This is a genomic window from Serratia sp. CC22-02 (genome assembly GCF_900182895.1).
Classification (GTDB): Bacteria; Pseudomonadota; Gammaproteobacteria; order Enterobacterales; family Enterobacteriaceae; genus Serratia; species Serratia nevei.
Window position 1 is genome coordinate 562,677 of record NZ_FXUD01000002.1, and the last position, 52,707, is coordinate 615,383.

Genomic DNA, 52,707 nt, shown 5'->3' on the forward strand with positions numbered 1-52,707 from the left:
GGTCAGCGCGGACGCGGCGGTGCGGCTGCAGGCGGCGACTGCGCTACAGCGCGAAGCGCAGGGCGATCAGCTGCCGCTGTTGACCCGGCGGCTGGCGCAGGAGAAAGACCCGCAGGTACGCGACGCGCTGAGCATTGCGCTGGCGAACCTGCAATTGACCGACGGCAATCCGCAGGTGCGTTTCAATGCGGTGCGGCTGTTGGGCGAATCGGGTGAACCGGAAACCCGCGCGCGGCTGCAAGCGTTGACCGATGCCGCCCACGAGCCGGACGCCGCGGTGCGCGCCGAGGCGCAACGCAGCCTGCAGCGGGTGCAGCATCGCCTGATGATCGGCGATCTGCTCGGCCAAGCGTTCAGCGGCCTGTCGCTCGGTTCGATCCTGCTGCTGGCGGCGCTCGGGCTGGCGATCACCTACGGCCTGCTCGGCGTCATCAATATGGCGCACGGCGAAATGCTGATGCTCGGCGCCTATTCCGCCTACCTGGTGCAGGGGCTGTTTCAGCAGTTTGCGCCGCAGTGGCTGGCGCTCTACCCGCTGGCGGCGCTGCCGGTGGCGTTCGCCATCACCGCCGGGATCGGCATGCTGCTTGAGCGCACGGTGATCCGCCACCTGTACGGCCGGCCGCTGGAGACCCTGCTGGCCACCTGGGGCATCAGCCTGGTGTTGATCCAGCTGGTGCGGGTGCTGTTCGGGGCGCAGAACGTCGAGGTCGCCAACCCAGCGTGGCTGTCGGGCGGCGTGCAGCTGCTGCCGAACCTGGTGCTGCCGTGGAACCGCATCGCGGTGATCGCGTTCGTGCTCTTGGTGCTGGCGATGACCTGGCTGCTGCTGAACAAGACCCGGCTCGGCATGAACGTGCGCGCGGTGACGCAAAACCGCGCGATGGCGGCCTGCTGCGGCGTGCCCACCGGGCGGGTGGACATGCTGGCCTTCGGGTTGGGATCCGGCATCGCCGGGCTCGGCGGGGTGGCGCTGTCGCAGTTGGGCAACGTCGGGCCGGAGCTGGGGCAAGGCTACATCATCGATTCGTTCCTGGTGGTGGTGCTCGGCGGCGTCGGCCAGCTGGCGGGGACGGTGGCGGCGGCTTTCGGCCTCGGCATCGTCAACAAGATCCTCGAGCCGCAGATCGGCGCCGTGTTGGGCAAGATCCTGATCCTGGTGCTGATCGTTCTGTTTATTCAAAAGCGCCCGCAGGGGCTGTTCGCCCTCAAGGGCAGGGTGATTGACTGATGAGCCAACCATTGACCGTGACCGGCGTGCAGAAAGCGCCCCGGCTGGCGTTGAGCATCGGCGGGCTGGCGTTGCTGGCGCTGCTGGTGATGCCGTTCATGACGCTGTTGCCGGCGGATCATCCGCTGGCGGTGTCCACCTATACCCTGACGCTGGCGGGCAAGATCCTGTGCTACGCGGTGGTGGCGGTGGCGCTCGATCTGGTATGGGGCTATGCCGGGCTGCTGTCGCTCGGCCACGGGCTGTTCTTCGCGCTCGGCGGCTACGCCATGGGCATGTACCTGATGCGGCAGGCGGCGGGCGACGGGCTGCCGGCGTTTATGGCGTTCCTCTCCTGGAATGAGCTGCCGTGGTTCTGGAGCGGCACCCAGCATTTCGCTTGGGCGCTGTGCCTGATCGTGCTGGTGCCGGGCCTGCTGGCCTTCCTGTTCGGCTACTTCGCCTTCCGCTCGAAAATCAAAGGGGTGTATTTCTCGATCATGACCCAGGCGCTGACCTATGCCGGCATGCTGCTGTTCTTTCGCAACGAAACCGGCTTTGGCGGCAATAACGGCTTTACCGGTTTCACCACGCTGCTCGGCTTTCCCATCACCGGCCCCGGCACGCGGGTGGCGCTGTTTCTGGCGACGGTGCTGCTGCTGGCCGCCAGCCTGGCCATCGGCTTTGCGCTGGCGCGCAGCAAGTTCGGCCGGGTGCTGACCGCGGTGCGCGATGCGGAAAACCGGCTGACCTTCTGCGGCTACGATCCGAAGGGCTTCAAGCTGTTCGTCTGGACGCTGTCGGCGGTGCTGTGCGGGCTGGCCGGCGCGCTCTATGTGCCGCAGGTCGGCATCATCAACCCCGGCGAAATGTCGCCGACCAACTCGATCGAGGCCGCCATCTGGGTGGCGCTCGGCGGGCGCGGCACGCTGGTGGGGCCGCTGCTCGGCGCCGGCATCGTCAACGGCGCCAAGAGCTGGTTCACCATGGCCATTCCCGAATACTGGCAGTTCTTCCTCGGCCTGATGTTTATCGTCGTCACGCTGTTTCTGCCCAAAGGGGTGATCGGCCTGCTGCGCCGGAGGAAAACCTCATGAAAGCGATGCAAGTGAACGACGAGCTGTTTACCCACCCGCTGCCGGCGGATAAATACCGGCAGCAAACCGATCCGGTGCTGCAGCTCGACAACGTCAACGTCAGCTTCGACGGTTTTCGCGCGCTGACCGATCTGTCGCTGCGCATTGGCGTCGGCGAACTGCGCTGCGTGATCGGCCCCAACGGTGCCGGTAAGACCACGCTGATGGATGTGATCACCGGCAAGACCCGGCCGGACAGCGGCAGGGTGTTTTACGATCAGACCGTCGATCTGACCCGGCTGGCGCCGATGCAGATCGCCCACGCCGGCATCGGCCGCAAGTTTCAAAAACCGACGGTGTTCGAGGCGCTGACGGTGTTCGAAAATCTGGAGATCGCGCAGAAAACCCGCAAATCGGTGTGGGCCTGCCTGCGCGCTCGCCTGAGCAGCGAACAGCGCGACCGCATCGACGAGATGTTGAAGACCCTGCGGCTGGGGCATGAACGCCACCGGCCCGCCGGGCTGCTGTCCCACGGGCAGAAACAGTTTCTCGAGATCGGCATGTTGCTGGTGCAAGAACCGCACCTGCTGCTGCTCGACGAACCGGCGGCCGGCATGACCGACGCCGAAACCGACTACACCGCCGAACTGTTCCGCGAGCTGGCGGGCAAGCATTCGCTGATGGTGGTGGAACACGATATGGGGTTTGTGGAAACCATCGCCGATCGCGTGACGGTGCTGCACCAGGGGCAGGTGCTGGCGGAAGGATCGCTGGCCCAGGTGCAGGCCGATGAACGGGTGATTGAGGTATATCTGGGGCGCTGAGGAGGCGTAACGATGCTGCAGGTAGAGGAATTGAATCAGTATTACGGCGGCAGCCACATTCTGCGCGGCCTGTCGTTCGAGGCGCGCATCGGCGAGGTGACCTGCCTGCTGGGGCGCAACGGCGTGGGCAAGACCACGCTGCTGAAATGCCTGATGGGGCTGGTCCCGGCGCGCAGCGGCAGCGTCCGTTGGCAGGGCGAAACCATCACCGGTAAAAAACCGCATCAGCGGGTGCAGACGGGCATCGCCTATGTGCCGCAGGGGCGGGAGATTTTCCCGCGTCTGACGGTGGAGGAAAATCTGCTGATGGGGCTGGCGCGCTTTTCCGGCGCCGCCGCGCGCACGGTGCCGGATCCGATCTATGACTTGTTTCCGGTGCTGCGGCAAATGAAGGATCGGCGCGGCGGCGATCTCTCCGGCGGGCAACAGCAGCAGCTGGCGATCGGCCGGGCGCTGGCCTGCCGGCCGCAGCTGCTGATCCTCGACGAGCCGACGGAAGGGATCCAGCCTTCGGTGATCAAGGAGATCGGCGCGGTGATCAAGCAGCTGGCGGCGAAGGGCGATATGGCGATCCTGCTGGTGGAACAGTTCTATGACTTTGCCGCCGATCTGGCGGACAGCTATCTGGTGATGTCGCGCGGCAGCATCGTGCAGCGCGGCGCCGGCAGCAATATGGAACAGGATGGCGTACGCGGGCTGGTGGCGATTTGACGTTGGATCAGCTGAAAAAGGATCGGCTGAGCGGATCGCGGGAATGATGCAGCACTCTGATGATATTCACCTCCCACCTGTGCTGTCGAAAATAAATCAGGTGGTTGGCGACGGGCAATACCCATAGGCCGGGGCCGATTTCATCGAGGTTTCTGCCGAGTTGGTGGTGGCTAAGGTTATCGAAAGCCTGATGCAGGCGGCGCAGATAATCTTCGGCCACCTGTAAGCCAAAGCGCGCCAACCCGTAAAAATAGATCTCTTCCATATCGTCCAACGCTTTTGGACGAATGGTTACTTTTCTGCGCATCCTTTTGCTTTGCTCCGTATTCTTTCCATGAACACATCACGATCCCATTCGACGGCCTCACCGCTGTTTTCTCCTTCGGCGATCAAGCGCCTAAGCTCTTCCAACTTTGAGGTGGCGGTACGTTCGCGCAAGGTGCGCACCGATTCGCGGATGACTTCGCTGGGCGTGCGGTAATCGCCGCTGGCCACCAGGTCTTCGACGAAGCTACGCAGTTCGTCACCCAGATCTACCGTTAATGTTCTGCCCATTGTTCCTCCTCACTTTCGGCTATGCTGCGTCATTGTAAGATTAGTTCTTACATTGTGCACGTCAAACTCTCAGGATCTCAATAGCGGTCCCGTCATGAGGGCGGGAGTCACCCGTTTATTCATTAAGGATAACCATGAACGAAATCACTGTGTCACGCCTTGGTTGCATTGTCCTGTCCCTGTTTCCGGCCCTGTGGGGGCTGTTCAGCCTGTTGAACAATACGGCGGATTTCGCCGGCACCGCGCGCAATGCGGTGGGCCCGCTGCTCGCCATGCAGGATACCTATCAGACGCCGGGGTTGATGTGGCGCGCGATCAGCGCCGACTGGGCCTGCATGTTGGGGTTGGCTGTCATCACCACGCTGGAAACGCTGGCCGGCCTATTCGCGGCCGCAGGCGTGGTGCTGATGATCGGGCGATTGAAAGGCCCTTACGCCGCCTTCGCCAAGGGTAAAGCCTGGGCGATGCTGGGGGCGATTTGCGCAATTGCGGTGTGGGGCGTCGGCTTTATGGTGGTCGCCGGCGACTGGTTTATGGCCTGGCAGGCCAAGAAGGATCCGCTGGCGGTGCAGCTGGGGGCGCTGATCTACCTGGCGCCCAATGCGTTTGCCTTGCTGTTCCTGATGCTGCAGCGGGAGCCGCGCTAAACGACGACGGAGCGGGGCGCGGTTACAGCGCCTTGCTCATCGTCCAAAGTTCGATGGCACCCTGTTCGCTGGTGTATTGGGCCTCGCCACATACGGCCAGGCCCTGCCGCTGATAAAAGCGCTGGGCGTCGGCGTTCTGTTTCAGCACTTCCAGCCACAGCAGGGGCTGCCGGCGTTCGACGGCCTGCCGCTGCACCTGTTCGAAAAATTGTCGGCCGAAACCGCGCCCGGCGTAATCCGGCAGGAAGTAGATCTTTTGCAGTTCGGCGCCGCGCCGTTGGGTGGCGGCCAACAGGCTGTCGAAGTTCACGCGCGCATAGCCGACCAGGGCGTCATCCTCATAGGCCAACAGCCAGCACACGTCGGGATTGCGCAGTGTCCGCTCCAGCGCGGAAATGGAAAAATCCTCGGCCAGAAAGGCCTCCAGCTCGTGCGGGTAGCGCCACAGCTCACCGAAGTGCGCGCGATAGGTGCGGATGCCGATATCGCGCACCTGCGTTAAATCTTCCAGCAATGCCTGACGGACGGTGAACATCTGTGCCCCTTTGAGTAAGAAAAATTACAGCCGTTGTTCCAGATGCCGGTGGGGCACCATCGCCTGGTGCAGAATGGCAAGAACGGTGATGCCGGCAGGGCGGCTGCGGTAGTAGATCCTATGGCTGGCGTAAGGAAAACTGCGTATCTCTTCGCCCAGATCGTGAAAGTGTGCCTTACCCGCTTCCGGCATATCCGCCAGATGATGCATGACCTCTCTCAACTGCTCAAGATAGCGGTGAGATTGCGCTTTGCCCCAGTGCTCGACGGTGAAATGACGAATAGCCAACAGATCTTGTTGGGCTTGCGGGGTGAGGCGAAACGCGGGCATATCAGTCGGTTTCGTCGGTGAGCAGACGGTTGAAGAAGGCATCGCCGTCTACCGCCTTACCGGCGTCTTCCTCGGCGGTAGCCTGCGCGATTTTTTGCTGCAGCGCGCGTAATTTGAGATCTTCCAGCGCCTGGTAGTCTTCTACCGACATGACGACGGCGACCGGTTTGCCGTTGCGATTGATTTGCACCGGCTCACGCTGCGCCTTGAGCAGCAAATCGCCGAATTGGGTTTTGGCCTCGTTCGCGCTGAGTGCGTACATTTAATCGCTCCAGTTAATTAAATCGTTCGATTTAACCATTATACGGTGCGATGGAAAAACAACCAATATTATTCCGGCGGGCAGGTGTCGTTGGACAGATGTCGCGGCGTTTCACGGCGAAAACCCAGGCCGATGATGCGGCCGAACAGGCGCGGCAGCCAGCGGCTGTTGCCGACGCGGGCGATCAGGCGCGAACCGCCCGCCGCGCGGCGTTCGCCCGGCTTGCGCTGGCTCATTTTGATCTGCAAAAACTGGATGGCCCGGGTGGGGAATTCGCGCCGGCGCTGCACGCTCAGCAGATGCTTCAGCTGCAGCCGATGCTGGCGCAGCGGCGGGATCAGGGCGTTGGCGGCGGCCACCGCGTCCTGAATCGCCAGGTTGACGCCCACACCGCCGATCGGCGACATGGCGTGCGCGGCGTCGCCGATGCACAGCACCCCCGGTTTGGCCCAGCGATCCAGACGATCGATGCGGATGCTCAGCAGCTTCAGCTGATCCCACTCGACGATCTCCTGCAGGCGATCGTCCTGGAATGGCGCCACCTCGGCGAGGTGCAGCAAAAATTTCTCCAGGCCGCTGCGGCGGATCGCGTCGAAGCTGCCTTTATCGATCGAGTAGCCGCACTGCCAGTAGTCGCCGCGGTCGATCATGATGAAGTTCTGCTTCGGCCCGGTATGGCCCATCGACCAGGCCGGATCGCCCGGCTGCTTGCTGAGCTTCATCCACAATACGTCGCGCGGGGCGCCGAAGGAGCGGCTGCTGAGCGCCGCCTGCTCGCGCACCACCGAGTTGCGGCCGTCGGTGCCGATCACCAGCTGGCTGCGCACGCGGATCGGGCCTTCCGGCGTGTCGGCCAGCACGCCGCATACCTGGCCGCGGTCGTAGAGCAGCTGATGAACCTGCGTCGAGGTGAGCAGCCTGAAATGGGGGAATGCGGCGGCCTGCTGTGCCAAAAAGTTGAGGAACTCCCACTGCGGCATAAAGGCGATAAATTTGCAGCGCGTCGGCAGGCGAGTGAAATCCGCCAGCTTAATGTCGCGCCCGGCGACTTCGGCGTGCAGGGATTCGGCACGCTGGTGTGGCAGCGTCAGCAGTTCGTCGAGCAGGCCCAGCTGGTGCATGACTTCCAGCGTCGACGGGTGAATGGTGTCACCGCGAAAATCGCGCAGGAAGTCGGCGTGCTTCTCCAGCACCGTCACGTCGATCCCCGCCCGCGCCAGCAGATAGCCGAGCATCAGCCCGGCGGGGCCGCCCCCCACGATGCAGCAGGTGGTGGCGTAAGGTGTGATCGGTGATGACGGCATGGCGGTTGACCCCGGAGAGCGGCCCGCATCCCGCGAACCGCAAATGAATGTTTAGTGTTGATAATGATTATCAATATCAAGTTTAGCTGTCAACCCGCGGCGCAGTGTGGTCAAAGGGGGCGGACAGATGGCCGACGCGGAACAGCTGGCCGTTTTGCACAGGGGACTGCGGCGGTTCACGCCATAAATCCAGCCGCACTAATCGCCAGTCGGCGGGGTCGAATGCCACGATGGAGGCCAGCGCGCCGGGGGCCGCCTGCTGTTGCTGACGCAGCGCAGGCAGATCGCTGTAGGGGGCGATAATCTGCTCCTGACAGGTCGCCCAGGCGGCCTCGGTCAGATGAGGACGATCGAAATGCGCCAGCCACGGCAGCCAATGATTGACGCGTGGCCAGCCGAATGCCTGGCTGAGCCCCCTGAAACCTTCGCCGGTCAGGAAGTCGCTCATGCCGGCGCTGCTGTTCCACAGGTAGAAGGGGGCGTAGAGGTTCTCGGCGCTGCCTTCGCTGCGCTGCGCGTACAGATAGGCTTTGACGATCAGCTGCGGGCAGGCGTCGAGCCGGTGGCCGAAATCGGCGATGCGGCGGCGGACGATCGCCATGTCGTAATCGGCGGGCAGGGTGAAACGGTATTGCATCGCGAGCATAAGGATTCTCCGGAAAGACATTGACCGGGAGAGCGTGACACGCCATCTTTATCAGTAAAATCGGTATTATTTTGATTGATGATTCAGAAAATCAGGATGGTCAGCATGGGGCGAATAACGTTCGATCTCGAGGATTTGCGCAGCTTCGTTACCGGCGTCGAACTGGGCAGCTTTGCCAAGGCCGCTGAACGGTTAGGGCGCTCGACTTCAGCGGTCAGCGCCCACCTGAAAAAGCTGGAACAACAGGTCGGCGCGCCGATCCTGCGCAAGGCCGGGCGCGGCATGGTGATGACCGAGGCGGGGGAAACCCTGCTCGGCTACGCGCGCCGTCTGCTGGAGCTCAATGACGAAGCCGCCGCCGCAGTGCGCGGGTTGGATCTGCAGGGCACGGTGCGGCTGGGGCTGCAGGAGGATTTCGGCGAGACGTTTCTGCCGCAGGTATTAGGCAGCTTCGCGCGCGCCAATCCGAAGGTGCGCATCGAGGCGCGCATCGCCCGCAATGCCGAGCTGATCGACTGGGTGCTGAAAGGCCAGCTGGATCTGTCGCTAGCGTGGGATGGCGGTTTGAGCACGCCGTTTCATCAGGCGCTGGGGCAGCGGCAGCTGCACTGGATCGCCTCGCCCGGCTTCGCGCTGGCGCCCTGGCGGAAAGGGGATGAGCCGCTTTCGCTGGTGATGTTCGACGCGCCTTGCCTGATGCGCAGCGCGGCGACGCAGGCGCTGGATCGCGCCGGCATTCCCTGGCGCATTGCCTTTACCAGCCGCAGCCTGAACGGCGTTTGGGCGGCGGTGAATGCCGGGTTGGGCGTTACGGTGCGCACGGCGGCGGGTTTGCCGCCCGGCCTGGCGCCGCTGGCGCCCGAACTGCTGCCCGCTCTCGGCCAGCTCGGCGTGGTGCTGCACCGCGCCGAGGATCAGCCTTCCGCCGCCGTGCAGCGGCTGGCGCAGATCGTGGTCGAGCGGATCGGCACTTAATCTTTAGCGATAGGCTGCTTGCCGCTCAGCTGGCCCCATTCGCTCCAGGCGCCGTCATACAGCTTGACCTGCGGCGCGCCGAGCGACAGCAGGCCGAACGCCAGCACCGCCGCCGTCACGCCGGAGCCGCAGCTGGTGATGATCGGCCCGTTGATGTCCACGCCCTTGTCGCTGAAGGTTTGGCGCAGCGCTTCCAGCGATTTGAAGCGGCCGTTCTCCAGCAGCTCGCCGTACGGAATGTTGATGCTGCCGGGAATATGGCCGCGGTGCAGGCCGGGGCGCGGCTCCGGCGCTTCGGCATAAAAGCGCGGCGCGGCGCGCGCGTCGAGAATTTGCACCGGCGTGCCTAACGCCTGTTCCACTTGCCGCATATCCACCACCGCGTCGGCGTTGAACCGGGCGTTGAACGTCTGCGGCTCAGGCTGCGCCGGGCCGGTCTCCAGCGCTTGGCCCAGCGCGGTCCAGCCGTTCAGCCCTTCGTCCAGCACGTAAACATGCCGGGCGCCGAAATTGCGGAAGGTCCACCAGCCGCGCGGCGCGGAGAACTGGTTGCCCTCATCGTAAATCACCAGGGTATCGCGCTCGCTGATGCCCAGCTTGCCCACCGCCGCGCCAAACTCCGCCGCCGTCGGCAGCATGTGCGGCAGCGCGGTGTTTTTGTCCGCCACCTCGTCGATATCGAAATAGACCGCGCCAGGGATATGGCCGCGTTCGAACTCGGCAAGCATGTCTTTCTTCGGCGTCAGCCCGACCGGCGACATCCGGACGTCGATCACCACCAGATTTTCATCGTTGATATGCTGCGCAAGCCATTGGGGAGTCACCAGAAACGGAGAGTTCATCGTCATTGTTCGCCTGTTGTGAAAACGGATTTTCACTATACACCAGGCCGCGCGGGGATGAAGTATGATGTTCAGTCAAAGAGGATGGGCGGGGAGCGGAGAAAACATGACGGATCAGGCGTTTGGCGGGGCCAAGATCGCGCTGCTGTGCGACGATCGCTTGCTGGTCTACCAGCGGGACGACAAACCGGGCATTCCGTGGCCCGGCCAGTGGGATCTGCCCGGCGGCGGGCGGGAAAACGGCGAAACGCCGCTGCAGTGCGTGCAGCGGGAGACGCAGGAAGAATTCGGCGTGGCGATCGCCGAATGCCAGGTGACCTGGCGGCGGCGCTACGACGGCATCCTGCCCGGCTCCCCGCCGACCTGGTTTATGGCCGGCGACATCGCCCCGGCGCAGATCGCCGCCATTCGCTTCGGCGATGAAGGCCAGCGCTGGCAGATGATGCCGGTGGCGCAGTTTATTCACCATCCGCAGGGCATCGAACATCTGCGCCGCCGGGTGGCGGAGTTTTTGCTTCAGTCCGTCTGAGGTTGCAGCACGCCGCTCGGCATCAGCTGCTGGATGGTGGCGCCGACCCGCTGCACCGCTTGTTCGATCTCCGCCGTCAGCTTAGGTGCATAGTTGATGCGCAGGCAGTTGCGGTATTTGCCGGCGGCGGAAAAGATGCTGCCGACGGCGATCTGCACGCCCTGCGGCTCGAGATGGCGGTTCAGCCGCAGGGTGTCGAACGCCTCGTCCAGTTCGATCCACAGCATAAAGCCGCCGCGCGGCCGGCTGACGCGGGTGCCGGCCGGGAAGTGCTTCAGGATAAGGTCGGTCATGCGGTCGCGGTTCTGCTGGTAGCGGGCACGCATGCGCCGCAGGTGCTGCAGATAGTGCCCGCCGCGGATAAATTCGGCGATCGCCAGCTGCGGCTGGGTGGCGGTGGCGCCGGAGCCGATGAACTTCATGTGCAGCACCCGCTCCAGGTAGCGGCCGGGCGCGATCCAGCCCACCCGCAGCCCCGGCGCTAGCGTTTTGGAAAACGAGCTGCACAGCAGCACGCGGCCGTCTTCGTCGAACGACTTGATGGTGCGCGGCCGCGGGTAGTGATAGGCGATGTCGCCGTAGACGTCGTCCTCGATGATCGCCGCGTCGTGGCGCTGCGCCAGCGTTAGCAGCCGCTGTTTGTGGGCGTCGGGCATGATGTAGCCCAGCGGGTTATTGCAGTTGGGCGTCAGCAGGATGGCCTTGACCGGCCACTGTTCCAGCGCCATCTCCAGCGCCGCCAGGCTGACGCCGGTGAGCGGATCGGTGGGGATTTCCAGCGCCTTGATACCCAGGCCCTTCAGCGTCTGCATGGTGCCGTGGAAGCAGGGCGAGTCGACCGCCACGATGTCGCCGGGTTGGCAAACGGCGCGCAGCCCGGCGGAGATCGCTTCCTGGCAGCCGGTGGTGATCAGCAACTGATCGGGGCCGATTTGGCAGCCGGAATCCAGCAGCAGGCGGGCAACCTGCTCGCGCAGCGCGGCCACGCCCTGAATGCTGTCGTAGTACAGGCTGCGCAGGTCGCCGTGGCGGGCGGCGTTGCGCAGGGCGACAATCAGCGGTTTCATCGTCGGTTCGGCGATATCCGGCATGCCGCGCCCCAGCTGGATCAAGCCCTCGCGCGGCCGGCTGCGCACCAGCTCCAGCACCTGTTCCCATTGCGAAATGTCTACCGGCCGCTGCACCGGCGCCGTCATGGCGGGCAGCTCGGCCTGCGCGCGCTGCGTATGCACGAAGTAGCCCGACTTCGGCCGCGCTTCCACCAGGCGCTGTTCCTCGAGCAGTCGGTAGGCTTGCTGCACCGTGCTGATGCTGACGCCGTGCTCCTGGCTCAGCGTGCGCACCGAAGGCAGGCGGTGGCCGGCCGGATACAGCCCTTGCTGAATACGTTGGCTGAGAATGGCGGCCAGGGTGGCGTAGCGTGTCATACAGAGGCCTCTTATCGGGATGAATGATTAAAAAACCGGTACAGATGCTTTCAAAGTAAACCATTCAGCGGTTTTTTTGGCACAGCTGTATGAAAAAAATAGCGCCAGTGTGAATCTGTATTGTTTTTCTCCCGGCGAGCATGATGACTGCAACGTGAAAACATCAGGGAGAATAACAACATGGCTCTGTTTTCTGGTACGCCGCTGCGGCGCTCGGTAGGTTGGTCACGCTGGCGTCTCTATCTGCTGCGGCACAGAACGAGAAAGGAGCTGTTACTGTTGAACGACAGGCAGCTGGCGGACATCGGCCTGACGCAGGTGGAAGCCCGGCGTGAAGGCTATAAACCGTTCTGGAAAGAATAAGGAAAACCGATGCTGAGAGTCTTGGGCAAGGCTTCATCGATCAACGTGCGCAAGGTGCTGTGGACCTGCCAGGAGCTGGGGCTGCCGCTGGCGCGGGAGGAGTGGGGCAGCGGCTTTCGCTCCACGCAGGAGCCGGCGTTTCTGGCGCTGAACCCGAACGGCCTGGTGCCGGTGCTGATCGACGGCGAGCGGGTGCTGTGGGAGTCGAACACCATTTGCCGCTATCTGGCGGGGCGGGAAGGGTGCCGCGATCTGCTGCCGCAGGAACCCGGCGCGCGTGCGGCGGTGGAGATGTGGATGGACTGGCAGGCCACCGATCTGAACGGCGCCTGGCGCTATGTGTTCATGTCGCGGGTGCGTGGGCATGCGGATTATCAGGATGCCGCCAGCCTGGCCGCCGCCGAGCGTGAGTGGAACCGGCTGATGGGGTTGCTGGACAGGCATTTGGCGCAGCACGGCCCTTATGCCGCCGGCGCCGCTTTCACGCTGGCGGACGTGGTGCTGGGGCTGTCGCTGAATCGCTGGCTGATGACGCCGTTCGAGCGGCCGGATTATGCGGCGCTGGCGGCCTATCAGCAGCGCCTGCTGCAACGCCCCGGCTACGTGCAGCACGGCGCCAACGGTTTACCGTGATATGAAATAAACGGTTCATTTTATCTCACCCGGATACGGCAAGCCGTGTCTGGGCTTTCTGCGTTGCATCATCCCGTCAACGTTTCATGAACGGCATCACGAATATGAACTTTATTTTCCCGCGCGCTTGTTATTGAAATTTATATTCCATATAAACCCGTTATCAGACGGCGCGTTTCATTGAACGGCGCCTGGTTCTACGCAGGATTTCGATCACGGGAGAAAATGATGAAACAGGTACGCGTTGGGTTAATCGGCACCGGTTATATCGGGCGTTGCCACGCTATCGCTTATGCGCAGGCCCCCACGGTCTTTCCTCTGAAAGGGGAGCTGGTGCTGGAGATGCTGGCGGAAGTGACGCCCGAGCTGGCGGCGCAGCGCGCCGGCGAGTTCGGTTTTGCGCGTTCGACCGGCGATTGGCGGCAGCTGGTGGCCGATCCGGCGATCGACGTGGTGGACATCTGCGCGCCCAACTTCTTGCACAAAGAGATGGCGCTGGAGGCGATCCGCCACGGCAAGCACGTGTATTCGGAAAAACCGCTGGCGCTGGACGCCGCCGACGCGGCGGAGATGGTGCAGGCCGCCCGCGCCAAAGGCGTGAAAACGCTGGTCGGTTTCAACTACATGAAGAACCCGACCAGCCAGCTGGCTCGTGAGATCATCGCTAACGGCGAAATCGGCGAGGTGGTGCATTTTTACGGCACCCACAACGAGGATTATCTGGCCGATCCGCGCACGCCGATTGACTGGCACTGCCGCCGCGCCAGCGCCGGGCTGGGCGCGTTGGGGGATCTGGCGGCGCATATCGTCAACATGGCCCACTACCTGGTGGGCGATATCGTGGCGGTCTCCGGCGATATGCAGACCGTGATCAAACAGCGCCCGGATCCGCAAGACCCGGCGCGCCTGCTGCCGGTGGAAAACGAAGATCAGGCCAGCGCGCTGCTGCGCTTCGCCGGCGGGGCGATGGGCACTCTCGAAACCTCGCGCATCGCCTGCGGGCGCAAGATGGGGCTGACCTATGTGGTCACCGGCACCAAGGGCACGCTGAGCTATACCCAGGAACGGATGGCGGAGCTGAAGCTGTATCGGCACGATGAGCCGGCGGAGCGGCAGGGGTTCAAAACGCTGTTGGTAGGGCCGAAGCACCCGGACTACGCGGCGTTCTGCATCAGCGCCGGGCACGGCATCGGCTTTAACGATCAGAAGACGGTGGAAATCCGCGATCTGGTCAATGGCATCGCCGCGGGCGATCGCATGTGGCCGGACTTTGAAGAAGGCTGGAAGGTGTCTTGCGTGCTGGATGCGATAGCCGCCTCCGCCGAGCAGCGGCGCTGGCTGGAGATCAACCGCGATTGAAAATGAAATGGCGCTCTCTCGTGGACAGCGCCATTAATTTGTTATGTTGCTAAATTAATATCTTATTAAGCTAGTTACATAATAAGTTGCTGACCTGGCAACTTAGAACGAGAAGCACGAACAGCCGAACGCGCCCCAGAAGGCATTTTCATCCGACACCGGGATGCTGGAGCGGCGCGCAATGTCATGCTGATGTGCGTGTACGCCGCACGGGCCACAGCATTGGTGCGCCTGGCTCAGCACGCCGACTTTGGCAGCCGCCGACGGCGGCGCGGAGCGGTAGTGGCCCGGCACCTGGGTGACCGGCGACCACTCCGGCAGCACCGGCAGCGGCGGCGGTGCCAGCGGCGAGAAGCTGCCGGCGGCGTAGACCACCTTGCCGTCCACCACCGTCATCACCGACTCTATGCCTTTGATCTGCTCTTCCGGCACGCTGAAATAGTCCTGCGACAGCACCGCCAAATCCGCCAGTTGGCCGACCTTGATCTGGCCTTTCTTGCCCTGTTCGGTGGAGAACCAGGCACTGCCTTGCGTCCACAGCATCAGCGCCGTTTCGCGATCCAGCCGGGCGCTGTCGTCGTACATCGCCATGCCGCCGACGGTGCGGCCGGAAACCAGCCAGTAAAGCGCCGTCCACGGGTTGTAGCTGGCGACGCGGGTGGCGTCGGTGCCCAGCCCGACCGGCAGCTCGGCCGCCAGCATTTTCGCCACCGGCGGCGTATGTTTGGTGGCTTCGATGCCGTAGCGGTCGGCGAAATATTCGCCCTGGAACGCCATGCGGTGCTGCACCGCAATGCCGCCGCCCAATGCCTTGACCCGCTCGATATTGCGCTCGGTAATGGTTTCGGCGTGGTCGAACAGCCAGTGCAGCCCGTTGAACGGAATGTCGCGGTTCACCTTCTCGAACACGTCCAGCATGCGGCTGATGGATTCGTCATAGGTGGCGTGCAGGCGGAACGGCCAGCGGTGCTCGACCAGATGGCGCACCACCCGCTCCAGCTCGTCTTCGGTGCCCGGCGGCAGATCCGGGCGCGGCTGCAGGAAGTCTTCGAAGTCGGCGGCGGAGAACACCAGCATCTCGCCGGCGCCGTTGTGGCGATAGAAGTCGGTACCCTGACCCGGCTTGAGCATGTCGGTCCACAGCTCGAAGTCTTCCAGCTCCTGCTTCGGCCGCTGGGTGAACAGGTTATAGGCGATGCGGATGGTCAGCTGCTTTTTCTCGTGCAGCTCGGCGATCACCTGATAATCCTCCGGGTAGTTCTGGAAGCCGCCGCCGGCGTCGATGGCGCTGGTGAGGCCCAGACGGTTCAGCTCGCGCATAAACTGGCGGGTGGAATTGACTTGCTGTTCCAGTGGCAGCTTCGGCCCTTTCGCCAGCGTGGCGTACAGGATCATGGCGTTGGGCTTGGCGATCAGCATGCCGGTCGGGTTGCCGTTGGCGTCGCGCTGGATCTCGCCGCCCGGCGGGTTCGGCGTGTCTTTGGTGTAGCCGACCACCTTCAGCGCCGCGCGGTTGAGCAGCGCGCGATCGTAGAGGTGCAGAATGAACACCGGCGTGTCCGGCGCCGCCTGGTTGATCTCGTCCAGCGTCGGCATGCGGCGCTCGGCGAACTGGAATTCGGTCCAGCCGCCGACCACCCGTACCCACTGCGGGTTCGGCGTGCGCAGCGCCTGTTCTTTCAACATGCGCAGGGCGTCGGCCAGCGAAGGCACGCCTTCCCAGCGCAGCTCCAGGTTATAGTTCAGGCCGCCGCGGATCAGGTGCAGGTGCGAGTCGTTCAGGCCTGGAATAGCGATGTGGCCATGCAGGTCGATCACCTGGGTTTCCGGCCCGGCATGCTGCATGACTTCGCTTTCGCTACCGACCGCCAGAAACTTGCCGTCGCGGATGGCGACCGCCTGTGCGGTGGGATTTTGGCGATCGACGGTGTGAAACTTGCCGTTGGTGATGATCAATGAAGCGTGGTGGTTCATAACATTCTCCCGGCGAACCGCCTAGCGGCGGGTCAGCCATTGATGAAAAACGCGAGTCACGATAGGCATCCACAGGTACACCACCAGGGCGACCACGGTGGCGTCATTGAGAAAATGGCCGAGCAGCGTGCCGTCCAGCTGCGGCAGCACCAACCCCCAAAACCAGGGCACCAGATTGGTGGAAGGGAAAATCACCAGCAGGGTGATGATGAACTGCTTCCACTGGGGCGGCTGGCGCACGCCGGGGTTGGGCGGGGTAAACCAGAACTCCGCGCCGGGGCGGATCTCGATATGGTCGCTCTCCAGCAGCAGCGGGGTGACTTCTTCGATGTATTGCTTGCGCAGCGGCGAGTGGATCCAGCGGTACAGGTTGTCGAGGTTGTCGAAGCGGACCAACACCGTATAGGCCTGTTCATCACCGGAAGGGCGGATGACGTTGACGCCCAAATGGCCGGTGAAGCCTGCGGCGTCGGGCATGATGCGGTTCAGCCAGGCCTCATAGGCCTGCTCGTTCCCCGGCGCCAAACGGTGGGTGATCACCAGCGTGACATGCTGCGGATGGGCCATAAAACCGACTCCTGAAAATACCCCGGCGCAGGGCCGGGGCAAGGGGATTATTTCACCGTGCGAGCCGGTGCGTGGTGCACCATGGTGTAAGCGTAGTCGACGCCCATGCCGTACGCGCCGCTGTGTTCGCGCACCAGCGCCATCACCGCGTCGTAGGTATCTTTGCGCGCCCAGTCGCGCTGGTACTCCAGCAGCACCTGCTGCCAGGTCACCGGCACGGCGCCGGCCTGCACCATGCGGTCGATCGAACGCTCGTGCGCATCGACGGAGGTGCCGCCGGAGGTGTCGGTCACCACATACACTTCATAGCCGGCTTCCAGCGCCATCAGCGCCGGGAAGGTCAGACACACTTCGGTCCACAGCGCGGAAATCACCAGCTTTTTGCGGCCGGTGGCTTCCACGGCTTTAACGAAGGCCGCGTCTTCCCAGGAGTTCATCGAGGTGCGTTCAATCGGGGTGATTTCAGGGTGTACCGCCAGCAGTTCCGGCCAGATATAGCCGCTGAAGCTTTCGGTTTCTACCGAGGTGAAAAGGGTTGGCACGTTGAAAATCTTGCCCGCCTTCGCCAAGCCAACAACGTTGTTTTTCAGTTGCTGACGATCAATATTAGCCACGCCGAAGGCCATTTGCGGTTGATGGTCGATAAAAATCAGTGCGGAGTTGTCTTTATCAAGTAGTTGAAACTTGGACATAATTTACCTTCCCAGTGATATTTCGGTTGAACATCTGATGAGTGTAACGCCGATAAAACGCATGGTAGGCAGAGGGCGATTTCAAAGATACCGCAGAATTTTTGCCGACTTGTTGAGTTTTTTTATACACGGGAGAAAGCATGAGATTAAACCTGGAAGCGCTGCTGATTTTGGACGCGCTGGACCGGCACGGATCTTTCGCCGCCGCGGCCGCCGCACTGTTTAAAACCCCTTCGGCACTCAGCTATATGGTGCAAAAGCTGGAGAACGATCTCGACATCACCCTGCTGGACCGCTCCGGCCACCGGGCGAAGTTCACCGATACCGGCAAGCTGATGCTGGAAAAAGGCCGGGTGTTGCTGCGGGCGGCGCAGGATCTGGAGCAGCAGGCGCGCTACGTGGAGAACGGCTGGGAAAGCGAGATCACGCTCGGGATCGACGCCTCATTCCCGTTCGCCCGCCTGTTGCCACTGATCGACGAGTTCTATCGGCAACATCATCATACCCGGCTGCGTTTCAGCCACGAGGTGCTGGCCGGCTCCTGGGAATCGCTGGTTTATGGCTGCGCCGACATTATCATCGGCGCCATCTGCGAGCCGCCGTCGCGGGTGGGCTATGCGTTCAGCCGGCTGGGGCAGCTGGATTACGTGTTCGCCGTCGCGCCGCAGCATCCGCTGGCGACGCTGCCGGAACCGTTGCCGAAGGACGAAATCCGTCAGCACCGGGCGGTGGTGGTGCGCGATACCTCGCGGGTCAATGCGCCGCAGAGCCTGAACCTGCTCGAAGAGCAGGATACGCTGACGGTCTTCGGCTTCGACGCCAAGCTGCAGGCGCAGTTGGCCGGGTTGGGCTGCGGCTATCTGCCGCGTTCTCTGGCGGAACCTTACCTGAACAGCGGCGAACTGGTGGCGAAACGCGTGGAATCTGAGCGCTGCAGCGACGTTGCCTATTTCGGCTGGCGGGAAAGCGCCAGCGGTCTGGCGGCCAAGTGGTGGCGCGAACGGCTGCAGCGTTACGCGGATGACGGCGAGGCTTACCCGGCGGCGCAGTGAGGGCCACGCGATAAGGATAAATCCCCCCAATAAGGACATAGGGAATGAAAAAGACACTAAGCCTGTTGGCGCTGTTGCTGCTGAGCGGCTGCGGAGCCGGGCGTCAGGCCGGCATCCCGTTGCCGGAGCCGCAGGCCGAGGCGCAGGCCACGGCGCCGCTCAGCTATCCGGTGCGGGTGCATAACGCGGTGAGCCGCGAGCTGCGTTTGCCGGAACGCGCGCGCGGCCAACGCTGCACCATCAGCATTCGGCTACGGCCGGACGGCAAGCTGGCGAGCAGCAAGATCGTAAGAGGCGACGCGCCCCTGTGCGCAGCGGCGAGCGCGGCGGTGCAGCACGCGCAGTTTCCGCCGATGGCCACCGCCACCGAGTACGCGCTGTTCAACGCCGTGGTGCTCGATTTCGTTCCCTGAAGGGAAGTAACGGACGGGCCGCCTGCGCGGCCCGTTTTTTCTCGTTTCGCCGTTTGCGTATTCACGCTTTTCCACCAATAGTGTTTTCCGGGCACGTCTCAAGACGAGGTTGCATTGGCTGGCCAACGGGAGAAAAAGGCATGAAAGGCGAACATCATTATCAGGTGGCGGTCACCTGGCAGGGGAATTTGGGCGCAGGCACCGAGGATTACCGCGCCTACGGGCGCGATCACCTGATCGGCGCCGCGGGCAAGGCAGACATCGCCGGCTCCGCCGATCCGGCCTTCCGCGGCGACGCGACGCGCTGGAACCCGGAAGATTTGCTGGTGGCTTCGCTCAGCGCCTGTCACAAATTATGGTATCTGCATCTGTGCGCCACCTCGGGCATTTCCGTACTGGCCTATCAGGACAACGCCGTCGGGGTGATGCGTGAAGACGCGGCGCGCGGCGGCTTTTTCACCTCGGTGACGCTGCGGCCGCAGGTCACGGTGCGCGACGGCGACGATCTGCAGCTGGCGCAACAGCTGCATGAGAAGGCGCATCACCTGTGCTTTATCGCCAACTCGGTGAATTTCCCGGTGGCCTGCGAACCGCAGGCCGCGTACGCAACCCGCTGAATTTTCACTTAGCTTTGCCATTTTCGTTATTTTGAACGCCGCTACGGCTCGCGGATACTGAGAGAAAATCTCTCACCGCGAGCCGCAGCATGTCCCATGCCCACTATTTGCACCCCGAACAGCGCGAACGAATCAGGCAGCTTTATCGGCGCCGCTATTGGCGAATGGAATTGCCCACCTGGGGGATCATGGCGGCGGTGTACGGCGGCTGGTTCGGCGTGGCGCTGGGCTGGCAAACGCTGGGCCCGTGGCTTGGTGCGCCGCTGTTGATTCTCCTGACCACCTGGTACCTGTCGTTGCAACACGAGCTGATCCACGGCCATCCGACGCGCTGGCCGCGCGTCAATCAGCTGTTCGGCCTGTTGCCGCTGGCGGTGTGGTATCCCTATGGGCTGTATCGCGATTCGCATCTGCGCCACCACCGCAACGACCACCTGACCGATCCGCACGAAGATCCCGAAAGCTATTACTTCAGCGCCGCGCAGTGGCGGCGCTATCCCCGCCTGTTGCCGCTGCTGGCCGCCGTGCGCAATACGCTGATCGGCCGGGTGCTCCTCGGCCCGGCGTTGGATATCGCCGCGACCCTGGCTGGGGCGGTGAAAGCGCTTGCCGCCGGGGAGTGGCGTACCTGGGTGATGTGGGGAGTGCACCTGCCGCTGTTGGCGATGTTGCTGAACTGGCTGCAGGCGCAGGGTATCGGTGCGGCGTTTTACCTGCTGGCCATCAGCTACCCGGCGCTGGCGCTGACCAAGGTAAGATCGTTTTTTGAGCATCGCGCCGTGGACGCACCGCAGGCACGTTCTATTATTAATGAGGCGGGCTGGCCGTGGCGGCTGCTGTTTCTCAATCTGAACTACCATTTAGTGCATCACGATCTGCCCGGCCTGCCCTGGTACGGTTTGCGCGAAGTCTATCTGGCGGAGCGTGAGGCATATCAGCGGCGCAGCCAGGGATTTGTCGCGCAGGGTTACGGCGAGTGGCTGCGCGATTACGCCTTGACGCCGATCGACGTTGGCGTGCATCCGTTGCGCGCCGATGAACCGCAGGGAGAAGGCGATGCCCTGCCGACGGAAAAATTTATTGCGCGCTGGAAGCGCGTTTCTCAGGATTTTCCAACCTAACCGGCCCATGAGCCGGAAAACGTATAACCAGAGGAAAAGTATGGCAATCACCTTATCACGCGGACGTTCCTTTGCCGTCGCGCTGGCCCTGCTGGCCACCGGCGGTCTGGCGCAGGCGGCCGACTCGGTGCGCGTCGGCTCCAAGATCGATACCGAAGGTTCGCTGCTCGGCAACCTCATCGTGCAGGTGCTGGAAGCCAACGGCATCAAGACCACCAACAAGCTGCAGCTCGGCACCACCAAGGTGCTGCGCGGCGCCATCACCTCCGGCGAGATCGACATCTACCCGGAATACACCGGCAACGGCGCGTTTTTCTTCTCCGATGAGAAAGATCCGGCGTGGAAGAACGCCCAGGCCGGCTTCGAGAAGGTGAAGCAGCTCGACTACGACAAAAACAAAATCGTCTGGCTGGACGCGGCGCCGGCCAACAACACCTGGACCATCGCCATTCGTCAGGACGTGGCGGAGGCCAACCATCTGAAGACGCTGTCGGATCTCGGCAAGTGGATCAACGGCGGCGGCAAGTTCAAGCTGGCGGCCTCGGCGGAATTTATCGAGCGGCCGGATGCGCTGCCGGCGTTCCAGAACGCCTACGGTTTCAAACTGAATCAGGATCAGCTGCTGTCCCTGGCCGGCGGTGACACGGCGGTGACCATCAAGGCGGCGGCGGAGCAGACCTCCGGCGTCAACGCGGCGATGGCCTACGGCACCGATGGCCCGGTGGCGGCGCTGGGGCTGCAGACGCTGGCGGACCCGAAAGGCGTACAGCCGATCTACGCGCCGGCGCCGATCGTGCGCGAAGCGGCGTTGAAGGCGCACGCCAATCTGCCTGAGCTGCTCAAGCCGGTATTCGCCTCGCTGGACGGGCCGACGCTGCAAAAACTCAACGCGCAGATCGCCGTGGAAGGCCAGGACGCCAAACAGGTGGCGGCCGCTTACCTGAAAGAGAAAGGGTTTGTTAAGGGATAATGCCGAGGTGCCCCCTCTGCCGTCGGGAGAGGGGGTAAACCGAGGGAGCCGGAGCGTTTCTTTGACTATCGCCGTAAAACATCGCGTCTTGTTGACGCTGTTCATGCTGTTGCTGCTGGCCGCGTTTGGCCTGCCGTTCCTCAGTTATGCCCCCAATCGCCTGTTGTCGGGCAAAAGCCTCTCCTTGTTCTCCCTGCTGCACGGCCCGGCGCTGTGGCTGCTGTTGCCGCTGGCGGCATTGGCGATCCTCAGCCTGTTACCGCCGACGCGGGGGCGGGCGCTGCTGGCGGCGCTGGCCGCCTGCGGGGTGCTGACGCTGGCATTCTGGATCAGCGGACAGGCCGCCGAACGCCTGGCGCAGGAGGGATCGCGTCTGGCGCGCACCTCCTGGGGCAGCGGATGCTGGCTGACGATGGCGCTGAGCCTGCTGATCGCCGCCGACGCCATGGCGCGCCTCACCGCGTCGCACCTGTGGCGCATGCTGGGCAACGCGCTGGTGCTGGTGCCGCCGGCGCTGCTGCTGTTCGGGCATCAGCTCGATCAGCTGTCGCTGCTGAAGGAGTACCACAATCGCCAGGAGGTGTTTGACGCCGCGCTGTTGCAGCACCTGACCATTCTGCTGGCGACGATGGCGCCGGCGCTGGCGATCGGCGTGCCGCTCGGGGTGCTGTGTTTTCGCTCCGAACGCTGGCAGCGGCCGATTTTCTCCGCGCTGAACATTATCCAGACCGTGCCGTCCATCGCGCTGTTCGGCCTGCTGATCGCGCCATTGGCGGGGCTGGCGACGGCGGTGCCCTGGCTGGCGGAGCACGGCGTCAGCGGCATCGGCATGGCGCCGGCGATCGTAGCGCTGGTGCTGTACGCGCTGTTGCCGCTGGTGCGCAGCGTGGTGGCGGGGCTGCAAAGCGTGCCGGCCGGGGTGATCGAATCCGCCACCGGCGTGGGGCTGACGCGCGGGCAGATCTTCCTGCGCGTGCAGCTGCCGTTGGCGCTGCCGCTGTTCCTGACCGGCGTGCGCATCCTGGCGGTGCAAACCGTCGGCATGGCGGTGGTGGCGGCGCTGATCGGCGCCGGCGGCTTTGGCGCCATCGTGTTCCAGGGGCTGCTCAGCAGCGCGCTGGATCTGGTTTTGCTGGGGGTGATCCCGGTGGTCATGATGGCGGTCATCGTCGATTCGCTGTTTAAATTTTGGGTTTCAATCCTGGACGTATCGCGCCGATGATTCACTTTGAGCAAGTCAGCAAAATTTTTCAGGGCAAGCCGGCGGTGGACGATCTCACGCTGCACATCGCCGAGGGCGAATTCACCGTGTTGATCGGCACCTCGGGTTCCGGCAAGTCCACGACGTTAAAAATGATCAATCGCCTGATCGAACACGATCGGGGCAAGATTCTCTTTGCCGGCGAAGAGATCCAGTCGTTCAAACCGCAGGATCTGCGGCGGCGCATGGGCTATGCGATCCAGTCGATCGGCCTGTTCCCGCACTGGACGGTGGAGGAGAACATCGCCACCGTGCCGCAGCTGCTGAAATGGCCGCGCGCGCGCATTCGCGATCGGGTGACCGAACTGCTGGAGCTGTTGCATCTGGAGCCGGATCTGTTTCGCCGCCGCTACCCGCATCAGCTGTCCGGCGGGCAGCAGCAGCGGGTGGGGGTAGCGCGCGCGCTGGCCGCCGATCCCGAGGTGTTGCTGATGGACGAACCGTTCGGCGCGCTGGATCCGGTCACCCGTGCGGCGCTGCAGGCGGAGATCGCGCGCATCCATCAGCTCTCCGGCCGCACCATCGTGCTGGTGACGCACGACATCGATGAAGCGCTGGGCTTGGCGGATCGCCTGGTGCTGCTCGATCAGGGGCGGGTGGTGCAACAGGGCACGCCGCTGGCGCTGCTGACCGCGCCGGCCAACGACTTCGTGCGGGATTTCTTCGGGCGCAGCGATCGCGGCATCAAGCTGCTGTCGCTGGGAACGGTGGCGGAGCGGGTGCGGCCCGGCGCCACCGAGGGCGAACCGATCGCCGCCGCCATGAGCCTGCGCGAGGCGCTGTCGGTGTTTGTGGCGCGCGGCAGCGACTGCCTGCCGGTGGTGGATGAACGGGGCGAAGCGTTGGGGGTGTTGCACTTTAACGATCTGATCGCCGGGCAGGCGCTGTCATGAGCGGGCGCGTCTGGCGCCTGTTGCGCGATCCGCTGCCCTGGACGCTGGCGCTGCTGTTGGCGCTGGTGTTCGGCATGGATCATCTGCGCGGCCTGTTCTCCGCCTGGTTCCCCGATCTGGAGCGGCCCATTTATCAGCAGGACAGCTTTATCGCGCTGGTGGGGGCGCACCTGTCGCTGGTGGCGATCTCCAGCCTGATCGCGGTGGCTCTCGGCGTGGCGGCCGGCGTGGCCGTCACCCGGCGCAGCGGTCGGGAGTTTCGTTCGCTGGTGGAAACGGTGGTGGCGGTGGGGCAGACCTTCCCGCCGGTGGCGGTGCTGGCGGTAGCGGTGCCGGTGATGGGCTTCAGCGAACAGCCGGCGATCATTGCGCTGGTGCTGTACGGCCTGCTGCCGATCCTGCAGGGCACGCTGGCGGGCATCGAATCGGTGCCGCCTGCCACGCGCGAGATTGCCCGCGGCGTGGGGATGAGCGCCTGGCAAATTCTGTGGCGGATCGAATTGCCGCTGGCGGCGCCGGTGATCGTCGCCGGGATCCGCACGTCGGTGATCATCAACATCGGCACGGCGGCCATCGCTTCCACCGTCGGCACCAAAACCCTCGGCTCGCCGATCATCATCGGTCTGAGCGGGTTTAACACCGCCTATGTGATCCAGGGCGCGGCGGTGGTGGCGTTGTTGGCTATTATCACCGATATGCTGTTCGAACGTTGGGTGCGTTATCTCACCGCCTGGCGTCAGCAGACGCTGGCGACCACTCCGGCGGGGTAAGGGGGAAATGATGCAGGTGTCTCTACCGATGTACGGCGTTGGCCGGGAGCAGGCCGAATCCTTCTGGCAGGTATTGCGCGACAAGCTGCTGCGGCTGGGGCTGCCGGCGGCGCCGGAGCGGCTCAGCTGGCCGGACGATCTGGCGCAGCACTGGCGGCGCGACGATCTGCTGCTCAGCCAAACCTGCGGTTATCCGTTGGTCAGCACCCTGTCGCAGGTGCAGCTGATCGGCACCTACCATTACCGGGTTGAAGGGTGCGACGGGCCGAATTACCGCAGTTGGCTGGTGGTGCGTGCGGGCGATCCCGGCGAACGGCTGGCGGATTTTCGCGGCCGGACGGTGGCTTATAACAGCACCGATTCCCAGTCCGGCTACAACGGCCTGCGCGCGCTGATCGCGCCGTTGGCGCAGGACGGGAAATTCTTCGGTGCGGCGATGGCCTCCGGCGCGCATTATCAGTCGCTGAAGCTGATTCGCAGCGGGCAGGCGGATATCGCCGCCATCGATTCGATCAGCATGGAACTGCTGCGTCGCGCGCAGCCGCAGGCGTTGGAGGGGCTGAAAATCATCGGCCGCACGGCGGCGGTGCCCGGCCTGCCGCTGATCACCGCGGCGGGTACGCCGCCGGAACAGGTGGAAATCCTGCGCGCCGGCGCCCGGGCGATGCTGGATGAGGCGGTCAGCGACCGCCTGCTGATCGGCGATTTCAGCCTGGTGCCGCGTTCGGCCTACCAGATTATCACCGTGCTGGAACAGCAGGCCGCCGCGCAGGGCGTGACGGCGCTCTAGCCGCCGTTACAACAGGCCGCCGCCGTCGATGTCGATCACGCTGCCGGTCACGAAGCCGTTCTCCATCGCCAGCAGGTAACCCGCCGCGACGTCGGCCGCCTGGCCGACCCTGCCGACCGGCAGGCTGCCGCCAACCCGTTCGAACAGCGCCTGACGCTGCGCGGCGCTCATGCCGTCGTAGGCTTCGGTGGCGGTGATGCCGGGGCTGACCACGTTCACCCGCCGCGGCGCCAGCTCCTTCGCCAGCTGCTTGCCGGCCGCTTCCAGCGCGGCGTTGATGGCGGTTTTGACCAGCTGACCGCCGAGGTATTTACGCGACAGCTGGCCGGAAGTCAGGGTGATGGAGCCCTGTGGCGCCAGCGTCGGCAGCGCCGCCTGCACCGCGCGCAAACTGCCCCAAAATTTGACGTTGAAGTCGGCCTGCGCCCGTTCCAGGGTGGTCTCCGCCAGCGGCTTGGCCTCCACCAGCGGCCCGGCGGTGATCACCAAATGGTCGAAAGCGCCGACGGCGGCAAACAGCGCGTGCAGCGACGCTTCATCGGTCAGATCGGCCTGCATCAGGCGCAGCGCGTCGTTCTTCTCCCTGGCGTGGGGCAGGCGGCGCGAAGCCAGCACCACTTCAGCGCCGCGCGCCGCCGCCGCGTAGGCCACCGCGGCGCCAATACCGCTGGTGCCGCCCAGGATCACCAGTTTCTGTCGTTTCAGAGGGGAATCGGGAATCGTCATGTTAAGGCCTCTTTTAGGCTAAGTTTCAACGGGATCTATCTTTCCTGATTGAAAATGACCTAACAATTGGCCTTGCTGACAAACACTTATTAATATCTTTTAAAGATCACGCAGCGCTAAAGCGGGCATTTAACTTCTGATCCACGATAATTTCGAAATCGGTAAACAGCGCTCGGGGCTTTACCGAGCGCCCCTGTTTTTCCAGTGCCACCAGGCCGTGCCCGCTCAGCGTTTTCAGCGTGGTTGACAGGTTGCTGACCTGCCGACCGGACAGTTCGGCCAGCTGGCTGATGGTCTCGGGGCGGGCGGTGTCGATAAGACGCAGCAGGGCGATATTCTCGTTGCTGAGCACCTGAGCCAGCGCAATCATCGACGTGAACCAGACTTTGGGTTCACGTTCCTGCGGCTGGTATTCCCCTTTCGCGATCGCCAGTATGCGCTTGCGAATCAGTTCTTCGGGCATCACGCCAATCAGTGCTTTCATCATCAACCTCGGTTTTCTCTCTTGCGTATGACTTCGTCTATCCGGGTAAAAAAATCTTCCACCAACTGATAGGCGGAATGAAACTCGTAGGGTGAGCCTTTGTCCGTCGGGGTGTCATGTTGGTGATCGTAAACGAAGCGGCCTGAAAATTTACCTTTGCGAGGGGTTTTAATGGCATGCGCGTTATCTATGCCAAAAACCCGGGTATTGTGGTTATCATGCAAGGTCAAATTGTAACGGATGCCGTGAGGGATAAAGGCCGTTTGGGTCACCGTCCAAGCCTCGATTTTCCACCAATAGCCATCCTCACGATTGACCCGCGTGCCGTGCAGGCTAAGGATGTAGTCCAGTCCATTGTGTTCATCCATTGATCAAAGCTCCATTTATTATGATCTAATCATAACTATTGAGCGTTTTATCGTCAACCCGTTACGCCGTGAAACCGGCTCTCCAAGAAGGGAAACGCATGACCTCATTTGTCGATCTCGAGGTGTTTGTCCGCACGGTGGACGGCGGCAGTTTTTCCGCCGCGGCGCGCGCGCTGGATATAACGCCGGCGGCGGCCAGCATCGCGGTGAAAAGGCTGGAGCAGCAGCTGGGCGCGCGGCTGCTAGTGCGTTCCACCCGCAGCCTGCGGTTGACGGAGGAGGGCGCCCGCTATCTCGACAGCGCGCGCCTGGCGCTGGGCGCGTTGGCTGAAGGGGAGCAGGCGATCCGCGAAAAGCACCAGGGGCTGTCCGGGGTGCTGCAGATTTCCGCGCCGTCGGATTTCGGCCGTAATCTGCTGTTAGGCTGGCTGGACGAGTTCCGGCAAGAGCATCCGCATATTCAGCTGCAGCTCCTGATCAACGATCGGCAGGCCGATCTGTTCCGCGAACCGGTGGACGTGGCGTTGCGTTTCGGGGCGCTGGCCGACTCTTCGCTGGTGGCGCTGCCTATTTTGCCGCAGCACCGGCGGCTGATTTGCGCCAGCCCGGATTATCTGCGGCGGCATGGCGTGCCGCAAACGCCGGCCGATCTGGCCCGGCACAGCATTCTGGTGTATCAGCCCAGCGGCAAACGGCAGGTGGAATGGCGGCTATGGCGCGGTGAGGAGCTGGTCGAAGTGCCGCTGAACGGCAGCTATTTTACCGATGACGGCGAGATCGCGCGACGCTGGGCGCTGGCCGGCCACGGGGTGGTGCGCAAGTCGGCGATCGACGTGGCGGCGGATATTCGCGCCGGGCGGCTGGTGCAACTGCTGCCGGAATGGCGCAGCGACGCGGTGCCGATCAATCTGGTCTGCCCGCATCGCTCGCAGGTGTCGGAACGCGTCAGGCAGCTTCAGCGCTTTTTACAGCAGCGCTGCCAGCGTTGGATGGACGATCACTTGGCCTGAAGGGTTTCGGTTTGCGCCGGCGTGGCGGCGGCATCCCCGGCAGGCGCGCTTTCTTCGTGCGGGGTAGTAGAACGGGTGTAGATGTTCAGCCCGGCGAGAAATACGCCGCCCAAAGAACCGAAGGCGCACAGGGCGATGACGATGACGAACGCTTTTTTCAGCATAGGAATAATTTCGCAGGTTGCTTGGAACAGCGGGAATTATAGCCCCTTCACCGGGTGAAACAAGAATCGTTTTTAACGGCGGCCCACAGACCGCCTTTTGCGATCGCTACCGTTCGCTGTCGATGGCCTGCACGCGGGCCGGGCGGGCGAACAGGTATTTCCCCAGCGTCACCAGCACCACCGCCGCCACGATGATCGCCAGCGCCAGCCACTCGCGCGGCGCCAGCGATTCGCCGGCAAAACCGATGCCGAGCAGCACCGCCACCACCGGGTTGACGTAGGCGTAGCTGGTGGCGACCGCCGGGCGCACGTTCTTCAACAAAAACATATAGGCGCTGATCGCCAGCATCGAACCGAAGACGATCAGGTACCCCAGCGCCAGAAAGCCGCTGGTGCTCGGCATCTGAGTCAGGTGTTCGCCGCTCAGCTGGCTGGCGACCAATAACACCACGCCGGCGACCAGCATCTCCGCCGCGCCGGCCATCGGCCCGGCCGGCAGCGAGATGCGCGATCCCAATACCGAGCCGAAGGCCCAGCTGGCCGACGCCAGCAAAATGAGCAGCGCGCCGGTCGGGTTGCCCACCAGGTTGTTGCCGGTGTTGAGCAGCACGATGCCCACCAGCCCGAGCGCGATGCCGGCCCATTCCAGTTTGGTGTTGCGCATGCCCCACAGCAGGCTGAAGCAGAGGGTGAACAGCGGCACCGTCGCCACCATCACCGCGGCGATGCCGGACGGTACGTGTTGGTGCTCCGCTACCGTCACCAGGCCGTTGCCCACCGCCAGCAGCAGAATGCCGATGACGCCGGCGGCCAGCCACTGCTTCGGCGTCGGCAGCGCGTGGCCGCGCCAGGCCAGGAAGCTGAACAGCACGATGCCGGCGGTCAGAAAGCGAATGCCGGCCATCATCAGCGGCGGCCACTGCGCGACGCCGAGGCGAATGACGAAATAGGTGGAACCCCAAACGATATATAACGTGAACAACGCCCCGATCAACGGCAGGACGCTACGGCTTGGTTGGCTAAGCATAGGATTGTATTTTGCAGGGATGATTATTATTAGAACGCTCAGTAAACCCGATCGGGCAACCGATAAGCAATGGCCTGCGGCATTATTTTTCCCGGCCGCTGCCCGCCGTTCAGCTGTCCCGTCGTTTCCACTGCAGCCAGCTGACGGCCGGCAGATAAATCGACCAGCCGACCGCCAGCAGCAGCAGCATGAACTCCGGCGGCACGCCGGGCAGCAAGGCGTCCAGCTTCCAGGATACGGCGTAGGCGAAGGGGCCGACGGCGGCGCCCAGCACCGCCAGCGGCCAGGGGGCCGCTCTGACCACGTCCAGCAACCAATACCACCAGCAGCCGAAACCGATCCAAAGCGCGATGGCCCAGAGCGGCAGGCCGTGTTGCCCGCTGTAGTGCAGCACGCCGCTGTAGCTCCAAAGCCCATCCATGCCGATGCCGCCCAAGGCGGCCAGGGCCGCGCCTTTACGGCGGGCGGCGGGGGTAAAAATCAGCGCCAGCGCCGCGCCGGCCAGCAGTATGCCGTTGAGCCGATCGCGAGTCAGCAGCGCCAGCAGCCAGCAGACGCCCAGTCCCAGCGTCGCCAGCCAGAATCCGGCATGCGGCTTCTTCATCGTTCAACTCCCGTGGGGTTACTCTGCCGCTAGCGCGCCAGGCGCCGACGGATTTCTCAGGGCGGGCGCGAGGCCCGCTGTTTGCCTGAATGTTCGTTAATTCAACCTTAGAAGGGAAGGTGCGGGGTGCACAAGCAGAATAATCTGTACCGGTTGAAAACGTGGGCAAAAACCGGTGTTACAGGAGCGAAATGCGGTAGGCGCAGCGGCGCGAGCCGGCCAGAATGTGTTCGGCGCGCTCTACCTGCGCCTGCAGCACTTCGGTGAAGATACTCAACTCCGCCCGGCAGAAGCCCTGGCAGACGGTGGCGGCGGCGCAGATCGGGCAGTGATTTTCCACCAGCAGATAGGTACCGTCCTCTTCCTGGCGCCATTCGGCCATATAGCCTTCGCGGCAGCGGATCTCGGTCAGGCGCGCCACGCGCTCCTGCAGATCGGCGGCGCCGATCATCGCCTGCTTGTAGTTGATGCGGTTTTCCTGCTCGCGGGTCTCGATCAGCACGTCGAGCGCCTGTTCGCCCAGCTTGTCGCGCACGGTGCGCAGCAGCTGCACCGTCAGATCCGCATGGGTGTCGGGAAAGCGCGCGTTGCCAGCCGAGGTCAAATGCCACAGCTGCACCGGGCGGCCCACGCCGCGCGTTTCCGCCACCGCTTCGACCAGCCCCTCTTTCGCCAGCTTGACGAACTGCTGGCGGGCCGCCTCACCGGTGGTGCCGAGCACCTTTCCTGCGTCAGAAGCTTGCTGCGGGCCGCGGGTTTTCAATAGCGTCAGCAAGCGGTCACTGACCGATTGTGCGGTGCTGCCGCTATTTTCCAAGTTTATTCTTGACATATTTCTCCGCCTCGCCCTAACTTATTCCAAGATAACTCTTGTTAAATTTAACGCAATCTCATGACCAACTCAATGCCATTCCTCTGAAAACAGGACGACAACCGTGATAACCCATGACGATAGCCGCTGGAGCGACCTCTTCTCCGGCAAAAATGCGGCCAGTGCGATCGCGCTTTCGCTCGGCGTAGCGCTGCATGCCATCAATATTCTGGTCGCCACCACCATTCTGCCCTCGGTGGTGCAGGATATCGGCGGGCTGGATCTCTACGCCTGGAACACCACGCTGTTCGTGGTGGCGTCGATCCTCGGCTCCGCGCTGTCGGCCCGCTTGCTCAGCGGCTACGGCGCGCGCAGCGCCTATCTGGTGGCTTCGCTGTTCTTCATCGCCGGGGCGGCGCTGTGTGCGCTGGCGCCGAGCATGCCGGTGATGCTGATCGGCCGCACGGTGCAAGGCTTCGGCGGCGGGCTGATCTTTGCGCTCTCCTACGCGATGATCAACCTGGTGTTCGAGCAGCGATTGTGGCCGCGCGCCATGGCGCTCATCTCGGCGATGTGGGGCATCGCCACCCTGGTGGGGCCGGCGGTGGGCGGCATTTTCGCCGAGCTGCACGCCTGGCGTTGGGCCTTCGGCATTCTGCTGCCGATCATGGCGCTGTACGCCGCGTTTACCTTCCTGATCCTGCCCAAGGGCAAAGCGCAGCAGGCGGCCGCGCCGTTGCCGGCCGCCCAGCTGCTGCTGTTGACCGTGGCGGTGCTGGTGGTGTCCGCCGGCAGCCTGGCGCACAGCGCCTGGATCAACCTGGCGGGCATCGCGCTCTCGCTGCTGCTGATGGCCTGGCTGCTGAAGCGTGAAGCGCACTCGAGAGCCCGTCTGTTACCGCACGGCGCACTGCGGCGCGGATCATCGTTGGCGGCGCTCTACATCACGACCGCGTTGCTGGTGATCGGCATGACCAGCGAGATCTTCGTGCCGTATTTCCTGCAGCTGCTGCACGGCCAGTCGCCGCTGATCTCCGGCTATATCGCCGCTGCCATGGCCGCCGGCTGGACGCTGTCCGAGATCCTCAGCTCCGGCTGGCGCGGGGCGGGTATTCGCCGGGCGATCGTCAGCGGGCCGCTGTTTGTGCTGGTGGGGCTGCTGGCGCTGGCGATCCTGATGCCGGTGCCGTCCGGTGGCCACTGGCAGGCGCTGGCGCCGATCGTCATTGCGCTGTTGCTGGTGGGATTCGGCATCGGTTTCGGCTGGCCGCACCTGCTGACGCGCATTTTGCAGGTGGCGCCTGAGGCGGACAAAGACATCGCCGGCGCTTCCATTACCACGGTGCAGCTGTTCGCCACCGCGTTCGGGGCGGCGCTGGCCGGGATGACGGCCAATCTGGCGGGGCTGAACGATCCGGGCGGGGCGGTGGGCGCGGCGTCGGCGGCGCGTTGGCTGTTCCTGGCGTTCGCGCTGGCGCCGCTGCTGGCGGTGTTCAGCGCCTGGCGCTGCGCGGCGATCGCGCCGCCGGGCGCCGAGACGGGCAATTTTGTACAAACCCCGCCCTCGCGTGAGTGCTAGAATGGCGCTCATTCAGCGGAGGTAGGCAAGATGAAGGTGGAAGGCGCAGCGCGCAAAGCATCCCGGGAACAGGCCCATTTCATGCACGTCGACGATCTCGGCGGGCTGGAAGTGCTGCAGGCCACCTACCGCCGCCAAACCTTCTCGCGCCACAGCCATGAAGGCTTCTGCGTGGGCGTCATCGACGACGGCGCCCAGCGTTTCTACCGCACCGGTGGCGAACACGTGGCGCCGCTGGGCAGCATCATTCTGGTCAACGCCGACGACATCCACACCGGCAGCTCCGCCACCGAAGAGGGATGGTCGTATCAGGCGATGTACCCGACGCCGGAGCTGCTGGCGTTTTTGTCGCGCGATCTGAAAACCGGCGCCGGCGCGACGCCTTATTTCCCCAACCCGGTGGTGCACGACGTCGGCCTGGCCGGCCAGCTGCGGATGGCGTTCAGCCTGCTGCGCAGCGATGAGAACCGGCTGATGAAAGAGACCATGGTGTTCTCGGCGCTGACCTGGCTGATGCTGCGGCACGGCAAAAGCCGCATCGATCCCACGCCGCAGAGCCGGGCGCAAAGCCAGGTGGCGCGGGTGAAAGCCTTTCTCGACGATTTCCCCGAGGCGGACATTTCGCTGCTGGAGCTGGCGGAGCGAGTGGCGCTCAGCCCTTATTACCTGCTGCGGCAGTTTCAGCAGGCCACCGGTCTGCCGCCGCACGCCTATCAAATTCAGGCGCGGCTGCGCAAGGCGCGCGGCATGCTGAAGGCCGGCAGCAGCGTGCTGGACAGCGCGCTGAGCTGCGGTTTTCACGATCAAAGCCATTTCCACCGCCATTTTCGCAAGTCGATGGGCATCACGCCGGGCGACTACGTCAAATCGCTGAAATAACCGGGCAATCGGGTGCAATACCCGTGTGCGCCTGCGCCGTAAGCTGGCTTCTTCAATCAAAGGAGAAGCCCATGACTGATTCAATCCCCCTCATCACGCCGCCGTCTGCCCGCTTGCGCCCCGCTCTGCAGGGTGGGGTGGCGATCTTGCCGCTGTGCCTGGCGGTGGTGCCGTGGGGCATACTGGCGGGCTCGATGGCCCTGCAAAACGGCCTGACGCCGGCACAGGGGCTGGGCATGTCGGCCATCGTGTTCGCCGGGGCGGCGCAGCTGGTGGCGATGGGCATGATCAAGGGCGGCGCCGGGCTGCTGGCGATCCTGCTGTCGACCTTTTTCGTCACCGCCCAGCATTTTCTCTATGCGCTGCGGCTGCGGGAGCGCATTGCGCCGCTGCCGTTACGCTGGCGGCTGGCCCTGGGATTCTTGCTCACCGATGAACTGTTTGCGCTGACCGGCGAACAGGCGCCGGCGCGTTTCGACCGCTGGTATGCGCTGGGCGCCGGGCTGACTTTTTACCTGTGCTGGTTTCTCTCCACGCTGCTCGGCATCGTAGCCGCCGGCAGCGCCGGGGATCTGGACGGTTATGGGTTGGATTTTTCCATCGCCGCCACCTTTATCGCCATCGTGGTGCCGCTGGTGCGCAGCCTGCCGGTGTTGGCCTGCGTGCTGACCGCGCTGCTGCTTTCCATCGTGTTGCACCATTTCCAAACGCCAGGCGCACTGGTGATCGCCACCGTGACGGCGATGCTGGTCGGGCTGCTGTGCAGCGGGGGGCGCCGATGATCTGGCTGACGATAGTCTTGATGGGGCTGGTGGTGTTCTTCAACCGCTACTGCTTTTTGGCGCCGGGATTGCCGCTGCGGATATCGCCGCGCGTTAAAACGCTGCTGAGCTTTTCCGTGCCGGCGGTGCTGACGGCCATTTGCGGGCCGATTATCGCCTTCAGCGGCGACCAGCTGCGCGCCGCGCCGGATAACCCTTACCTGTGGGGGGCGGTGTTTGCGGTGATATTGGCGTTCTTTCTGCGCAACATGCTGGCGGTGGTGTTGCTGAGCCTGCTGATATTTATCGCGCTGCGCGGCATTTTTTAAAATTCGCTTGCCATATCTCTAATTTGAGATTATTTCTCTTATATGGGATTTTGCGGCGGAGTGTGAGCGATGGATAACGGTTTGGAGACGGCCGACCTGAGGTTGGCGCAGCGGTTGGCGGATTTGCGCCAGCAGCAGGGGTGGTCGCTGGAGGAGCTGGCGCAGCGCACCGGCCTGAGCCGGGCGACGCTCTCGCGGGTGGAGCGCGCCGAAACCAGCCCGACGGCGTCGCTGCTGAACCGGCTGTGCGCCGCCTACGGGTTGACCATGTCGCGCCTGCTGAGCGAAATCGAAGACGAACCGCCGGAGCTGTTGCGGCCGCCGCAACAGCCGGTATGGGTCGATCGCGCCAGCGGTTTTCACCGTCGTTCCGTTTCCCCGCCTGCGGCGCTGTACAAGGCCGAATTTATCGAAGCCCGGCTCGATGCCGGCGCGCAGATCGATTACGACCTGCCGTCGATTCCGGCGCTGGAGCATCACCTCTGGCTGCTGTCCGGGCAGCTGGATCTGACGCTGGAAGGGCGTGTTTTCCAGCTGGCGCCCGGCGATTGTCTGCGCTACCGCCTGTTCGGCGCTTCCCGTTTCCATGTTCCCGGCGATGAGCCGGCCCATTACACGCTCGTTATCTGCAGGCCATAGCCATGATTGAATTACAACAGTGGGACGCCGACGCGGCGCACAACGCCATGGCCGACCTGGCCGAAATGCTGCACGCCAGCGTGTCGCACGGCGCCAGCATCGGTTTTGTCATGCCTTTTACGCTGGAACAGGCGCGGGCGTTTTGGCAGGGGTTGCTGCCGGCCCTGGCGCGGGGAGAGCGCGCGATGCTGGTGGCGCTCGCGAACGGTCGGCCTGTCGGCACCGTGCAGCTGCTGTTGGCGATGCCGGACAATGGCCGCCACCGGGCGGAAGTGGTCAAGCTGATGGTGCACCCGCAGGCGCGGCGGCAGGGCGTCGCGCGGCTGTTGATGCAGGAAGTGCAGGCGCTGGCGGCGCGTCATCGCCGCAGCCTGTTGGTGCTGGATACCCTGAGCGGCAGCGCGGCGCAGGGGTTGTACCGCCAATTGGGGTTCGAAGCGGCAGGTGACATCCCACAATACGCCCGCGCCAGCGACGGCGGGGCGTTGGAGGCCACCTGCTATATGTACAAACTGCTGTGAGGCTTCGAATACTATTAAGTGAAGTCGATAGCTCAGACGCGTTGGCGCTGATGGCGGAATTGTCGGTGCAACTGGCTGAAATCACCGGCGATAGCGGTACGTCCTCGTTTGATCCAGCTTCTATAGAAGCGGATGGAGGTTGTTTTATGTTGGTACGCAATGCTGCCGATGAAGCCGTAGCTTGTGGGGCGCTGCGTCGATTAACTTCTGGCGTTGCGGAGTTAAAACGAATGTATGTACGCGAGCCTGGTAATGGTATTGGTCGTAAATTATTGCATGCTCTGGAACAACAGGCTCGATGGTTGGGGTATCGCCAACTGTGGCTGGAAACTCGAAGAGTGAACCTGCGCGCCATCAAGTTTTATCTGGCTCAGGGGTATCGGATACGTGAAAACTATGGCCGTTATCGAGGTAACCCGCAGGCGGTCTGTTTCGAAAAAGTTCTGTAATGATGTGGCAAGTCCCCATAGCCATTTGACATTGAAGAGCCGTGCTTTGCTGTTTAGGTTACGGCCAAATTAAATCAAAGAGGGGATGCTGCTACGGTTTTCGGGCGGTTAAAATCGAGAGAATTAAAGGATGAACTACTCTGATATTGCTGAAAGGATAGTGAAAGTGCTGCTTCACCGGGAAGCGTTGTTGGATTGGCTCACAGGGTGTGATACCGATTTCTCACATTTCTGATACCCGCAACTTAAAATTTGAGCATACGTATTTCTTCATGTTCATGCCGCCGAACTAACGTCCCCATTGGTTTGGCGGCATGCACTGTTAATCCCTTACAATATATTAGGTTATATGGGGCATTTCTCCCTATTCCTGAATCAGCGCCCGCGCCAGGCGTTGATCGCCTGTTGGCGCACCTGCAGCTTCTGCTGCGGCGCCAGTTTGTTGTAATCGCGGGCCAGCCCGCTTTCCCAATCGCCGTACAGCGGGTTGGGCAGCACGATAAATTCGGTGCCGAACTTGCCCTGGTTCTCGCTGACGAACGCCCGGCGCTGCGCATTGTCCTTGTGATAAGTCGCGGCGCCGAAGTCGTTCAGGTTATCGCCCGCGTACACCACGATGTCATAGCCGGCTTGTTTGATGGCGTCGAAGCGCGCCTGCTTATTGGAGGTGTCGGTGCTGAGCAGCACGGTCTTTTCAGACATGCCGGTGAAACCGAGCTTTTGCATGTTGGCCACCGTGGCGGCGTACTCGCTCTGCTTGCGGTTCGATATGTAGAACATCGTCCCCTGATGGGTGTTAACGTAACGGGCAAACGACACCGCGCCCGGCACCGCGCCAGCCTGTTCGGCCTGTGTCCATTGGGCCCAGGTGGCGCCGTCGTACGGCTGGCCCTGCTGCGCCTGCCAGCCGGAGTAGGCGCTGTTGTCCAGCATGGTTTCATCCAGATCGACCACCACCGCCTTTTTACGGCCCGGCGCGGCCTTGGCCTGATCGAAGGCGCGCTGTGCGCTGTTGAACGCCTGATGCGCCAGCGCCTGGTATTCGCCGGACTGTTGGAACCAGTTCACCGCCAGCACCGACTGATCCGCCAGCCGTTGCTGGGCCTGGGCGTCGGTGTGCGGCGGCTGCGCGCAACCGGCCAACGTCAGCAGCGCGACGCCGACCGCCGCGCCGAGGGTGAGTTTCCTTGCCTGTTTTCCTGCCATCGTTATCTCTCTCGGTTTTATTCTTGTGGGCTGTCCAGCAGCATATCCATCTCGAACTGGCGCAGGGGATCCTGCCGCCAGCCAAGATGCGTAAAGAAGGGGGCCGCCACCTCGGGCACAAAGACGTTAGCGGTCAACGGCAAAGGGGCGAACCGCGTTTGCAGAGCGGCCAGCAAGGCGCGCGCATGCCCCTGGCCGCGGTGCTGCGGCGGCACATAGATCAGGCGCAGCCAGCAGTGCTCGGCGCCGGGCATCACCACGGCGTAGGCTTGACGATTGAGCGTATAGGCCTGCGGTTTGCCCGGCAGCTTGAACAGCGATTCGGGGGCGATCAGCCAGGGCAGGTCGGTGGCGCCTTCCGCCGTCAGGCGATGGCTGACGGTCAGCGGATCGACTGCCTGCAGCGCCGCCGTGCCTGGCGACGCTTCCGCTGGCGCCTGATGGCCGGTCAGGGTGCGCACGATGCGCAGCCCGGCGCGATGATACAACGCCAGCGCGGCTTCGTTGCCTTCGATCACTTCCAGCGACAGCCGTCGGTCGCCGCGGTGGCGGGCATCCGCCACCAGCCGCTGCATCAGCGCCTTGCCCAGCCCCTGGCCGCGCATCTCCGGGCGCACGGAAAAGGCCGCAACCCGGCTGTGCCGGCCGCGGCGGGCGATCAGCGCCACCGCCACCGGTTCATGGCGGTGGGTGACGATCAGGCTGTCGTTCAGGCTGAGATCCTCAGCGCCGAAGCGGGCGGCGAAGGTCGGCCCGTCGAGCACGAAGCGCACGATGTAGTTTTCAAAACAGTGGTTGAGGATGTTTGCCAGCTCGTCGCTGCTGTAGCGCAGGGCGTTGTGGTAGTCGAAGCGTCCGTCGTTATGCATGGCTGATTCCGCTCGGGGGGAAAGCTATACATGTAGACCCGTTTGTTTTGCAAGGCAAGCGGGGGGCATTCGTTGGCGGGAAAATAAAAACAAAAAAGCCGGACGCAGCCGCCCGGCGAAATAAAACTCTGGGTATCAAGTGACGCTAAAGTTTGCAGTGGTGGTTATTCATTCATCACATCAGAACTGGTAGGTCAGGGCGACGGCAATCACGTTGTCGTCTTTCAGACCCAGCTTGTTATTGCTGTCGAGCTGGTTGATTTTATAATCGACATAGGTCGACATGTTCTTGTTGAAATAGTAGTACGCGCCGACATCGATATATTTCACCAGGTCGGCATCGCCGATGCCTTCAATATCTTTGCCTTTCTGCTGAACGTAGCCCAGCGATGGACGCAGACCGAAATCGAACTGATATTGCGCAACCAGTTCCAGGCCTTCCGCTTTATTGGCGAAGCCGCTGACGGAGGTGGAACGGTTATTGATGGTGGCCGTGCCGGAAATAGGCGCGATGTTGCGGCTTTCCGAGTAGGTGGCAGCCAGGTAGACATCGTTGTTGTCGTATTTCATACCGGCGGCCCAGATATCGGCCTTGTCGCCTTTGCCGAAGGTGCCCGCTTTCTGGCTGGCGGTACGGTTGGAAGAGGCATAGGCGGCGCCCACGCTCAGGCCGTCGATAATTTCATAGCTGGAGGAAAGGCCCCAACCGTCGCCGTTCGCCTTGCTGGCGGAGCGGCCGTCGTTTTCGTTCTTGCCCTGGTACTGCACGGCGAATTTCAGGCCGTCAACCAGACCGAAGAAGTTGTTATTACGGTAGGTGGCAACGCCGTTGGTGCGGCCGTTCATGAAGTTGTCGGTCTTGACGTAAGCATCGTCGCCGAATTCAGGCAGCATATCCGTCCAGGCGCCGACGTCGTAAATAATGCCGTAGTTGCGACCGTAATCGAAAGAGCCGAAGTCTTTATATTTCAGACCGGCGAAGCCCAGACGCGTTTTAGTGTCTTTGGTGCCGTCGGATTCAGAATGGTTGGCGGCGATCTGATATTCCCACTGGCCGTAACCGGTCAGCATGTCATTAATCTGGGTCGCGCCTTTAAAGCCGATACGGACGTAGGTTTTATCACCGTCGTTGCCGGCATCATCGGAGAAATAATGCAGGGCTTTCACACGACCGTAAAAATCGAGTTTGTTGCCGTCTTTATTGTAGATTTCTGCTGCCTGTGCCGCTTGCGCAAGTAAAAGTGCCGGAATAATAACGGCCAGAAGATTACGTTTCATGAGTTACCCTGCTTTATTCGATTGAAAGACGCTTATCATCAGTTGCATTGCTGTTTTACTGTGCCGCCTGATTGTTTGCGGCGGAGAATTTTTACCGTAGTAATGTGATCTATTTATGACAAAAAATTCATTTTCATGTCGAACGATTAAAAAAGTCGCGCAAAGGGTGAATTTTTTCTTCAGCCGACGGTCGGCGGCTGGTCTACAGTTACCGATACCTTGTTCCGCTGCGGGAGGAATCATGCACGATACTTATACTTTGTTCGGTACGCAGGGCTGCGGCTCGACGATCGTGGCCGCCGCGTTGGCGTTGACCGCTTTCCCCTGGGGCTATGAGGAAGTGGACTACACGCAGGACGGCCCGGAGCGCGATCGCCTGCTGGCGCTGAACCCGTTGGGTCAGGTGCCCACCTTGGTGTTGCCCAATGACGAAGTGATGACGGAGAGTGCGGCGATTATTCTGCTGCTGCACGATCGCGCACCGCATGCCGAGCTGGCGCCGCCCGGCGGTTCGCCGCTGTTGCCGCGTTTTCTGCGCTGGCTGCTGTTCATCAACGCGGAGATTTACCCCACCTTCACCTATGCCGACCATCCGCAGCGCTGGCAGCCGCAGGCGGCGGGGGCGGAACAGCTGAAAAACGCGGTAATGGCTTATCGCGAGCGTTTATTGCAGCAGCTGAACGCCGCCGCTGGCGCAGCGGGCCCGTGGTTTCTCGGCAAGAGCTTCAGCGCGTTGGATCTGTACGTGGCGGTGATGTGCCACTGGCGGCCGGGCCGCGCGTGGTTCCGGCAACACTGTCCGCAGCTGTACGCCATCGCTGAGCGGGTGGAACAGCGGCCGGAGCTGAATGCGCTGCTGAGCGCGCAGTTCGACGGCGTTGCCCCGCTGGAATCCTGAATCCTCCCCGCCGCCCGGCGGGGAACCCTCCCGTTTTTCTGAACCGAGACTGCCGAAAATCCCGATTTTCACTCGCTGCGGCGGCGGGTAGCGTAAGGCTATCCGCAACTGACAGGAGAGTGTGATGCCATCAGAATCCCAGGCCGGGCAACAGGCGTTCGGCGATATTGCCCCCAAGCTGGCGCAGCTCAGCGACCGAGTGTTGTTTGACGATATTTGGCAGCGGCCGGCGCTGAGCCCGCGCGAGCGCAGCCTGATTACCGTCGCCGCGCTGGTGGCGCTCAACCGCGTGGAACAGCTGCCGTTTCACCTGCAGCTGGCGCAGCGCAACGGCGTGACGCGTCAGCAGCTGGCCGAGCTCATCACCCATCTGGCGTTCTACGCCGGCTGGCCCGCGGCGGCGTCGGCCGTGGCGCGCCTGCGCGAGCTGGAACAGGAGGCCAATCATGCCGTTTAGCCGTATCGCCCTGCTTCAGGGCAAGTCCGCCGACTATCTGCAAACCCTGTCCGACAGCCTGCATCAGGCGCTGGTGGAGGCCTTTGAGGTGCCGCCGACGGATAAATTTCAGGTGATCGATCAATACCGCCCCGGTGAGCTTATCTACGATCGCGACTATCTCGGCGGGCCGCGCAGCGCGGATTTCGTGCTGTTTTATATCACCGCCGGGCGGCCGCGCGACACCGACACCAAGCGGCGTTTCTACGGGCGGCTGGCGGCGCTGCTGGCGGAAAACCTGCGGCTGCGCCCCGAGGATGTGATGGTGGTGATCACCACCACCCAGTTGGACGAGTGGTCGTTCAGCGCCGGGCGCGCCTCGATGATCGATCCGCAGACGTAACTCGGGCTGACGCCGCGGGCGGTCTGTGGGACAATAGCGCCATCATTTCGTTTAGATAAGAGTTGAATGGCGCTCTCCTCCGCAGTTAAAGATCAGATTGGCCAGTGGTACAAAGCCCTGCAGCAGCAAATACCGGATTTTATTTCCCGCGCGCCCCAGCGCCAGATGATCGCCGAGGTGGCGAAGACGCTGGCCGGTGACTACCCGCGCCATCTGGCGATCGAGGCGCCGACCGGCGTCGGTAAAACGCTGTCTTACCTGATCCCGGGCATCGCCGTCGGGCGGGCGGAGAGCAAACCGCTGGTGGTCAGCACCGCCAACGTGGCGCTGCAGGATCAGATCTACAGCAAAGATTTGCCGCTGCTGAAGAAGATTATCCCCGATCTGAAATTTACCGGCGCCTTTGGCCGTGGGCGCTACGTGTGCCCGCGCAACCTGGCGGCGATGAGCACCGACGTCAGTCAACAGGGCGATCTGACGCTGTTCCTCGACGACGAGCTGGCGCCGTCCAGCGGCGAAGAGCAGGCGCTGTGCCAGAAGCTGACCAAGGCGCTGGCCCGCTTTGAGTGGGACGGGCTGCGCGATCACTATCAACAGAGCATCGACGATCCGCTGTGGGCCAAGCTGAGCACCGACAAGGCCAACTGCCTGGGGCGCAACTGCCACTATATTCGCGAATGTCCGTTCTATATCGCCCGCAAAGAGATCGAGAGCGCCGACGTGGTGGTGGCCAACCACGCCCTGGTGATGGCAGCGCTGGAGACGGAATCGGTGCTGCCGAACCCGAAAGAGCTGCTGCTGGTGCTGGACGAAGGCCACCATTTGCCGGAGGTGGCGCGCGATGCGCTGGAGATCGACGGGGAAATCACCGCGCTGTCGACCAACCTGCAGCTGGACATGATCGTGCGCCAGGTTGAGCAGTGCATGACGCAGTACCGGCCGAAGAATCCGCCGGGGCTGGCCAACAGCGAGCGGCTGAAGAACCATTGTGAGGAGCTGCGCGAGCTGGTGCAGATCTTCGAGCATCAGGTCAGCGCCTACCTGCCCGGCGACAGCGTGGCGGCCGAGCACCGTTTCGAGATGGGCGAGCTGCCGGCGGAGATGGTGGAGAGCTGCGCGCGGCTGTTCAAACTGACCGATGCGCTGCGCGGGCTGGCGGAGTTCGTGCTTAACGATCTCACCGAGCAGACCGGCAAGCATGACATCGTGCGCCTGCACCGGTCGATCATTCAGATGAGCCGCACGCTGGGCTATCTGGAAGCGATGAGCAAGCTGTGGCGGCTGGCGGCGCTCGACAAGTCGTCCAACGCGCCGATCTCCAAATGGGTCACGCGCGAGCTGCGCGATAACGTTACCCATCTCTACCTGCACTGCGTCGGCATCCGCGTCAGCGACCAGCTGGAGAAGCTGCTGTGGCGCAAGGTGCCGCACGTGGTGGTGACCTCGGCCACGCTGCGTTCGCTGAACAGCTTCGCGCGTTTGCAGGAGATGAGCGGGTTGAGCGAGAAGGCCGGCGATCGCTTCGAAACGCTCTCTTCGCCGTTCAATCATGTCGAACAGGGCAAGATTGTCATTCCGCAGATGCGCTACGAACCGGCGCTCGCCAACGAGGCGGAGCACCTTGAGGAGATGGCGCGATGTTTCCGCGCCGAGCAAGCGAGCGGCAAACACAAAGGCATGCTGATCCTGTTCAGCAGCCACCGGGCGATGCAGACTTTCCTCAGCTACGTGACCGATCTGCGGCTGATGCTGCTGGTGCAGGGCGACCAGCCGCGCTACCGGCTGGTGGAAGAGCACCGCAAGCGGGTGGAGAAGGGCGTCGCCAGCGTGCTGGTGGGGCTGCAATCGTTCGCCGAAGGGTTGGATCTGAAAGGCGAGCTGCTGACCCAGGTACACATTCACAAAATTGCGTTCCCGCCGATCGACAGCCCGGTGATCATTACCGAAGGCGAGTGGCTGAAATCGCTGAAGCGCTATCCTTTCGAAGTGCAGAGCCTGCCGAGCGCCTCGTTCAACCTGATCCAGCAGGTCGGCCGCCTGATCCGCAGCAACCAATGCTACGGCGAGATCGTGATCTACGATCGTCGGCTGTTGACCAAAAACTACGGTTCGCGGCTGTTGGCGTCGCTGCCGGTGTTCCCGATCGAACAGCGCGCGGTGCCGGAGGCCGACAAGGCGCATCTGGCGGCGCTGAAATCCGCCGCCGACGCGGCCAAAAAAGAGAAGAAGCGCGGCAACCCGTTTGCCCGCAAGCGGCGGCGTTAATCAGAGCAGCGGCGGCAGGCGGCGTTTGACCGGCGTGGTTTTCACGATCGAGGTGTTGCTCTGCGCATGCTCGGCCAGCCGATCGAGGGTGTGGTCGAGCTGTTCCATCGAGTGCGCCACCAGCCGCACGATAAAGCAGTCTTCGCCGGTCACCTTATCGCACTCGACCACTTCCGGGATCGCCTGAATCAGCTGTTCAACCTTCTTCAGCATGCCCGGCAGCGGCTTGATACGCACCAGTGACTCGAAGGCGTAGCCCACCGCCTGCAGATTGACGTTCAGGGTATAGCCCTGGATCACGCCGCTTTCCTCCAGCCGCCGCAGCCTTTCCGACGTGCTCGGCGATGACAGCCCCACCTGCGCGCTCAGCGTCTTCAACGACGCGCGTGCGTCCTGCGCCAAAAGAGTCAGGATCTGGCGATCGATATCATCCATAACGCCTCCGTTAGGTATTTTCTTTATTATAGCTACGAGAAAAAGGCAGTTAAGCATATCTGCCTTTTTTATGCTATGGAAAGCCGCCCCGCGAAGCCGCAAGCTATGCCTCTGGGCAAGTTTGGAGGAACGCAGGATGAATGCAGAGATAAAACGCGGCTCGCTGGAGATGACGGCGGCGATGCTGATTTCCGGCTCCATCGGCTGGTTTGTGCTGATGTCCGGCCAGCCGGTGGTCAACGTGGTGTTTTGGCGCTGCGCGGTGGGGGCGCTGGTGCTGCTGGCGGTGTGCGGCGCGCTGGGGCAGCTGCGGCGCGATGCGCTGACGCGCGCCACGCTGCTGCTGGCGATCGCCGGCGGCGTCGCGCTGGTGATCAACTGGCTGCTGCTGTTTGCCGCCTATTCCTATGCCTCTATCTCCATCGCCACGGCGGTGTACAACACCCAGCCGTTTATACTGGTGGGGCTGGGGGCGCTGTTTCTGGGGGAGCGGCTGACCGCCCGCAAGCTGCTGTGGCTGGGGCTGGCGTTCGGCGGCATGATGCTGGTGGTGCTGGCGCAGCCGCGGCAGGCGGGGGAACAGAGTCATTATTTGGCGGGCATCGCGCTGGCGCTCGGGGCGGCGTTTTTCTACGCCCTGATGGCGCTGGCGGCCAAGCGGCTGAAGGGCACGCCGCCGCATCTTATTGCGCTGATCCAGGTGGCGGTGGGGGCGGTGATGCTGTTGCCGCTGGTGGATTTCCACGTTTCGGCCAGCGTTGGGCAGTGGGGAATGCTGGCGACGCTCGGCGTGCTGCACACCGGCCTGATGTATGTGTTGATGTACGGCGCCCTGCAGAAGCTGCCGACCAACCTGATCGGCTCACTGTCGTTCATCTACCCGGTCGCCGCCATGCTGGTGGATCGCCTGGCGTTTGGCCACCGCCTGTCGGCGTGGCAGCTGCTGGGCGCGGCGATCATTCTGCTGGCGGCGGCGGGCATGAACCTGCTGGGCGAGCGGCGAGCGCGGCTGCTGCCGGCCTCGGACGGCCGGCGCGCCGGCTGATGCTCAGTTCGTTTTTTTCAACCGGCGCCATAACGTGGTGCGGCTGATCCCGAGCAACCGGGCGGCGGCGGCGTGGTCGCCCCCACATCGCGCCAGCGCTTCGTGGGCGGAGACGGGCGCTGGCGGCATCTCGGGCGGCGTGCCCGTCGCCAGCTCCGGCAGCAGCCAGCGCAGCGTCTCGCCGCTCGGCGCGGCGCCGGTGCTCAGCATCAGCGCCACCCGCTCCATCATGTTGCGCAGTTCGCGCAGGTTGCCGGGCCAGGCGTAATGATTCAGCGCGGCGTAACAGCCGGCCATGGCGGCGCGCAGCGGCTCCGTCAGCGGCACGTCGAGCGCCGCCAGTGACCGTTTCAGAAAGTGTTCCGCCAGCATCGCGATATCGTCGCCGCGCGCCCGCAGCGGCGGCAGCTGCAGCCGCAGGGCGCTCAGGCGGTAGAACAGATCGGCGCGAAAGTCGCCCCGTTGAATCGCCTGCTCCAGGTGGTTGTGGGTGGCGCTGATGACGCGAAAGTCGACCGCCACCGGCTGCTGCCCGCCGACCCGGGTGACGGCCTTCTCTTCCAGCGCGCGCAGCAGCCGGGTTTGCAGGTGCAGCGGCATTTCGCCGATCTCATCCAGAAACAGGGTGCCGCCGTTGGCGGTTTCCAGCAGCCCCCGTCGGCCGCCGCGCCGTGAGCCGGTAAAGGCGCCTTCCTCATAGCCGAACAGCTCCGCCTCCAGCAGCGATTCGGCGATGGCGCCGCAGTTGATGGCGACGAACGGCGGCGTCGCGCCCCTGGCCGGTGCGCCGCGCCGGGAAAAGTATTCCCGGTGGATCGCCTGCGCCGCCAGCTCCTTGCCGGTGCCGGTTTCTCCTTCAATTAATACCGCCGCCGGCGAGCGGGCGTACAGCATGATGGTGCGCCGCATCTGCTCCATCTGCGGGGACTCGCCCTGCAAATCGTCCAGCCCGTAGCGCGGTTGCAGGGTATTGCGCGCGGCGTAATCGCCACCGCGTTTGCCGCCGCCCCGCATCAGGCGCGTCACGTCCAGCGCATCGCTGAAGGCGGCGCGCAGGGTGGCGGCGGAATAGAGAAAAATGGCGGTGAGCCCGGCCTCTTCCGCCAGATCGCTGATGAGGCCGGCGCCGACCACCGCCTGAATGCCGGCGGCTTTCAGCTCGGCGATCTGGCCGCGCGCATCCTCTTCGGTGACGTAGCTGCGCTGCTCCAGCGGCAGATCGAAGGTTTGCTGGAACTCCATTAGCGCGGGCAGAGGGGTCTTATAGGTGATGACGCCGATCCGATCGGCGGTTCTGCGCGCCTTGCTCAGCGCCTGCAGCAGATCGAAACCGCCGGGCTTGACCAGGATGACCGGCACCGACAGGCGGCTTTTCAGGTAGGCGCCGTTGGAGCCGGCGGCGATGATGGCGTCGCAAGGCTCGGTCGCCAGTCGGGCGCGGATGTGCTGCACCGCCTCCTCAAAGCCGAGGCGGATCGGGATGATGGTTGCCAGATGGTCGAACTCGAGGCTGATGTCCCGGAACAGATCGAACAGGCGGGTGATGGAGACGGTCCAGATCACCGGTTTGTCCGGCATGACGTGATCGCTCATGGTGGGTTACCGAATGGAAGTGGCTGCATTAGGTGTAGCCCGGTTTCAGTGATGTTTCAAATTTACTGTGTGAAACAACGATTGAAACGTTAACTGAAACGTTTTTTACCCCTTTGCCAGGCTAATGGCGCTGAAGGTGTTGTAACTCACTTATTTTTATCGCGTTTAATTTTTCCCCTTACCGAAGTACAACCTGGCCCGCCCCTTGCTCTGTCTGTTTCATCTGGCTAATCGGAGAAAACGTCATGACGCTGCGCTCACCCGGGCTCGCCTTTCGTCAGGCCCTGAGTAAAGAAAAACCCCTGCAAATCGCCGGCGCGATCAACGCCAACCATGCGCTGCTGGCCCAGCGGGCCGGATTCCAGGCCATCTACCTTTCCGGCGGCGGCGTGGCGGCCGGTTCGCTGGGGCTGCCGGATCTGGGCATTTCGACCCTGGACGATGTGCTGACCGACATTCGCCGCATCACCGACGTTTGCCCGCTGCCGTTGCTGGTGGATGTGGACAGCGGTTTCGGCGCTTCGGCGTTCAACGTCGCCCGCACGGTGCGCTCGGTGAGCAAGGCCGGGGCGGCGGCGCTGCATATCGAAGATCAGGTCGGCGCCAAGCGCTGCGGCCATCGCCCCAATAAGGCCATCGTCTCCACCGAAGAGATGGTGGATCGCATCAAGGCGGCGGTGGATGCGCGCAGCGATCCGGACTTTGTGATCATGGCGCGCACCGACGCGCTGGCGGTGGAGGGGCTGGAGGCGGCCATCGAGCGCGCTCAGGCTTACGTGGCGGCCGGGGCCGACATGCTGTTCCCGGAAGCGATCACCGAACTGGGCATGTACCGCCGCTTCGCCGAAGCGACGCAGGTGCCGATCCTGGCCAATATCACCGAGTTCGGCGCGACGCCGCTGTTTACCACCGACGAGTTGCGCAGCGCCCAGGTGGATATGGCGCTGTATCCGCTGTCGGCCTTCCGGGCGATGAACCGCGCGGCGGAGCGGGTATACCGCGCCCTGCGCGAGGAGGGCACGCAGAAAAGCGTCATCGACACCATGCAGACCCGCAACGAGCTGTACGAAAGCATCAACTACTATTTGTTCGAAGAGAAACTCGACGCTCTGTTCGCTCGCCAGCGCGACGAATAAGCGCCATTCACGCAGAAGCCAAACGAGGACAGTATGAGCCAAGCGATCCCCCCGCAAAGCCCGACTGGCGATAAGCCGAAAAAATCCGTGGCGTTATCCGGCGTGCCCGCCGGGAATACCGCGCTGTGCTCCGTAGGGCGCAGCGGCAACGATCTGCACTATCGCGGTTACGACATTCTCGATCTCGCGCGCCACTGCGAGTTTGAAGAGGTCGCCCACCTGCTGATCCACGGCAAGTTGCCCAACCGCGACGAGCTGCAGGCCTATAAACACCGTCTCAAAGCGCTGCGCGGCCTGCCCGCCAGCGTGCGCACGGTGCTTGAGGCGCTGCCTGCGGCGTCTCACCCGATGGACGTGATGCGCACCGGCGTCTCGGCCCTAGGCTGCACGCTGCCGGAAAAAGAGCAGCACGGCGCGGCCGGCGCGCGCGACATCGCCGACCGGCTGCTGGCCTCGCTGGGATCGATGCTGCTGTATTGGTATCACTACAGCCACAACGGCGAGCGCATTCAGCCGGAGACCGACGACGATTCCATCGGCGGCCACTTCCTGCACCTGCTGCACGGCGAAGCGCCTTCCGCCAGCTGGGAACAGGCGATGCACGCTTCCTTGATCCTGTACGCCGAGCATGAGTTCAACGCCTCGACCTTCGCCGGCCGGGTGATCGCCGGCACCGGATCCGACGTCTATTCGGCGATCGTCGGCGCCATTGGCGCGCTGCGCGGGCCGAAACACGGCGGCGCCAACGAGGTGTCGCTGGAGATCCAGCAACGCTATGAAACGCCGGACGAAGCGGAAGCCGACATTCGCCGCCGCATCGACAACAAAGAGGTGGTGATCGGCTTCGGGCACCCGGTGTACACCGTTTCCGATCCGCGCCATCAGGTGATCAAAGAGATCGCGCTGCGCCTGTCGCAGGAAGCGGGGGCGATGAAGCTGTATGACATCGCCGATCGGCTGGAAAGCGTGATGCGCGACACCAAAAAGATGTTCCCCAACCTCGACTGGTTCTCGGCGGTGTCTTATCACCAGCTGGGGGTGCCCACCGAAATGTTCACGCCGCTGTTTGTCATGGCGCGGGTGAGCGGTTGGTCGGCGCACATCATCGAGCAACGGCAGGACAACAAAATCATTCGCCCGTCCGCCAACTATACCGGGCCGGAAGCGCGGGCGTTCGTACCGCTGGATCAGCGCTGAGCGCCGATCGTTATTCACTATGGAGCCTTTGGGAATCATGATGCTTGAGTCTGCCAATACCCGCCGTCCGCCGTTCGATCGCGAAATGGTCGATATCGTCGATTATGTGATGAAAGAGGCCGTCGATACCCCGGCGGCGTACCGCACCGCCCACTATTGCCTGCTCGATACCCTCGGCTGCGGGCTGGAGGCGCTGAGCTATCCGGCCTGCAAGAAACTGATGGGGCCGGTGGTGCCGGGCGCCGAGGTGCTGAACGGCAGCCGGGTGCCGGGCACCCGCTTCCAGCTGGATCCGGTGCAGGCGGCGTTCAATATCGGCGCCATGATCCGCTGGCTCGACTTCAACGACACCTGGCTGGCGGCGGAGTGGGGCCACCCGTCGGACAACCTGGGCGGGATCCTGGCGGTGGCCGACTGGCTCTCGCGCCAGGCGGTGGCGGCGGGCAAGGTGCCGCTGACCATGCGGCAGGTGTTGATCGCCATGATCAAGGCGCATGAGATCCAGGGTTGTCTGGCGCTGGAAAACGCCTTCAACCGGGTGGGGTTGGATCACGTGCTGCTGGTGAAGGTGGCGTCTACCGCGGTGGTGGCGCAGCTGCTCGGCCTGAGCCGGGCGGAGATCCTGAATGCGGTGTCGCTGGCGTGGGTGGACGGGCAGTCGCTGCGTACCTATCGCCACGCGCCGAACGCCGGCACCCGCAAATCCTGGGCGGCGGGGGATGCGACCGCCCGCGCGGTGCGGCTGGCGCTGATGGCCGCCACCGGCGAGATGGGCTACCCCTCGGCGCTGACGGCGCCGACCTGGGGGTTCTACGACGTCTCTTTCAACGGCAAGCCTTTCCGCTTCCAGCGGCCGTACGGCGCGTACGTGATGGAGAACGTGCTGTTTAAAATTTCGTTCCCGGCGGAGTTCCATGCCCAGACCGCCGTGGAGGCGGCCATGACGCTGCACCGCTTGATGCAGGCCGCCGGTAAAACCGCCGCCGACATCGCCAGGGTGAGCATCCGCACTCACGAGGCTTGCCTGCGTATTATCGACAAGCAGGGGCCATTGGATAACCCGGCGGATCGCGATCACTGCATTCAGTATATGGTGGCGATCCCGCTGCTGTTCGGCCGGCTGACGGCGGCGGACTACGAGGATCGGGTGGCCGAGGATCCGCGCATCGACGCGTTGCGCGGCAAGATCCACTGCCATGAAGATCCCGTCTTCACCCGCGATTATCACGATCCGGAAAAACGCTCGATCGCCAATGCGCTGACGGTGGAGTTCGCCGACGGCAGCCGCCTGGATGAGGTGGCGGTGGAGTACCCTATCGGCCATGCGCGGCGGCGCGAAGAGGGCATCCCACTGCTGATCGAGAAGTTCAAAACCAACCTGGCGCGCCAGTTCCCGGCCCTGCAGCAGCAGCGTATTCTCGAGGTGTCGCTGGACCGGCAGCGGCTGGCGCAGATGCCGGTCAACGAGTATCTCGATCTGTGGGTGATCTGACGCGAGGCGGCGCTGACAAGCCACGTCGGCGTCGCTATGATGGATGCTTCATTCCCCTCCATCTTCTTATCAGGTGATTCATGATTGATGCCGCAACGCTGTTGTTGTTTTCCGGTGCCTGCGTGGCGCTGGCGCTGACCCCCGGCCCGGATATGCTGCTGATCGCTTCGCGCAGCGTCAGCCAGGGGCGGCGCGCCGGTTTCGCTTCGCTGGCGGGCATTCAGCTCGGCACGTATTGCCACGCGTTGGCGGCGGCGCTGGGGTTGTCGCAACTGTTCGTCGCCGTGCCGCTGGCCTACGACGCGGTAAGAATGCTCGGCGCCGCCTATCTGCTCTACCTGGCGTGGAAAACGCTGCGATCCGGCAGCAGTTTGCAGGCTTCCGCCGGGTTGCAGGCGGTGCCGACGGCGCGCATCTTCCGCCAGGGGCTGTTCACCAACATCCTCAACCCGAAAATGGCGCTGTTCGTGCTGGCGCTGTTCCCGCAGTTTATCGATCCGCGTTCAGGCTCGGTGGTGGTGCAGATGTTGGCGCTGGCGACGGTGCTGAATCTGGTGGGGTTGCTGATTAACGGTGGGGTGATCCTGGCGGTCAGCGGCATGAAAAGCCGCTTCGCCGGCCGCCGCTTCAGCGCCCGCTGGCCGAACTACCTGCTGAGCGGGGTATTCGCCGGGCTGGCCTGCAAACTCATTTTCGACAGCCGCCGCTAACCCTCGCGCAGCAGCGCTTCAAATGCCGCGCTGGCCGGTTCGTCCGGCAGCGCGCTGTACATCACCAGCCGCAGGTGATTCTCTTCGTCGACGATGAAAGAGGCGTGGTCAAAGGTGACCGGACCGATTTCCGGGAGGGTGAAGCTGCGCCGCCCCTGGCAGCGCCCGTGGATATCGTGCTGCCGCCAGAGCCGGCGGAACGGCGGCGATACCCGCTCCAGCGCCTGTACCCGTTGGCGCATTACCTCATCCTCCGGCGCGCGGGCATAGTCGCGGCGGAAGCTGGCCAGGATTTGCGGCGCCTGCGCCTCCCACTCCAACAGGCGTTCATTGAGCTGCGGATCGGCAAACAGCATCCACAACATGTTGCGTTCTTCCGCCGGGCGTTCACCGATGGCGAACAGCCGCTGCGCCGCCGGGTTCCAGGCGATGATGTCCCAACTCAGGTTCATGACGTAGGCCGGCCGCAGCACAAGGTCGTCCAGCAGCCGCTGCACCAGCGGCGAGACCTGGCACCACTGATGGCCGACCGGCACCGGCGGCCGCTGATGCGCCAATAAAAACAGGTGGTAGCGGCCGGCGGCGTCGAGCTGCAGCACCCGCGCCAGGTTCTCCAAAAATGCCACCGACGCATTGATTTCCCTGCCTTGTTCCAGCCAGGTGTACCAGGTGAGGCCGACGCCGGCCAGCGCCGCGACCTCCTCGCGCCGCAATCCCGGCGTGCGGCGGCGGCTGCCGCTCGGCAAACCGACCGCCTCCGGCGACAGCTGTTCTCGCTTTTGACGTAGAAAATCCGCCAGTTCGTGGCGGGTGCGCTCGAGGGTACGTGGGGGCATGGCGGCCGTCCTGTTGCTGTTAGTAATAGTATAACTGGCTATATAGTAACAGTTTAAACCCTGTTCCATACTGCGGCCATCATAATCGCTGGAGGTGGTATGGAACATTCATTATCTCGTGAACGGCAGGCATTGCCCGGCCTGCCGGTGCTGCTGTTAGGCGGCTTCGTCACGGTGTTCGATCTGTTTGTGGTCAACGTGGCGGCGCCGGTGATCCAGCGGCAGTTCGCCGCCGATTTCGCCGGTGTTGGTTTGATCGTCGCCGGCTATGAACTGGCGTTCGGGGTGCTGCTGATCGCCGGTGGGCGCCTGGGGGATCGCTTCGGGCGCCGGCGTCTGTTCAGCCTCGGCATGTTGGGATTTACGCTGAGCTCTCTGCTGTGCGGGCTGGCGGGATCGCTCAACCTGCTGATCGCGGCGCGTATCCTGCAGGGGGCGGCGGCGGCGCTGCTGTTCCCGCAGATCTACGCCTTGATGCGGGTGCTGTACGCGCCGCAACAGCGGCGGCGCGCCTTCGCCTGGCTGGGCATGACGCTGGGATTGGCGGCGATCTTCGGCCAGATCCTCGGCGGATTTATCATCGAGGCCAACCTGTTCGGCAGCGGCTGGCGCATGATCTTTTTGATCAATTTGCCGATCGGCGCGCTGGCACTGTGGGCGGCGCGGCGCATTCCCGAATCGCGGGTGGCGCAGGCGCAGCGGCTGGACGGCGTAGGCCTGTGGCTGGCGGCGATCGGCCTGTCGCTGTTGCTGCTGCCGCTGCTGGAGGGGCCGGCGCGCGGCTGGCCGTGGTGGATAGCGCCGATGCTGGCGTTGGCGATGGTGACGCTGTGGAGCTTCCTGCGTTGGGAGCGCCGTCTGGCGCGGCGCGGCGGCGATGCGGTGCTCGATCCGGCGCTGTTACGTCAGGCAGACTTCGCGCCGGGCATGGCGGTGGTGCTGGCGATTTATGCCACCGCCTCCTCGTTTTTCTTGTGCTTCGCGCTGCTGCTGCAGGCGGGGGCGGGGCTGACGCCTTTTCAGGCGGGCAGCCTGTTCGCCCCGGCCAGCGCGGCCTTTATGCTGGCGTCGATGCTGGCGCCCCGGCTGGCGCTGCGTTGGGGCAACGGCGTACTGAGCGTGGGCGTGGCGATTTACGCCGCCGGGTTGGCGCTGTTGATGGCTCAGGCGCTGTGGGGCGCGGCGCTGGCGCATCCGCTGCGGCTGCTG

Annotated in this window: 62 protein-coding genes (2 of these 62 running past the window's edge); 37 read left to right on the top strand and 25 right to left on the bottom strand. The window is 63.4% G+C overall.

Annotation, left to right across the window (positions count from 1 at the left end; translation table 11 throughout):
- The 4 genes in view from urtB to urtE are tightly spaced (at most 12 nt apart) and all read left to right on the top strand, a layout consistent with a single transcriptional unit that may run on beyond the window.
- Positions 1-1,231, top strand: the 3' portion of a protein-coding gene (gene urtB, locus QOL81_RS09550; RefSeq protein WP_100396117.1) for an urea ABC transporter permease subunit UrtB. Its footprint begins 350 nt before the window's first position; 1,231 of the gene's 1,581 nt are visible here — the last part of the coding sequence; the start codon falls outside the window, past its left edge; the stop codon is at positions 1,229-1,231.
- Positions 1,231-2,307 carry an urea ABC transporter permease subunit UrtC gene (gene urtC / locus QOL81_RS09555; RefSeq protein WP_060421132.1) on the top strand — a complete coding sequence of 359 codons (1,077 nt, stop codon included), beginning with the start codon at positions 1,231-1,233 and terminating at the stop codon, positions 2,305-2,307. Before urtB ends, urtC begins: the two co-directional genes overlap by 1 nt.
- Complete coding sequence (gene urtD, locus QOL81_RS09560) at positions 2,304-3,110, top strand: urea ABC transporter ATP-binding protein UrtD (protein WP_197757732.1); 807 nt, start codon at positions 2,304-2,306, stop codon at positions 3,108-3,110. The genes urtC and urtD overlap by 4 nt, the downstream gene beginning before the upstream one ends.
- A 12-nt stretch (positions 3,111-3,122) precedes the next feature.
- A complete protein-coding gene (urtE, locus tag QOL81_RS09565) occupies positions 3,123-3,821 on the top strand; it encodes an urea ABC transporter ATP-binding subunit UrtE (RefSeq protein ID WP_149572085.1) in 699 nt (232 codons plus the stop codon).
- Positions 3,822-3,828: 7 nt separating this feature from the next.
- Here urtE and QOL81_RS09570 read toward each other — a convergent pair whose 3' ends face one another.
- On the bottom strand, positions 3,829-4,128 hold the full coding sequence (locus QOL81_RS09570; protein WP_147839583.1) for a type II toxin-antitoxin system RelE/ParE family toxin: 300 nt from the start codon (positions 4,126-4,128) through the stop codon (positions 3,829-3,831).
- Entirely contained in the window at positions 4,113-4,376 is a 264-nt protein-coding gene (locus QOL81_RS09575; protein WP_123894195.1) for a type II toxin-antitoxin system ParD family antitoxin, read from the bottom strand. Before QOL81_RS09575 ends, QOL81_RS09570 begins: the two co-directional genes overlap by 16 nt.
- Positions 4,377-4,510: 134 nt before the next feature.
- On the opposite strand from QOL81_RS09575, the gene QOL81_RS09580 reads away from it, so the two are divergent.
- Positions 4,511-5,023, top strand: a complete 513-nt coding sequence (locus QOL81_RS09580; RefSeq protein WP_049272535.1) for a DUF2165 family protein — start codon at positions 4,511-4,513, stop codon at positions 5,021-5,023.
- A gap of 22 nt (positions 5,024-5,045) precedes the next feature.
- On the opposite strand, the gene QOL81_RS09585 is transcribed toward QOL81_RS09580, so the two are convergent.
- The 5 genes from QOL81_RS09585 to QOL81_RS09605 form a co-directional block, all read right to left on the bottom strand.
- Entirely contained in the window at positions 5,046-5,558 is a 513-nt protein-coding gene (locus QOL81_RS09585; protein WP_147839581.1) for a GNAT family N-acetyltransferase, read from the bottom strand.
- A 24-nt stretch (positions 5,559-5,582) separates the two neighbouring features.
- Positions 5,583-5,888, bottom strand: coding sequence for a type II toxin-antitoxin system RelE/ParE family toxin (locus QOL81_RS09590; protein WP_047568680.1), 306 nt, complete (start codon positions 5,886-5,888; stop codon positions 5,583-5,585).
- Position 5,889: 1 nt separating this feature from the next.
- Entirely contained in the window at positions 5,890-6,150 is a 261-nt protein-coding gene (locus QOL81_RS09595) for a type II toxin-antitoxin system Phd/YefM family antitoxin (protein ID WP_033637606.1), read from the bottom strand.
- Positions 6,151-6,218: 68 nt separating this feature from the next.
- Positions 6,219-7,454: an FAD-dependent oxidoreductase gene (locus QOL81_RS09600; protein ID WP_197757731.1), complete on the bottom strand. Its 1,236-nt coding sequence runs from the start codon at positions 7,452-7,454 to the stop codon at positions 6,219-6,221.
- An 82-nt stretch (positions 7,455-7,536) separates the two neighbouring features.
- Positions 7,537-8,100: a DUF4865 family protein gene (locus QOL81_RS09605; protein WP_060421144.1), complete on the bottom strand. Its 564-nt coding sequence runs from the start codon at positions 8,098-8,100 to the stop codon at positions 7,537-7,539.
- A 105-nt stretch (positions 8,101-8,205) separates the two neighbouring features.
- On the opposite strand from QOL81_RS09605, the gene QOL81_RS09610 reads away from it, so the two are divergent.
- Positions 8,206-9,075 carry a LysR substrate-binding domain-containing protein gene (locus QOL81_RS09610; RefSeq protein WP_169318164.1) on the top strand — a complete coding sequence of 290 codons (870 nt, stop codon included), beginning with the start codon at positions 8,206-8,208 and terminating at the stop codon, positions 9,073-9,075.
- On the opposite strand, the gene sseA is transcribed toward QOL81_RS09610, so the two are convergent.
- Complete coding sequence (sseA, locus tag QOL81_RS09615) at positions 9,072-9,917, bottom strand: 3-mercaptopyruvate sulfurtransferase (RefSeq protein WP_089185679.1); 846 nt, start codon at positions 9,915-9,917, stop codon at positions 9,072-9,074. The genes QOL81_RS09610 and sseA overlap by 4 nt on opposite strands.
- Positions 9,918-10,023: 106 nt before the next feature.
- On the opposite strand from sseA, the gene QOL81_RS09620 reads away from it, so the two are divergent.
- Positions 10,024-10,446, top strand: a complete 423-nt coding sequence (locus tag QOL81_RS09620; RefSeq protein WP_060421150.1) for an NUDIX hydrolase — start codon at positions 10,024-10,026, stop codon at positions 10,444-10,446.
- On the opposite strand, the gene QOL81_RS09625 is transcribed toward QOL81_RS09620, so the two are convergent.
- A complete protein-coding gene (locus QOL81_RS09625) occupies positions 10,434-11,873 on the bottom strand; it encodes an aminotransferase-like domain-containing protein (protein WP_141958450.1) in 1,440 nt (479 codons plus the stop codon). The two genes, QOL81_RS09620 and QOL81_RS09625, sit on opposite strands and share 13 nt — an antisense overlap.
- Before the next feature lie 180 nt (positions 11,874-12,053).
- Here QOL81_RS09625 and QOL81_RS09630 point away from each other — a divergent pair, with 180 nt between their 5' ends.
- The 3 genes from QOL81_RS09630 (at position 12,054) to QOL81_RS09640 (ending at position 14,228) form a co-directional block, all read left to right on the top strand.
- Positions 12,054-12,236 (top strand): DUF1127 domain-containing protein, encoded by a 183-nt coding sequence (locus QOL81_RS09630; RefSeq protein ID WP_060421155.1) that lies wholly within the window; start codon positions 12,054-12,056, stop codon positions 12,234-12,236.
- A gap of 9 nt (positions 12,237-12,245) precedes the next feature.
- Entirely contained in the window at positions 12,246-12,869 is a 624-nt protein-coding gene (locus QOL81_RS09635; RefSeq protein ID WP_060421158.1) for a glutathione S-transferase family protein, read from the top strand.
- Between the two features lie 228 nt (positions 12,870-13,097).
- Positions 13,098-14,228 carry a Gfo/Idh/MocA family protein gene (locus tag QOL81_RS09640; RefSeq protein WP_049200982.1) on the top strand — a complete coding sequence of 377 codons (1,131 nt, stop codon included), beginning with the start codon at positions 13,098-13,100 and terminating at the stop codon, positions 14,226-14,228.
- A gap of 102 nt (positions 14,229-14,330) precedes the next feature.
- On the opposite strand, the gene QOL81_RS09645 is transcribed toward QOL81_RS09640, so the two are convergent.
- Genes QOL81_RS09645 through QOL81_RS09655 form a run of 3 tightly spaced genes read right to left on the bottom strand, consistent with a single transcriptional unit; the run spans position 14,331 to position 17,461 of the window.
- Positions 14,331-16,202 carry an amidohydrolase gene (locus tag QOL81_RS09645; RefSeq protein ID WP_060421160.1) on the bottom strand — a complete coding sequence of 624 codons (1,872 nt, stop codon included), beginning with the start codon at positions 16,200-16,202 and terminating at the stop codon, positions 14,331-14,333.
- Between the two features lie 21 nt (positions 16,203-16,223).
- The gene (locus QOL81_RS09650; protein WP_038880135.1) at positions 16,224-16,769 is read right to left on the bottom strand and encodes an antibiotic biosynthesis monooxygenase; all 546 of its coding nucleotides are present in this window, start codon (positions 16,767-16,769) and stop codon (positions 16,224-16,226) included.
- A gap of 47 nt (positions 16,770-16,816) precedes the next feature.
- Entirely contained in the window at positions 16,817-17,461 is a 645-nt protein-coding gene (locus QOL81_RS09655; protein WP_004939390.1) for a hydrolase, read from the bottom strand.
- A 140-nt stretch (positions 17,462-17,601) separates the two neighbouring features.
- Here QOL81_RS09655 and QOL81_RS09660 point away from each other — a divergent pair, with 140 nt between their 5' ends.
- The 9 genes from QOL81_RS09660 to QOL81_RS09700 all read left to right on the top strand — a co-directional run bounded on the left by QOL81_RS09660 (position 17,602) and on the right by QOL81_RS09700 (position 25,348).
- A complete protein-coding gene (locus tag QOL81_RS09660) occupies positions 17,602-18,513 on the top strand; it encodes a LysR substrate-binding domain-containing protein (RefSeq protein WP_049200980.1) in 912 nt (303 codons plus the stop codon).
- A gap of 44 nt (positions 18,514-18,557) precedes the next feature.
- Positions 18,558-18,926: a cell envelope integrity TolA C-terminal domain-containing protein gene (locus QOL81_RS09665; protein WP_047728276.1), complete on the top strand. Its 369-nt coding sequence runs from the start codon at positions 18,558-18,560 to the stop codon at positions 18,924-18,926.
- 140 nt (positions 18,927-19,066) lie between these two features.
- Positions 19,067-19,543 carry an OsmC family protein gene (locus QOL81_RS09670; RefSeq protein ID WP_049200976.1) on the top strand — a complete coding sequence of 159 codons (477 nt, stop codon included), beginning with the start codon at positions 19,067-19,069 and terminating at the stop codon, positions 19,541-19,543.
- Between the two features lie 89 nt (positions 19,544-19,632).
- Positions 19,633-20,664 (top strand): fatty acid desaturase, encoded by a 1,032-nt coding sequence (locus tag QOL81_RS09675; RefSeq protein ID WP_102984078.1) that lies wholly within the window; start codon positions 19,633-19,635, stop codon positions 20,662-20,664.
- Positions 20,665-20,704: 40 nt separating this feature from the next.
- Complete coding sequence (gene osmF / locus QOL81_RS09680) at positions 20,705-21,634, top strand: glycine betaine ABC transporter substrate-binding protein OsmF (protein ID WP_047728273.1); 930 nt, start codon at positions 20,705-20,707, stop codon at positions 21,632-21,634.
- Positions 21,635-21,695: 61 nt separating this feature from the next.
- A complete protein-coding gene (locus QOL81_RS09685) occupies positions 21,696-22,856 on the top strand; it encodes an ABC transporter permease (RefSeq protein ID WP_197757729.1) in 1,161 nt (386 codons plus the stop codon).
- Positions 22,853-23,788, top strand: a complete 936-nt coding sequence (locus QOL81_RS09690; protein WP_197757728.1) for an ABC transporter ATP-binding protein — start codon at positions 22,853-22,855, stop codon at positions 23,786-23,788. The genes QOL81_RS09685 and QOL81_RS09690 overlap by 4 nt, the downstream gene beginning before the upstream one ends.
- Positions 23,785-24,558 carry an ABC transporter permease gene (locus tag QOL81_RS09695; protein ID WP_197757726.1) on the top strand — a complete coding sequence of 258 codons (774 nt, stop codon included), beginning with the start codon at positions 23,785-23,787 and terminating at the stop codon, positions 24,556-24,558. Before QOL81_RS09690 ends, QOL81_RS09695 begins: the two co-directional genes overlap by 4 nt.
- Positions 24,559-24,586: 28 nt before the next feature.
- Positions 24,587-25,348, top strand: a complete 762-nt coding sequence (locus QOL81_RS09700; protein ID WP_080432947.1) for a phosphate/phosphite/phosphonate ABC transporter substrate-binding protein — start codon at positions 24,587-24,589, stop codon at positions 25,346-25,348.
- A 6-nt stretch (positions 25,349-25,354) separates the two neighbouring features.
- Here the strand turns inward: QOL81_RS09700 and QOL81_RS09705 are convergent, their stop codons facing one another.
- The 3 genes from QOL81_RS09705 to QOL81_RS09715 all read right to left on the bottom strand — a co-directional run bounded on the left by QOL81_RS09705 (position 25,355) and on the right by QOL81_RS09715 (position 26,926).
- Positions 25,355-26,074 carry an SDR family oxidoreductase gene (locus tag QOL81_RS09705; protein WP_141970102.1) on the bottom strand — a complete coding sequence of 240 codons (720 nt, stop codon included), beginning with the start codon at positions 26,072-26,074 and terminating at the stop codon, positions 25,355-25,357.
- Positions 26,075-26,180: 106 nt separating this feature from the next.
- Complete coding sequence (locus QOL81_RS09710; RefSeq protein ID WP_078062023.1) at positions 26,181-26,561, bottom strand: HVO_A0114 family putative DNA-binding protein; 381 nt, start codon at positions 26,559-26,561, stop codon at positions 26,181-26,183.
- Positions 26,561-26,926, bottom strand: a complete 366-nt coding sequence (locus QOL81_RS09715) for a toxin-antitoxin system TumE family protein (RefSeq protein ID WP_197757723.1) — start codon at positions 26,924-26,926, stop codon at positions 26,561-26,563. The genes QOL81_RS09710 and QOL81_RS09715 overlap by 1 nt, the downstream gene beginning before the upstream one ends.
- A gap of 98 nt (positions 26,927-27,024) precedes the next feature.
- On the opposite strand from QOL81_RS09715, the gene QOL81_RS09720 reads away from it, so the two are divergent.
- Positions 27,025-27,936 (top strand): LysR family transcriptional regulator, encoded by a 912-nt coding sequence (locus tag QOL81_RS09720; RefSeq protein WP_060421184.1) that lies wholly within the window; start codon positions 27,025-27,027, stop codon positions 27,934-27,936.
- Here the strand turns inward: QOL81_RS09720 and QOL81_RS09725 are convergent.
- From QOL81_RS09725 to QOL81_RS09740, 4 genes are all read right to left on the bottom strand, one after another.
- Positions 27,924-28,100: a YohO family small membrane protein gene (locus QOL81_RS09725; protein WP_016928550.1), complete on the bottom strand. Its 177-nt coding sequence runs from the start codon at positions 28,098-28,100 to the stop codon at positions 27,924-27,926. The genes QOL81_RS09720 and QOL81_RS09725 overlap by 13 nt on opposite strands.
- A gap of 106 nt (positions 28,101-28,206) precedes the next feature.
- A complete protein-coding gene (yedA, locus tag QOL81_RS09730; protein ID WP_070914023.1) occupies positions 28,207-29,127 on the bottom strand; it encodes a drug/metabolite exporter YedA in 921 nt (306 codons plus the stop codon).
- Between the two features lie 109 nt (positions 29,128-29,236).
- Positions 29,237-29,731 (bottom strand): DUF2878 domain-containing protein, encoded by a 495-nt coding sequence (locus QOL81_RS09735; RefSeq protein WP_049200960.1) that lies wholly within the window; start codon positions 29,729-29,731, stop codon positions 29,237-29,239.
- A gap of 178 nt (positions 29,732-29,909) precedes the next feature.
- Entirely contained in the window at positions 29,910-30,563 is a 654-nt protein-coding gene (locus QOL81_RS09740) for a helix-turn-helix transcriptional regulator (RefSeq protein ID WP_060421189.1), read from the bottom strand.
- Positions 30,564-30,666: 103 nt separating this feature from the next.
- On the opposite strand from QOL81_RS09740, the gene QOL81_RS09745 reads away from it, so the two are divergent.
- From QOL81_RS09745 to QOL81_RS09775, 7 genes are all read left to right on the top strand, one after another.
- The gene (locus QOL81_RS09745) at positions 30,667-32,121 is read left to right on the top strand and encodes an MFS transporter (protein ID WP_060440421.1); all 1,455 of its coding nucleotides are present in this window, start codon (positions 30,667-30,669) and stop codon (positions 32,119-32,121) included.
- A 30-nt stretch (positions 32,122-32,151) separates the two neighbouring features.
- Complete coding sequence (locus tag QOL81_RS09750; RefSeq protein WP_049200955.1) at positions 32,152-33,000, top strand: AraC family transcriptional regulator; 849 nt, start codon at positions 32,152-32,154, stop codon at positions 32,998-33,000.
- Positions 33,001-33,071: 71 nt separating this feature from the next.
- Entirely contained in the window at positions 33,072-33,782 is a 711-nt protein-coding gene (locus QOL81_RS09755) for an AzlC family ABC transporter permease (protein WP_060421195.1), read from the top strand.
- Positions 33,779-34,090, top strand: coding sequence for an AzlD domain-containing protein (locus QOL81_RS09760; RefSeq protein ID WP_060421198.1), 312 nt, complete (start codon positions 33,779-33,781; stop codon positions 34,088-34,090). Before QOL81_RS09755 ends, QOL81_RS09760 begins: the two co-directional genes overlap by 4 nt.
- 69 nt (positions 34,091-34,159) lie before the next feature.
- Entirely contained in the window at positions 34,160-34,729 is a 570-nt protein-coding gene (locus tag QOL81_RS09765; protein ID WP_060421201.1) for a helix-turn-helix domain-containing protein, read from the top strand.
- Positions 34,730-34,731: 2 nt separating this feature from the next.
- Positions 34,732-35,250, top strand: coding sequence for a GNAT family N-acetyltransferase (locus QOL81_RS09770; protein ID WP_060421203.1), 519 nt, complete (start codon positions 34,732-34,734; stop codon positions 35,248-35,250).
- Between the two features lie 65 nt (positions 35,251-35,315).
- Positions 35,316-35,699: a GNAT family N-acetyltransferase gene (locus tag QOL81_RS09775; RefSeq protein WP_230200978.1), complete on the top strand. Its 384-nt coding sequence runs from the start codon at positions 35,316-35,318 to the stop codon at positions 35,697-35,699.
- Between the two features lie 375 nt (positions 35,700-36,074).
- Here QOL81_RS09775 and QOL81_RS09780 read toward each other — a convergent pair whose 3' ends face one another.
- The 3 genes from QOL81_RS09780 to ompC form a co-directional block, all read right to left on the bottom strand.
- The gene (locus QOL81_RS09780; protein WP_283439790.1) at positions 36,075-36,905 is read right to left on the bottom strand and encodes a 5'-nucleotidase, lipoprotein e(P4) family; all 831 of its coding nucleotides are present in this window, start codon (positions 36,903-36,905) and stop codon (positions 36,075-36,077) included.
- 17 nt (positions 36,906-36,922) lie between these two features.
- A complete protein-coding gene (locus tag QOL81_RS09785) occupies positions 36,923-37,774 on the bottom strand; it encodes a GNAT family N-acetyltransferase (RefSeq protein WP_060440416.1) in 852 nt (283 codons plus the stop codon).
- A 180-nt stretch (positions 37,775-37,954) separates the two neighbouring features.
- Complete coding sequence (ompC, locus tag QOL81_RS09790; protein ID WP_038880563.1) at positions 37,955-39,052, bottom strand: porin OmpC; 1,098 nt, start codon at positions 39,050-39,052, stop codon at positions 37,955-37,957.
- Positions 39,053-39,293: 241 nt separating this feature from the next.
- Here ompC and QOL81_RS09795 point away from each other — a divergent pair, with 241 nt between their 5' ends.
- The 4 genes from QOL81_RS09795 to dinG all read left to right on the top strand — a co-directional run bounded on the left by QOL81_RS09795 (position 39,294) and on the right by dinG (position 43,054).
- Entirely contained in the window at positions 39,294-39,950 is a 657-nt protein-coding gene (locus tag QOL81_RS09795; protein ID WP_060421214.1) for a glutathione S-transferase family protein, read from the top strand.
- Positions 39,951-40,074: 124 nt separating this feature from the next.
- Positions 40,075-40,407 carry a carboxymuconolactone decarboxylase family protein gene (locus QOL81_RS09800; RefSeq protein ID WP_049200944.1) on the top strand — a complete coding sequence of 111 codons (333 nt, stop codon included), beginning with the start codon at positions 40,075-40,077 and terminating at the stop codon, positions 40,405-40,407.
- Positions 40,397-40,789 (top strand): tautomerase family protein, encoded by a 393-nt coding sequence (locus QOL81_RS09805; RefSeq protein ID WP_084826590.1) that lies wholly within the window; start codon positions 40,397-40,399, stop codon positions 40,787-40,789. The genes QOL81_RS09800 and QOL81_RS09805 overlap by 11 nt, the downstream gene beginning before the upstream one ends.
- Before the next feature lie 66 nt (positions 40,790-40,855).
- Positions 40,856-43,054, top strand: coding sequence for an ATP-dependent DNA helicase DinG (dinG, locus tag QOL81_RS09810; protein WP_033637643.1), 2,199 nt, complete (start codon positions 40,856-40,858; stop codon positions 43,052-43,054).
- Here dinG and QOL81_RS09815 read toward each other — a convergent pair whose 3' ends face one another.
- Positions 43,055-43,489 carry an Lrp/AsnC family transcriptional regulator gene (locus QOL81_RS09815; RefSeq protein WP_038880548.1) on the bottom strand — a complete coding sequence of 145 codons (435 nt, stop codon included), beginning with the start codon at positions 43,487-43,489 and terminating at the stop codon, positions 43,055-43,057.
- A 136-nt stretch (positions 43,490-43,625) separates the two neighbouring features.
- On the opposite strand from QOL81_RS09815, the gene QOL81_RS09820 reads away from it, so the two are divergent.
- Positions 43,626-44,534 (top strand): DMT family transporter, encoded by a 909-nt coding sequence (locus QOL81_RS09820; RefSeq protein WP_060421219.1) that lies wholly within the window; start codon positions 43,626-43,628, stop codon positions 44,532-44,534.
- A gap of 3 nt (positions 44,535-44,537) precedes the next feature.
- Here QOL81_RS09820 and prpR read toward each other — a convergent pair whose 3' ends face one another.
- Positions 44,538-46,127 carry a propionate catabolism operon regulatory protein PrpR gene (gene prpR / locus QOL81_RS09825; protein ID WP_197757719.1) on the bottom strand — a complete coding sequence of 530 codons (1,590 nt, stop codon included), beginning with the start codon at positions 46,125-46,127 and terminating at the stop codon, positions 44,538-44,540.
- A gap of 245 nt (positions 46,128-46,372) precedes the next feature.
- Here prpR and prpB point away from each other — a divergent pair, with 245 nt between their 5' ends.
- The 4 genes from prpB (at position 46,373) to QOL81_RS09845 (ending at position 50,662) form a co-directional block, all read left to right on the top strand.
- Positions 46,373-47,263, top strand: a complete 891-nt coding sequence (gene prpB, locus QOL81_RS09830; RefSeq protein WP_049200934.1) for a methylisocitrate lyase — start codon at positions 46,373-46,375, stop codon at positions 47,261-47,263.
- Between the two features lie 33 nt (positions 47,264-47,296).
- Positions 47,297-48,460 (top strand): bifunctional 2-methylcitrate synthase/citrate synthase, encoded by a 1,164-nt coding sequence (gene prpC, locus QOL81_RS09835; protein WP_049200932.1) that lies wholly within the window; start codon positions 47,297-47,299, stop codon positions 48,458-48,460.
- A 40-nt stretch (positions 48,461-48,500) separates the two neighbouring features.
- A complete protein-coding gene (locus tag QOL81_RS09840) occupies positions 48,501-49,952 on the top strand; it encodes a bifunctional 2-methylcitrate dehydratase/aconitate hydratase (RefSeq protein ID WP_147839637.1) in 1,452 nt (483 codons plus the stop codon).
- A gap of 80 nt (positions 49,953-50,032) precedes the next feature.
- Positions 50,033-50,662 (top strand): LysE family translocator, encoded by a 630-nt coding sequence (locus QOL81_RS09845; protein WP_048321374.1) that lies wholly within the window; start codon positions 50,033-50,035, stop codon positions 50,660-50,662.
- Here the strand turns inward: QOL81_RS09845 and QOL81_RS09850 are convergent.
- The gene (locus QOL81_RS09850; RefSeq protein ID WP_283439791.1) at positions 50,659-51,498 is read right to left on the bottom strand and encodes a helix-turn-helix transcriptional regulator; all 840 of its coding nucleotides are present in this window, start codon (positions 51,496-51,498) and stop codon (positions 50,659-50,661) included. The genes QOL81_RS09845 and QOL81_RS09850 overlap by 4 nt on opposite strands.
- Before the next feature lie 99 nt (positions 51,499-51,597).
- On the opposite strand from QOL81_RS09850, the gene QOL81_RS09855 reads away from it, so the two are divergent.
- Positions 51,598-52,707, top strand: partial view of an MFS transporter gene (locus tag QOL81_RS09855; RefSeq protein WP_060432142.1) — the 5' portion only. The gene runs 315 nt beyond the window's last position; 1,110 of the gene's 1,425 nt are visible here — the first part of the coding sequence; its start codon is at positions 51,598-51,600; the stop codon falls past the right edge of the window.

Bases quoted from the DNA above. Each gene is read 5' to 3' on its own strand.
- urtE (WP_149572085.1), top strand. From the start codon at position 3,123: ATGCTGCAGGTAGAGGAATTGAATCAGTATTACGGCGGCAGCCACATT.
- dinG (WP_033637643.1), top strand. From the start codon at position 40,856: ATGGCGCTCTCCTCCGCAGTTAAAGATCAGATTGGCCAGTGGTACAAA.
- QOL81_RS09575 (WP_123894195.1), bottom strand. From the start codon at position 4,376: ATGGGCAGAACATTAACGGTAGATCTGGGTGACGAACTGCGTAGCTTC.
- QOL81_RS09670 (WP_049200976.1), top strand. From the start codon at position 19,067: ATGAAAGGCGAACATCATTATCAGGTGGCGGTCACCTGGCAGGGGAAT.
- QOL81_RS09690 (WP_197757728.1), top strand. From the start codon at position 22,853: ATGATTCACTTTGAGCAAGTCAGCAAAATTTTTCAGGGCAAGCCGGCG.
- QOL81_RS09650 (WP_038880135.1), bottom strand. From the start codon at position 16,769: ATGGCCCATCCGCAGCATGTCACGCTGGTGATCACCCACCGTTTGGCG.
- QOL81_RS09700 (WP_080432947.1), top strand. From the start codon at position 24,587: ATGTACGGCGTTGGCCGGGAGCAGGCCGAATCCTTCTGGCAGGTATTG.
- QOL81_RS09765 (WP_060421201.1), top strand. From the start codon at position 34,160: ATGGATAACGGTTTGGAGACGGCCGACCTGAGGTTGGCGCAGCGGTTG.
- QOL81_RS09715 (WP_197757723.1), bottom strand. From the start codon at position 26,926: ATGGATGAACACAATGGACTGGACTACATCCTTAGCCTGCACGGCACG.
- QOL81_RS09705 (WP_141970102.1), bottom strand. From the start codon at position 26,074: ATGACGATTCCCGATTCCCCTCTGAAACGACAGAAACTGGTGATCCTG.
- QOL81_RS09655 (WP_004939390.1), bottom strand. From the start codon at position 17,461: ATGTCCAAGTTTCAACTACTTGATAAAGACAACTCCGCACTGATTTTT.
- osmF (WP_047728273.1), top strand. From the start codon at position 20,705: ATGGCAATCACCTTATCACGCGGACGTTCCTTTGCCGTCGCGCTGGCC.
- QOL81_RS09585 (WP_147839581.1), bottom strand. From the start codon at position 5,558: ATGTTCACCGTCCGTCAGGCATTGCTGGAAGATTTAACGCAGGTGCGC.
- QOL81_RS09850 (WP_283439791.1), bottom strand. From the start codon at position 51,498: ATGCCCCCACGTACCCTCGAGCGCACCCGCCACGAACTGGCGGATTTT.
- QOL81_RS09735 (WP_049200960.1), bottom strand. From the start codon at position 29,731: ATGAAGAAGCCGCATGCCGGATTCTGGCTGGCGACGCTGGGACTGGGC.
- QOL81_RS09770 (WP_060421203.1), top strand. From the start codon at position 34,732: ATGATTGAATTACAACAGTGGGACGCCGACGCGGCGCACAACGCCATG.
- QOL81_RS09620 (WP_060421150.1), top strand. From the start codon at position 10,024: ATGACGGATCAGGCGTTTGGCGGGGCCAAGATCGCGCTGCTGTGCGAC.
- QOL81_RS09590 (WP_047568680.1), bottom strand. From the start codon at position 5,888: ATGCCCGCGTTTCGCCTCACCCCGCAAGCCCAACAAGATCTGTTGGCT.
- QOL81_RS09605 (WP_060421144.1), bottom strand. From the start codon at position 8,100: ATGCTCGCGATGCAATACCGTTTCACCCTGCCCGCCGATTACGACATG.
- prpB (WP_049200934.1), top strand. From the start codon at position 46,373: ATGACGCTGCGCTCACCCGGGCTCGCCTTTCGTCAGGCCCTGAGTAAA.
- QOL81_RS09760 (WP_060421198.1), top strand. From the start codon at position 33,779: ATGATCTGGCTGACGATAGTCTTGATGGGGCTGGTGGTGTTCTTCAAC.
- yedA (WP_070914023.1), bottom strand. From the start codon at position 29,127: ATGCTTAGCCAACCAAGCCGTAGCGTCCTGCCGTTGATCGGGGCGTTG.
- urtC (WP_060421132.1), top strand. From the start codon at position 1,231: ATGAGCCAACCATTGACCGTGACCGGCGTGCAGAAAGCGCCCCGGCTG.
- QOL81_RS09635 (WP_060421158.1), top strand. From the start codon at position 12,246: ATGCTGAGAGTCTTGGGCAAGGCTTCATCGATCAACGTGCGCAAGGTG.
- QOL81_RS09580 (WP_049272535.1), top strand. From the start codon at position 4,511: ATGAACGAAATCACTGTGTCACGCCTTGGTTGCATTGTCCTGTCCCTG.
- sseA (WP_089185679.1), bottom strand. From the start codon at position 9,917: ATGAACTCTCCGTTTCTGGTGACTCCCCAATGGCTTGCGCAGCATATC.
- QOL81_RS09785 (WP_060440416.1), bottom strand. From the start codon at position 37,774: ATGCATAACGACGGACGCTTCGACTACCACAACGCCCTGCGCTACAGC.
- prpR (WP_197757719.1), bottom strand. From the start codon at position 46,127: ATGAGCGATCACGTCATGCCGGACAAACCGGTGATCTGGACCGTCTCC.
- QOL81_RS09595 (WP_033637606.1), bottom strand. From the start codon at position 6,150: ATGTACGCACTCAGCGCGAACGAGGCCAAAACCCAATTCGGCGATTTG.
- QOL81_RS09640 (WP_049200982.1), top strand. From the start codon at position 13,098: ATGAAACAGGTACGCGTTGGGTTAATCGGCACCGGTTATATCGGGCGT.
- QOL81_RS09645 (WP_060421160.1), bottom strand. From the start codon at position 16,202: ATGAACCACCACGCTTCATTGATCATCACCAACGGCAAGTTTCACACC.
- QOL81_RS09800 (WP_049200944.1), top strand. From the start codon at position 40,075: ATGCCATCAGAATCCCAGGCCGGGCAACAGGCGTTCGGCGATATTGCC.
- QOL81_RS09695 (WP_197757726.1), top strand. From the start codon at position 23,785: ATGAGCGGGCGCGTCTGGCGCCTGTTGCGCGATCCGCTGCCCTGGACG.
- QOL81_RS09780 (WP_283439790.1), bottom strand. From the start codon at position 36,905: ATGGCAGGAAAACAGGCAAGGAAACTCACCCTCGGCGCGGCGGTCGGC.
- QOL81_RS09845 (WP_048321374.1), top strand. From the start codon at position 50,033: ATGATTGATGCCGCAACGCTGTTGTTGTTTTCCGGTGCCTGCGTGGCG.
- QOL81_RS09600 (WP_197757731.1), bottom strand. From the start codon at position 7,454: ATGCCGTCATCACCGATCACACCTTACGCCACCACCTGCTGCATCGTG.
- QOL81_RS09840 (WP_147839637.1), top strand. From the start codon at position 48,501: ATGCTTGAGTCTGCCAATACCCGCCGTCCGCCGTTCGATCGCGAAATG.
- QOL81_RS09665 (WP_047728276.1), top strand. From the start codon at position 18,558: ATGAAAAAGACACTAAGCCTGTTGGCGCTGTTGCTGCTGAGCGGCTGC.
- QOL81_RS09570 (WP_147839583.1), bottom strand. From the start codon at position 4,128: ATGCGCAGAAAAGTAACCATTCGTCCAAAAGCGTTGGACGATATGGAA.
- QOL81_RS09610 (WP_169318164.1), top strand. From the start codon at position 8,206: ATGGGGCGAATAACGTTCGATCTCGAGGATTTGCGCAGCTTCGTTACC.
- prpC (WP_049200932.1), top strand. From the start codon at position 47,297: ATGAGCCAAGCGATCCCCCCGCAAAGCCCGACTGGCGATAAGCCGAAA.
- ompC (WP_038880563.1), bottom strand. From the start codon at position 39,052: ATGAAACGTAATCTTCTGGCCGTTATTATTCCGGCACTTTTACTTGCG.
- QOL81_RS09815 (WP_038880548.1), bottom strand. From the start codon at position 43,489: ATGGATGATATCGATCGCCAGATCCTGACTCTTTTGGCGCAGGACGCA.
- QOL81_RS09725 (WP_016928550.1), bottom strand. From the start codon at position 28,100: ATGCTGAAAAAAGCGTTCGTCATCGTCATCGCCCTGTGCGCCTTCGGT.
- QOL81_RS09625 (WP_141958450.1), bottom strand. From the start codon at position 11,873: ATGACACGCTACGCCACCCTGGCCGCCATTCTCAGCCAACGTATTCAG.
- urtD (WP_197757732.1), top strand. From the start codon at position 2,304: ATGAAAGCGATGCAAGTGAACGACGAGCTGTTTACCCACCCGCTGCCG.
- QOL81_RS09820 (WP_060421219.1), top strand. From the start codon at position 43,626: ATGAATGCAGAGATAAAACGCGGCTCGCTGGAGATGACGGCGGCGATG.
- QOL81_RS09755 (WP_060421195.1), top strand. From the start codon at position 33,072: ATGACTGATTCAATCCCCCTCATCACGCCGCCGTCTGCCCGCTTGCGC.
- QOL81_RS09630 (WP_060421155.1), top strand. From the start codon at position 12,054: ATGGCTCTGTTTTCTGGTACGCCGCTGCGGCGCTCGGTAGGTTGGTCA.
- QOL81_RS09795 (WP_060421214.1), top strand. From the start codon at position 39,294: ATGCACGATACTTATACTTTGTTCGGTACGCAGGGCTGCGGCTCGACG.
- QOL81_RS09720 (WP_060421184.1), top strand. From the start codon at position 27,025: ATGACCTCATTTGTCGATCTCGAGGTGTTTGTCCGCACGGTGGACGGC.
- QOL81_RS09805 (WP_084826590.1), top strand. From the start codon at position 40,397: ATGCCGTTTAGCCGTATCGCCCTGCTTCAGGGCAAGTCCGCCGACTAT.
- QOL81_RS09740 (WP_060421189.1), bottom strand. From the start codon at position 30,563: ATGTCAAGAATAAACTTGGAAAATAGCGGCAGCACCGCACAATCGGTC.
- QOL81_RS09710 (WP_078062023.1), bottom strand. From the start codon at position 26,561: ATGATGAAAGCACTGATTGGCGTGATGCCCGAAGAACTGATTCGCAAG.
- QOL81_RS09660 (WP_049200980.1), top strand. From the start codon at position 17,602: ATGAGATTAAACCTGGAAGCGCTGCTGATTTTGGACGCGCTGGACCGG.
- QOL81_RS09750 (WP_049200955.1), top strand. From the start codon at position 32,152: ATGAAGGTGGAAGGCGCAGCGCGCAAAGCATCCCGGGAACAGGCCCAT.
- QOL81_RS09675 (WP_102984078.1), top strand. From the start codon at position 19,633: ATGTCCCATGCCCACTATTTGCACCCCGAACAGCGCGAACGAATCAGG.